The sequence below is a fragment of the Streptomyces sp. NBC_00271 genome, from assembly GCF_036178845.1.
Lineage (GTDB): Bacteria > Actinomycetota > Actinomycetes > Streptomycetales > Streptomycetaceae > Streptomyces.
The window spans coordinates 5,569,103-5,626,773 of record NZ_CP108070.1 but is presented as its reverse complement, the minus strand read 5'-3'; the positions used below and the strand labels follow the sequence as shown (position 1 = coordinate 5,626,773).

General features: G+C 71.5%; 50 protein-coding genes, 1 pseudogene and 1 riboswitch (2 of these 52 running past the window's edge). Of the genes and pseudogenes, 29 read left to right on the top strand and 22 right to left on the bottom strand.

Annotated features, from left to right (window positions below; translation table 11 throughout):
- On the top strand, positions 1–339 hold the end of the coding sequence (gene cdgB, locus OG798_RS25665) for a diguanylate cyclase CdgB (RefSeq protein WP_095853961.1). The gene continues 1,386 nt to the left of window position 1, outside the view; 339 of the gene's 1,725 nt are visible here — the last part of the coding sequence; its start codon lies beyond the left edge, outside the window; the stop codon is at positions 337–339.
- A gap of 117 nt (positions 340–456) precedes the next feature.
- Positions 457–1,440 carry a carbohydrate-binding protein gene (locus OG798_RS25660; protein WP_267062192.1) on the top strand — a complete coding sequence of 328 codons (984 nt, stop codon included), beginning with the start codon at positions 457–459 and terminating at the stop codon, positions 1,438–1,440.
- Positions 1,441–1,463: 23 nt separating this feature from the next.
- Here the strand turns inward: OG798_RS25660 and OG798_RS25655 are convergent, their stop codons facing one another.
- The 3 genes from OG798_RS25655 to OG798_RS25645 all read right to left on the bottom strand — a co-directional run bounded on the left by OG798_RS25655 (position 1,464) and on the right by OG798_RS25645 (position 4,642).
- Positions 1,464–2,393: a 1-phosphofructokinase family hexose kinase gene (locus tag OG798_RS25655; RefSeq protein ID WP_095853963.1), complete on the bottom strand. Its 930-nt coding sequence runs from the start codon at positions 2,391–2,393 to the stop codon at positions 1,464–1,466.
- A 147-nt stretch (positions 2,394–2,540) separates the two neighbouring features.
- Positions 2,541–3,686, bottom strand: a complete 1,146-nt coding sequence (nagA, locus tag OG798_RS25650) for an N-acetylglucosamine-6-phosphate deacetylase (RefSeq protein WP_095853964.1) — start codon at positions 3,684–3,686, stop codon at positions 2,541–2,543.
- A complete protein-coding gene (locus tag OG798_RS25645) occupies positions 3,686–4,642 on the bottom strand; it encodes an ROK family protein (RefSeq protein WP_121415743.1) in 957 nt (318 codons plus the stop codon). The genes nagA and OG798_RS25645 overlap by 1 nt, the downstream gene beginning before the upstream one ends.
- A 149-nt stretch (positions 4,643–4,791) precedes the next feature.
- On the opposite strand from OG798_RS25645, the gene OG798_RS25640 reads away from it, so the two are divergent.
- The 3 genes from OG798_RS25640 to otsB all read left to right on the top strand — a co-directional run bounded on the left by OG798_RS25640 (position 4,792) and on the right by otsB (position 7,270).
- Positions 4,792–6,069 (top strand): ABC transporter substrate-binding protein, encoded by a 1,278-nt coding sequence (locus tag OG798_RS25640; protein WP_443053840.1) that lies wholly within the window; start codon positions 4,792–4,794, stop codon positions 6,067–6,069.
- Positions 6,070–6,103: 34 nt separating this feature from the next.
- The gene (locus tag OG798_RS25635; protein ID WP_067371767.1) at positions 6,104–6,331 is read left to right on the top strand and encodes a DUF3263 domain-containing protein; all 228 of its coding nucleotides are present in this window, start codon (positions 6,104–6,106) and stop codon (positions 6,329–6,331) included.
- Between the two features lie 63 nt (positions 6,332–6,394).
- On the top strand, positions 6,395–7,270 hold the full coding sequence (gene otsB / locus OG798_RS25630; protein ID WP_095853967.1) for a trehalose-phosphatase: 876 nt from the start codon (positions 6,395–6,397) through the stop codon (positions 7,268–7,270).
- 7 nt (positions 7,271–7,277) lie between these two features.
- Here the strand turns inward: otsB and OG798_RS25625 are convergent, their stop codons facing one another.
- Positions 7,278–8,666 (bottom strand): alpha,alpha-trehalose-phosphate synthase (UDP-forming), encoded by a 1,389-nt coding sequence (locus OG798_RS25625; protein WP_095853968.1) that lies wholly within the window; start codon positions 8,664–8,666, stop codon positions 7,278–7,280.
- 113 nt (positions 8,667–8,779) lie between these two features.
- Positions 8,780–9,724 carry a glucosyl-3-phosphoglycerate synthase gene (locus tag OG798_RS25620; RefSeq protein ID WP_095853969.1) on the bottom strand — a complete coding sequence of 315 codons (945 nt, stop codon included), beginning with the start codon at positions 9,722–9,724 and terminating at the stop codon, positions 8,780–8,782.
- Between the two features lie 178 nt (positions 9,725–9,902).
- Positions 9,903–10,049: riboswitch (SAM riboswitch) on the top strand.
- Between the two features lie 17 nt (positions 10,050–10,066).
- On the opposite strand from OG798_RS25620, the gene thrC reads away from it, so the two are divergent.
- From thrC to OG798_RS25595, 5 genes are all read left to right on the top strand, one after another.
- On the top strand, positions 10,067–11,395 hold the full coding sequence (thrC, locus tag OG798_RS25615; protein ID WP_095853970.1) for a threonine synthase: 1,329 nt from the start codon (positions 10,067–10,069) through the stop codon (positions 11,393–11,395).
- Between the two features lie 88 nt (positions 11,396–11,483).
- The gene (locus OG798_RS25610) at positions 11,484–11,759 is read left to right on the top strand and encodes a MoaD/ThiS family protein (RefSeq protein WP_075027028.1); all 276 of its coding nucleotides are present in this window, start codon (positions 11,484–11,486) and stop codon (positions 11,757–11,759) included.
- 460 nt (positions 11,760–12,219) lie between these two features.
- Complete coding sequence (locus OG798_RS25605; RefSeq protein WP_019057200.1) at positions 12,220–12,426, top strand: cold-shock protein; 207 nt, start codon at positions 12,220–12,222, stop codon at positions 12,424–12,426.
- Positions 12,427–12,781: 355 nt separating this feature from the next.
- Entirely contained in the window at positions 12,782–14,404 is a 1,623-nt protein-coding gene (gene groL / locus OG798_RS25600) for a chaperonin GroEL (RefSeq protein ID WP_095853971.1), read from the top strand.
- A gap of 190 nt (positions 14,405–14,594) precedes the next feature.
- Positions 14,595–15,719 carry an NADH:flavin oxidoreductase gene (locus OG798_RS25595; RefSeq protein WP_097225511.1) on the top strand — a complete coding sequence of 375 codons (1,125 nt, stop codon included), beginning with the start codon at positions 14,595–14,597 and terminating at the stop codon, positions 15,717–15,719.
- A gap of 12 nt (positions 15,720–15,731) precedes the next feature.
- Here OG798_RS25595 and OG798_RS25590 read toward each other — a convergent pair whose 3' ends face one another.
- Positions 15,732–16,739: a translation initiation factor 2 gene (locus tag OG798_RS25590; protein WP_121415746.1), complete on the bottom strand. Its 1,008-nt coding sequence runs from the start codon at positions 16,737–16,739 to the stop codon at positions 15,732–15,734.
- Positions 16,740–16,818: 79 nt separating this feature from the next.
- Here OG798_RS25590 and OG798_RS25585 point away from each other — a divergent pair, with 79 nt between their 5' ends.
- The 3 genes from OG798_RS25585 (at position 16,819) to OG798_RS25575 (ending at position 24,578) form a co-directional block, all read left to right on the top strand.
- Positions 16,819–21,318, top strand: coding sequence for an ATP-binding protein (locus tag OG798_RS25585; protein WP_328757729.1), 4,500 nt, complete (start codon positions 16,819–16,821; stop codon positions 21,316–21,318).
- A 107-nt stretch (positions 21,319–21,425) separates the two neighbouring features.
- Positions 21,426–22,883, top strand: a complete 1,458-nt coding sequence (locus OG798_RS25580; protein WP_121415748.1) for a lipase family alpha/beta hydrolase — start codon at positions 21,426–21,428, stop codon at positions 22,881–22,883.
- A 159-nt stretch (positions 22,884–23,042) separates the two neighbouring features.
- Positions 23,043–24,578, top strand: a complete 1,536-nt coding sequence (locus OG798_RS25575) for a carboxylesterase/lipase family protein (RefSeq protein ID WP_438948388.1) — start codon at positions 23,043–23,045, stop codon at positions 24,576–24,578.
- Between the two features lie 13 nt (positions 24,579–24,591).
- Here OG798_RS25575 and OG798_RS25570 read toward each other — a convergent pair whose 3' ends face one another.
- Positions 24,592–25,524: an NAD(P)-dependent oxidoreductase gene (locus OG798_RS25570; RefSeq protein ID WP_267062191.1), complete on the bottom strand. Its 933-nt coding sequence runs from the start codon at positions 25,522–25,524 to the stop codon at positions 24,592–24,594.
- Positions 25,525–25,583: 59 nt separating this feature from the next.
- Between OG798_RS25570 and OG798_RS25565 the strand changes: the two genes are divergently transcribed.
- From OG798_RS25565 to OG798_RS25540, 6 genes and pseudogenes are all read left to right on the top strand, one after another.
- Positions 25,584–25,955 carry a MerR family transcriptional regulator gene (locus OG798_RS25565; protein ID WP_121415751.1) on the top strand — a complete coding sequence of 124 codons (372 nt, stop codon included), beginning with the start codon at positions 25,584–25,586 and terminating at the stop codon, positions 25,953–25,955.
- Positions 25,956–25,995: 40 nt separating this feature from the next.
- Positions 25,996–26,511, top strand: a complete 516-nt coding sequence (locus OG798_RS25560; RefSeq protein WP_267062190.1) for an RNA polymerase sigma factor — start codon at positions 25,996–25,998, stop codon at positions 26,509–26,511.
- Positions 26,508–27,182: a hypothetical protein gene (locus OG798_RS25555; RefSeq protein ID WP_267062189.1), complete on the top strand. Its 675-nt coding sequence runs from the start codon at positions 26,508–26,510 to the stop codon at positions 27,180–27,182. Before OG798_RS25560 ends, OG798_RS25555 begins: the two co-directional genes overlap by 4 nt.
- A gap of 247 nt (positions 27,183–27,429) precedes the next feature.
- On the top strand, positions 27,430–28,962 hold the full coding sequence (locus OG798_RS25550) for a subtype B tannase (RefSeq protein ID WP_328757728.1): 1,533 nt from the start codon (positions 27,430–27,432) through the stop codon (positions 28,960–28,962).
- 9 nt (positions 28,963–28,971) lie between these two features.
- Positions 28,972–30,163, top strand: a pseudogene (locus tag OG798_RS25545) (CapA family protein).
- Entirely contained in the window at positions 30,150–31,478 is a 1,329-nt protein-coding gene (locus OG798_RS25540) for a phosphoribosyltransferase family protein (protein WP_267062188.1), read from the top strand. The pseudogene OG798_RS25545 and the gene OG798_RS25540 overlap by 14 nt, the downstream one beginning before the upstream one ends.
- Before the next feature lie 26 nt (positions 31,479–31,504).
- On the opposite strand, the gene OG798_RS25535 is transcribed toward OG798_RS25540, so the two are convergent.
- From OG798_RS25535 to OG798_RS25520, 4 genes are all read right to left on the bottom strand, one after another.
- Positions 31,505–32,092, bottom strand: coding sequence for a hypothetical protein (locus OG798_RS25535; protein ID WP_067371811.1), 588 nt, complete (start codon positions 32,090–32,092; stop codon positions 31,505–31,507).
- Complete coding sequence (locus OG798_RS25530) at positions 32,089–33,573, bottom strand: PTS transporter subunit EIIC (RefSeq protein WP_328757727.1); 1,485 nt, start codon at positions 33,571–33,573, stop codon at positions 32,089–32,091. Before OG798_RS25530 ends, OG798_RS25535 begins: the two co-directional genes overlap by 4 nt.
- A 16-nt stretch (positions 33,574–33,589) precedes the next feature.
- On the bottom strand, positions 33,590–34,540 hold the full coding sequence (gene murQ / locus OG798_RS25525) for an N-acetylmuramic acid 6-phosphate etherase (RefSeq protein WP_267062187.1): 951 nt from the start codon (positions 34,538–34,540) through the stop codon (positions 33,590–33,592).
- 153 nt (positions 34,541–34,693) lie between these two features.
- Positions 34,694–35,617, bottom strand: a complete 924-nt coding sequence (locus OG798_RS25520; protein ID WP_095853982.1) for a MurR/RpiR family transcriptional regulator — start codon at positions 35,615–35,617, stop codon at positions 34,694–34,696.
- Positions 35,618–35,672: 55 nt separating this feature from the next.
- Here OG798_RS25520 and OG798_RS25515 point away from each other — a divergent pair, with 55 nt between their 5' ends.
- Both OG798_RS25515 and OG798_RS25510 read left to right on the top strand, forming a co-directional pair.
- Positions 35,673–36,068, top strand: a complete 396-nt coding sequence (locus tag OG798_RS25515) for a hypothetical protein (protein WP_095853983.1) — start codon at positions 35,673–35,675, stop codon at positions 36,066–36,068.
- Entirely contained in the window at positions 36,065–36,331 is a 267-nt protein-coding gene (locus OG798_RS25510) for a DUF4031 domain-containing protein (protein WP_054235190.1), read from the top strand. Before OG798_RS25515 ends, OG798_RS25510 begins: the two co-directional genes overlap by 4 nt.
- Positions 36,332–36,364: 33 nt before the next feature.
- On the opposite strand, the gene OG798_RS25505 is transcribed toward OG798_RS25510, so the two are convergent.
- The 3 genes from OG798_RS25505 to OG798_RS25495 are packed head-to-tail and all read right to left on the bottom strand — an operon-like array spanning position 36,365 to position 39,431.
- Positions 36,365–37,468 (bottom strand): GNAT family N-acetyltransferase, encoded by a 1,104-nt coding sequence (locus tag OG798_RS25505; protein ID WP_261685853.1) that lies wholly within the window; start codon positions 37,466–37,468, stop codon positions 36,365–36,367.
- A gap of 20 nt (positions 37,469–37,488) precedes the next feature.
- Positions 37,489–38,718, bottom strand: a complete 1,230-nt coding sequence (locus OG798_RS25500; protein ID WP_328760077.1) for a Cmx/CmrA family chloramphenicol efflux MFS transporter — start codon at positions 38,716–38,718, stop codon at positions 37,489–37,491.
- A gap of 29 nt (positions 38,719–38,747) precedes the next feature.
- Entirely contained in the window at positions 38,748–39,431 is a 684-nt protein-coding gene (locus OG798_RS25495) for an HD domain-containing protein (RefSeq protein WP_267062186.1), read from the bottom strand.
- 748 nt (positions 39,432–40,179) lie between these two features.
- On the opposite strand from OG798_RS25495, the gene OG798_RS25490 reads away from it, so the two are divergent.
- On the top strand, positions 40,180–40,884 hold the full coding sequence (locus tag OG798_RS25490) for a copper homeostasis protein CutC (protein ID WP_121415759.1): 705 nt from the start codon (positions 40,180–40,182) through the stop codon (positions 40,882–40,884).
- A 23-nt stretch (positions 40,885–40,907) separates the two neighbouring features.
- Here OG798_RS25490 and OG798_RS25485 read toward each other — a convergent pair whose 3' ends face one another.
- The gene (locus OG798_RS25485) at positions 40,908–42,950 is read right to left on the bottom strand and encodes a HelD family protein (RefSeq protein WP_095853986.1); all 2,043 of its coding nucleotides are present in this window, start codon (positions 42,948–42,950) and stop codon (positions 40,908–40,910) included.
- Positions 42,951–43,302: 352 nt separating this feature from the next.
- Between OG798_RS25485 and OG798_RS25480 the strand changes: the two genes are divergently transcribed.
- Positions 43,303–43,497: a hypothetical protein gene (locus OG798_RS25480; RefSeq protein ID WP_095853987.1), complete on the top strand. Its 195-nt coding sequence runs from the start codon at positions 43,303–43,305 to the stop codon at positions 43,495–43,497.
- Positions 43,498–43,644: 147 nt separating this feature from the next.
- Complete coding sequence (locus tag OG798_RS25475) at positions 43,645–44,733, top strand: glycosyltransferase 87 family protein (protein ID WP_435863943.1); 1,089 nt, start codon at positions 43,645–43,647, stop codon at positions 44,731–44,733.
- Here OG798_RS25475 and OG798_RS25470 read toward each other — a convergent pair.
- Together OG798_RS25470 and OG798_RS25465 are read right to left on the bottom strand one after the other, a co-directional pair.
- Entirely contained in the window at positions 44,691–46,334 is a 1,644-nt protein-coding gene (locus OG798_RS25470) for a DNA repair helicase XPB (RefSeq protein ID WP_095853988.1), read from the bottom strand. The genes OG798_RS25475 and OG798_RS25470 overlap by 43 nt on opposite strands.
- 75 nt (positions 46,335–46,409) lie before the next feature.
- Complete coding sequence (locus tag OG798_RS25465) at positions 46,410–49,010, bottom strand: helicase C-terminal domain-containing protein (RefSeq protein ID WP_121415760.1); 2,601 nt, start codon at positions 49,008–49,010, stop codon at positions 46,410–46,412.
- A gap of 367 nt (positions 49,011–49,377) precedes the next feature.
- On the opposite strand from OG798_RS25465, the gene OG798_RS25460 reads away from it, so the two are divergent.
- Positions 49,378–50,430, top strand: a complete 1,053-nt coding sequence (locus tag OG798_RS25460) for a hypothetical protein (protein WP_328757726.1) — start codon at positions 49,378–49,380, stop codon at positions 50,428–50,430.
- Between the two features lie 66 nt (positions 50,431–50,496).
- Positions 50,497–51,168, top strand: a complete 672-nt coding sequence (locus tag OG798_RS25455; RefSeq protein ID WP_183127284.1) for an HAD family hydrolase — start codon at positions 50,497–50,499, stop codon at positions 51,166–51,168.
- Here the strand turns inward: OG798_RS25455 and OG798_RS25450 are convergent.
- Entirely contained in the window at positions 51,144–51,410 is a 267-nt protein-coding gene (locus OG798_RS25450; RefSeq protein WP_054235167.1) for a hypothetical protein, read from the bottom strand. The two genes, OG798_RS25455 and OG798_RS25450, sit on opposite strands and share 25 nt — an antisense overlap.
- A 206-nt stretch (positions 51,411–51,616) precedes the next feature.
- Between OG798_RS25450 and OG798_RS25445 the strand changes: the two genes are divergently transcribed.
- Positions 51,617–52,000, top strand: a complete 384-nt coding sequence (locus OG798_RS25445) for a cold-shock protein (RefSeq protein WP_054235168.1) — start codon at positions 51,617–51,619, stop codon at positions 51,998–52,000.
- 91 nt (positions 52,001–52,091) lie between these two features.
- Here the strand turns inward: OG798_RS25445 and OG798_RS25440 are convergent, their stop codons facing one another.
- The 4 genes from OG798_RS25440 to OG798_RS25425 are packed head-to-tail and all read right to left on the bottom strand — an operon-like array spanning position 52,092 to position 55,672.
- The gene (locus OG798_RS25440) at positions 52,092–52,955 is read right to left on the bottom strand and encodes a 1,4-dihydroxy-6-naphthoate synthase (protein ID WP_121415762.1); all 864 of its coding nucleotides are present in this window, start codon (positions 52,953–52,955) and stop codon (positions 52,092–52,094) included.
- On the bottom strand, positions 52,933–53,670 hold the full coding sequence (locus OG798_RS25435) for a futalosine hydrolase (protein ID WP_257016728.1): 738 nt from the start codon (positions 53,668–53,670) through the stop codon (positions 52,933–52,935). Before OG798_RS25435 ends, OG798_RS25440 begins: the two co-directional genes overlap by 23 nt.
- A gap of 26 nt (positions 53,671–53,696) precedes the next feature.
- The gene (locus OG798_RS25430) at positions 53,697–54,182 is read right to left on the bottom strand and encodes a DUF2771 domain-containing protein (RefSeq protein WP_067371854.1); all 486 of its coding nucleotides are present in this window, start codon (positions 54,180–54,182) and stop codon (positions 53,697–53,699) included.
- Positions 54,183–54,241: 59 nt separating this feature from the next.
- A complete protein-coding gene (locus tag OG798_RS25425; protein WP_328757725.1) occupies positions 54,242–55,672 on the bottom strand; it encodes an MFS transporter in 1,431 nt (476 codons plus the stop codon).
- Positions 55,673–56,148: 476 nt separating this feature from the next.
- Between OG798_RS25425 and OG798_RS25420 the strand changes: the two genes are divergently transcribed.
- Complete coding sequence (locus OG798_RS25420; RefSeq protein WP_095853993.1) at positions 56,149–57,075, top strand: DUF3027 domain-containing protein; 927 nt, start codon at positions 56,149–56,151, stop codon at positions 57,073–57,075.
- A gap of 514 nt (positions 57,076–57,589) precedes the next feature.
- On the top strand, positions 57,590–57,671 hold the beginning of the coding sequence (locus OG798_RS25415) for a sacsin N-terminal ATP-binding-like domain-containing protein (RefSeq protein WP_328757724.1). The gene runs 3,134 nt beyond the window's last position; the window shows 82 of its 3,216 coding nt (coding positions 1–82); the start codon lies at positions 57,590–57,592; its stop codon lies off the right edge, out of view.

The window sequence follows — 57,671 nt, the reverse complement described above, 5'->3', positions numbered from 1 at the left end:
TTCGGGCACAACGCGGGCGACGCGGTGCTCATCGAGGTCGCCCGACGCCTGACCAACGGTGTCCGGGACGGCGACACGGTGGCCAGGCTCGGCGGTGACGAGTTCGTGGTGCTCGCCGACGGGCTCGGCCGGGCGGACGCGGCCGACCTCGCCGTACGGCTACGGAACGCGATCATCCCGCCGATCCGTGTGGACGGCCGGGCCGTCCGGGTGGGCGCCAGCTTCGGCATCGGGTGGGCACACTGTGGCATGACGGCGGACGAGGTCTTGAAATCCGCTGATGAACGGATGTACGTCGAGAAACGGTCTCGTCCCAAACAGCATCGGCGTGCCGGATAAGTCACAGGTCAGTGGGTTGATGCGGTGAAGCCCACCCGTTTGGTCCCCTGGGAGCGGGTAGGCTCGCTATTCATCCATGTACCGCATCTGAACCGCACCTGTTGAGGAGACCAAGGGATGACGCCCGGCAACAACGGCGCGAGCACGCCCGAGGACGACGACCCGTTCGGCTATCTGTACGCCGACGGTCAGGCCAACGGCGCCACTCCGCCCAGCGGAGGCGGCGGCTACGGCTACCCCGGCTCGGTCAACCGGGTGCGGGCGGTCGGCGAACGCCAGTACGGACAGCAGCAGCCCGGTTACGGCCAGCAGGCTCCGACCGCGCAGTACGGCCAGCAGGCCGCCCCGACGGCACCGTACGGCCAGGTGCCGCAGCAGGGCGCCTACGGGCAGCCGAACGCGCACTACGCGGCGCCCGAGACGGTCCCCGGCGGGGCTCCGACCGGCCGGCAGTCGTCGGGAGGCGGCCGCGGCCGTGGACCGAACACCAAGGGCCTGCTGATCGGCGCCATCGCCGTGGTCGCCGCCGTCGTCATCGGCATCGGCGTCGCCATGATGAACGGTGACTCGAACGACAGCAGCAAGGTCACGACGGGCGGCGACGCGACGTCCTCGGCCTCCGAGAGCGCCTCCCCGAGCGCGTCGGCCTCGGAGTCGGCGGCCGCCGGGGAGCTCCCGAAGATCGACGCGAAGGCGCTGAACCTGGGGACGGGTGTCACGACGGCGTCGGACGTCGAGGGCGCCAAGTCCGACGGCGGCACTTACGTGACCGGCCTCAACACCCCCGGAGCCTCGGTCACCTGGACCGTCAACGGCATCCCCGACGACGGTACCTACACCCTCTTCGCCCGCTACAGCGCGGCCGGTGCCGACGGTTCGATGACGCTCACCGTCAACGGCAAGGTGTTCGGCTCCAAGCTGGGCATGAAGAACTACGCGCACGCGGCCGACGGTGACTTCGCGAAGGGCTGGACGAAGACCTACTCGTGGCCCACCCTCACCAAGGGCACCAACACGATCACCATCTCCTGCGGGGACGGCGACAGTTGCAACGTCCTCCTCGACCAGCTGTCGCTGAAGCAGGGTCAGGTCACGAAGTAGCGGGGCGCTGCGGGCGGCGGCTATCAGGCCGCCGTGGCGTCCGCCGCGACCGTGATCTGGTCGAGCAGGGTGTCGTACGCCTGGCGGTCGAACTCGCCCGCCACGGGGGCCAGTACGGTCGCCGTGGCGAGGGCGACGGCCCGGGCCAGGCGGTCGGGCCAGGGAAGGTGTTCCACCAGGCCGGACAGCAGGCCCGCGACCGCGGAGTCACCCGCGCCGGTCGGGTTGCCGTGGACGCGGCGTGGTGGGGTGGCGCGCCAGAGGCCGTCCGGAGTGTGGGCGACCAGGCCCTGGGCCCCCAGCGAGGCCACGACGGCGTGCGCGCCGCGCCTGCGGGCGTCCCGGGTCGCCTGCAACGGCTCGTGGGACCCGGTGAGTTCGGCCAGTTCGTCGGCGTTCGGCTTGACGATGTCGGGGCGGGCGGCGATGCCCCGGCGCAGGGGTTCGCCGCTGGTGTCCAGGAGGACCGGGACGGCCGCCGCACGGGCGGTGCGGATCAGCCCCGCGTACGCGCCCACCGGCACCCCCGGCGGCAGGCTGCCGCACAGGGCCACCGCCGACGCGGAGCGCAGCAGCACCTCGTAGGCCTCCTGGAAGGCCGCCCACTCGGCAGGGGTGATCTCCGGTCCTGGTTCATTGAGTTGAGTCGAGTCACCCGTCGTCGTGTCGACCACGGCTATCGTGCGGCGCGTCGCCCCCTCGACCGGGATCAGCGCGTCCACCACCCCGGGTGTGTCCGCGAGTTGGTCCCGCAGGGCGCGGCCCGTCACGCCGCCCGTGAAGCCCGTGACCGTCACCTCGTGGCCGAGGGCGGCGAGCACCCGGGCCACGTTCAGGCCCTTGCCGCCGGGGCGTTCGGTGACCTCGGTCACCCGGTGCGCGGTGTGCGGGCGCAGGGACCGTACGCGATAGGTGATGTCGAGAGCGGTGTTCGGTGTGACCGTGAGGATCACCTGGACCGACCTCCCCCGATGAATGCGCTGGCCGACAGTTTCGAGTTCCGGAGAATCCGGAGGCTCGATCATGCCAAAGACAACGGCGGTCGGCCCAGTCCCGGGACGACCGCCGTACGTCACATCGCGTTCCAACCGAAGGGCGAATCAGCCCAGTTGTGGGTCAACCACCCATTCGCCCCGGCGCATGACGCCCTTGAGGGCGAACTCCGCGTCCAGAACCACCAGGTCGGCGTCCTTGCCGGGTTCCAGCGAGCCCACCCTGTCGTACAGGCCGAGCAGGCGGGCCGGGTTGGCGGACAGGGCCGCGACGATGTCCTCGACCGGCAGCCGGTCGACGGTCACCGCCCGCTGGAAGGCGCGGTCGAGGGTGAGCGTGGAGCCCGCGATCGAGCCGCCCTCCACCAGCCGGGCGACCCCCTCGCTGACCTCGACCTCCAGCGGGCCGAGCCGATAGCGGCCGTCGCCGAAGCCCGCCGCGTCCATGGCGTCCGTGATGAACGCCACCCGGTCCGCGCCCGCGTGATGGAACGCCAGCTGGAGCGCGGCGGGGTGGAGGTGGGTGCCGTCGTTGATCAGCTCGACGGTGATCCGCTCGTCCTCGAGGAGGGCGGCGATCGGGCCGGGCGTGCGGTGTCCGAGCGCGGGCATGGCGTTGAACAGGTGCGTGGCGACGGTCGCGCCCGCGTCGATGGCCTCCACCGTCTGCTCGTACGTCGCGTCCGTGTGCCCGATCGCCGCGATCACCCCGTGCTCGGCCAGCAGGCGTACGGAGTCGATGCCGCCCGGCAGTTCGGTGGCGAGGGTGACCATGCTGGCCCGGCCGCGCGCCGCGTCGATCAGCTTGCGGACCTCGGCCGGGTCCGGGTCGCGCAGCAGCTCCTCGGAGTGCGCGCCCTTGCGGCACGGCGAGATGAACGGGCCCTCGAAGTGGATGCCCGCGATGTCGCCCTGCTCGGCCAGCTCGGAGAGCAGCCCGGCGCGCTGGGCGAGGCCGTCCATGTCGCCGGTCACGGTCGAGGCGACGAGGGTGGTGGTGCCGTGCAGCCGGTGGGTGTGGACGCCCTGGAGGACCTCCTCGACGGTCCCGGAGGTGAAGGAGGCACCGCCGCCGCCGTGGTTGTGGAGGTCCACGAAGCCGGGGACGAGCCAGTGGCCCGACAGGTCCAGTGTCCGCGCCGACGAGGGCGCGCTCCCGGCGATGCGTGTGCCGTCGACGATCACACGACCGTCGTCGACGACTCCGGTGGGCAGTACCACCCTGGCACCGGCGAGAACCGTTCTAGGGGCCATCAGGTGGTTACCTCCGAAGTCGGTCGGGAAGTGGTCGGCTGATTCAGCAGGTCCCAGGCCAGCAGGCCCGCGCCCAGGCAGCCGGCCGTGTCCCCGAGGGCCGCGGGGACGAGGGACGGCAGCTTCTGGAAGGTGACGCGCCGCTCGACGGCGGCCCGTAGCGGTGTGAACAAGGTTTCCCCGGCCTCGGCGAGACCGCCACCGATGATCAGCGTGCGTGGATCCAGCAGGGTGAGCGCGGTGACGAGCCCGTCGGCGAGCGCGTCGATGGCGTCCTGCCAGACCTCCCGCGCCCGCGCGTCCCCGGACTCGACGGCCTTCGCGCAGTCGGCGGCGTCGGCCGCCGGGTCCCCGCAGGCCTTCGCCCAGGCCTGGCTGACGGCGGCGGCGGACGCGTACCGCTCCAGACAGCCGTGCTGTCCGCACGGACACGGGGTCCCGCCGGGGCGTACGACGACATGGCCGATCTCGCCCGCGAAACCGTGCGCGCCCGCCTCGACACCGCCGTCGATGCCGATCGCCCCCGCGATGCCGGTGCCGAGGGGGACGAACAGGAAGCGGTCGGCCCCCTGCCCCGCGCCGATCCGGCCCTCCGCGAGCCCGCCGGTGCGCACGTCGTGTCCGAGCGCCACCGGCACCCCGCCCAGCCGGTCGCCGAGCAGCCGGCGCATCGGGACGTCGCGCCAGCCCAGGTTGGCCGAGTACACCGCCACGCCCCGGCCGGCGTCGACGATGCCGGGGACGGCGACTCCGGCGGCCGCCGCGGCCTCGCCGAGGTGGTGCTCGCCGTACGCGCGCAGCGCGGCCGCGAAGTCGAGGATCGCGTCGACCACGGCGTCCGGACCGCGCTCGCGGCCGGTGGCGCGGCGGGCCTGGTGGAGGAGCTCGCCCTCCGACCCGACCAGGGCGGCCTTCATCCCGGTGCCGCCCACATCGAGGGCGATGACATGTCTCACGGGGACAGTGTCGCCCCTTACCCCAGGAGAGGTCTAGTCCACTCGCGTGGTGTAGACCTTGTATCCGCATTCCGAGACGGATGCAACGAACGCAGAAGCAAAGACGGGCAGCCCCGGGACAGGGGCGGCCGGGGGTTGGGAGAAGTGCGGTGCAGCGGCGTAGGGCAGGACGTAGGACGGTACTGATCGCGGCGGCGTCCGCGCTGGGCATGACGGCGGCCCTCGCGGGCTGCGGCGGCTCGGCCGGTTCCGGGGACGTGACTCTCAGACTCGTGGCCGCCGACTACGGGGACTCCAAGGCCAACAGCTCCCAGAAGTACTGGGACAAGCTCGTCAAGGCGTACCAGGCCGACCACCCCGGGACCAAGGTCGAGGTCACCGTCTACCCGTGGACGGACGTCGACCGCAAGGTCAAGGAGATGGTGGCGCGGGGTGACGCCCCCGACATGGCGCAGATCGGCGCGTACGCCGACTACGCCGACAAGGGCGAGCTGTACAAGGCCGAAGAGGTGCTCTCCATACCCGTCCAGGCCGACTTCGTCGCGCAGCTCACCGATGCGGGGAAGATGAACCGGGTGCAGTACGGGATGCCGTTCGCCGCCTCCACCCGGGTGCTCTTCTACAACACGAAGCTGTTCGCCGCCGCGGGTCTCAGCGCGCCGACGACCTGGAGCGAGCTGGCCGCCGACGCGCGGGCGCTGAAGGCCCGGGGTGTGAAGATCCCGTACGCGCTGCCCCTCGGTCCCGAGGAGGCGCAGGCCGAGACCATGCAGTGGCTGCTGAGTGGCGGCGACGGCTACACCGACGACGTCGGCACCTACAGCCTCGACTCCGCCCAGAACGTCGCCACCCTCACCTGGCTCAAGGACGACCTGGTCGGCAAGGGGCTGACCGGACCGGTCGCGCCCGCGAAGCTCAATCGTGCGGACGCCTTCGCGGCGTTCGCGCGCGGCGAGGTCGGGATGCTCAACGGGCACCCCACGCTGATGAAGATGGCCGCCGCCAAGGGCGTGAAGTTCGGGATGGTGCCGATGCCCGGCGTCAGCGGGAAGACCCGGGCCGCGATGGGTGTCGCCGACTGGATGATGGCCTTCAAGAAGAACGGCCACCGGGAACAGATCGGTACGTTCCTCGACTACGTCTACAGCGAGAAGAACGTGCTCGACTTCTCGCACGAGTACGACCTGCTGCCGGTCACGACGTCCGCGTCCGAGGCGATGGCGGCGGACAGCGACGACGCGGACCTCACCCCGTTCCTGGACGAGCTCGCCTCCTCCCAGCTCTATCCGGTCGGCAAGACGTCCTGGGCCGCCGTCAGCGCCGACATCAAGAAGCAGATCGGCAAGGCGGTCTCCCCGGACGGCAGTCCGGCCGGGATCCTCGGCTCGCTCCAGCAGACGGCGACCACGAGGGACTCCGCGGGGTAGCTCCGCTGTCGGTGGTGGGCGCTACGGTGCGGTCATGGACGAACTGAGCGGGAGGGAGCGGGGGATCCTCGCCATGGAGCGCCGTTCCTTCGCGGGGCCCGGCGCGAAGGAACGAGCGATACGCGAGCAACTCGGCCTCGCCCCCGTCCGCTACTACCAACTCCTCAACGCCCTCCTCGACGACCCCCGCGCCCTCGCCCACGACCCGATCACGGTGAACCGCCTCCGCCGCATCCGGGACACCCGCCGCGCGGAACGCTGACACCGCCTGACGTGACTCGGTGAGCCGTGGGTGCGCCCGGGGGCGCGCGGATAGGGTCGGAGCATGGGCAGCCACTCGGAAAACCCGGAATCCTCGGACGTCATGGAACCCTTGCCGACACCCGTGACCCCCGCCGGACGCGACGGCCTCGACGCCATCCTCACCCGGCCCGACCGGGCCGTCATCGCGCTCGACTTCGACGGAACACTCGCCCCCATCGTCGCCGACCCGGAGCAGGCCCGCGCCCACCCCGACGCGGTCCCCGCCCTCGCGGCCCTCGCCCCGAAGGTCGCCTCCGTCGCCGTCGTCACCGGCCGCCCGGCCGGAGTGGCGGTCCGCCACGGCGGTTTCGCGGGCGTCCCGGGCCTCGACCACCTCGTCGTCCTCGGCCACTACGGCGCCGAACGCTGGGACGCCCGCACCGGCACCGTCAACGCCCCCGCCCCGCACCCCGGCGTCGCCGCCGTCCGCGCCGAGCTGCCCGGGGTCCTCGACGGGATCGGCGCCTGGCACGGCACCTGGATCGAGGAGAAGGGCCGCGCCGTCGCGGTCCACACCCGCCGCGCGGAGGACCCCCAGGCCGCGTTCGAGGCACTGCGCGAACCCCTCACCGACCTCGCCACCCGCCACGGCCTGATCGTCGAACCCGGTCGGATGGTCCTCGAACTCCGTCCCCCGGGCATGGACAAGGGCGTGGCCCTCCTGGAGTACGTCCGCGAGGTCCGCGCCGAAGCCGTCATGTACGCCGGCGACGACCTGGGCGACCTCCCCGCCTTCGCCGCCGTCGACAAACTCCGCTCGGACGGCGTCTTGGGCCTGCTGGTGTGCAGCGGCAGCGCGGAAGTCACCGAACTGGCCGAACGGGCCGATCTCGTCGTCGACGGCCCCGCGGGAGTCGTACGCCTGCTGAAGGCATTGGCGAGTCGCCTGGACCGTTGATCCCTACTCAGCCCTCCAACTCCCGCAACTGCTCAAGAAACCACTGCGCCGGAGGCAACGCCGTCCCGGCGGCGGCCAACCGCTTCGTACGTTCCGCCCGTTCCCCCACCGGCATGGTCAGCGCCGCGTCCAGCGCCCGCGCGGTGCCGACCACGTCGTACGGGTTCACCACCACCGCGTCCTCGCCCAGCTCCTCGTACGCCCCCGCCTCCCGGGAGAGCACCAGCACACACCCCTCGTCGGAGACGACCGGCACCTCCTTGGCGACGAGGTTCATGCCGTCGCGGATGGGGTTGACGAGGGCGACGTCGGCGAGCCGGTACGCGGCCAGGGAGCGGGCGAAGTCGTCCTTGACGTGGAGGACGACCGGGGTCCAGCCCGGCGTCCCGTACCGGTCGTTGATCTCGGTCGCCACGCGCTGCACCTCGGCCGTGTAGTCGCGGTAGACGGCCAGGTCCTGACGGGAGGGGTAGGCGAAGGCCACGTGGACGACGCGCTCGCGCCACTCCGGGTGGTCCGCCAGCAGCTGCCGGTACGCCAGCAGGCCCCGAACGATGTTCTTCGACAGCTCGGTCCGGTCGACCCGCACGATCGTCCTGCGGCCCTCGCCGATCTGCTCGCGCAGCGCGGCCATGCGGTCGGCGACGTCCGCCTCGTGCGAGCGCCTGCGCAGGAAGTCCGCGTCCGCGCCGAGCCCGTGCACGCCGATCCGGGTGTCGCCGAGCCCGCCGACGAGCGCGTCGCAGCAGGCGGTGAACGCGTCCGCCCAGCGCTGGGTGAGGAAGCCGAGCCGGTCCGCGCCGAGCATGCCGCGCAGCACCTGTTCGGCGATGTCGTCGGGCAGCATCCGGAAGTAGTCGACCGGCGCCCAGGGGGTGTGCGAGAAGTGGCCGATCCGCAGGTCGGGGCGGAGTTCGCGGAGCATCCCGGGGACGAGGGTCAGGTGGTAGTCCTGGACGATCACCACCGCGCCCGGCGCCGCCTCCGCGGCCAGCGCTTCGGCGAACGCGCGGTTGTACGCCTCGTACGACGCCCACTGGCGCCGGAACTCCGCGTCGAAGACCGGCTCCAGCGGGGTCTGGTACAGCATGTGGTGGACGAACCACAGCACGGAGTTCGCGATGCCGTTGTACGCGTCCGCGTGCACGTCGGCGTCGATGTCCAGCATCCGTACGCCGTCCTCGGCGATCCCGCGCCGGACCGCCTCGCGGTCGCCGTCGCCGAGCGCCGAGCACACCCACAGGGCCCCCGCGTCCGGCCCGATCGCGGAGAGGCCCGAGACCAGCCCGCCGCCACCGCGCTTGGCGCGCAGCGAGCCGTCCTCTTGGACCTCGTAGGTGACCGGGCCGCGGTTGGAGGCGACGAGGATGTTGTGGGCGCCTTGCGTTGAAGCCATGCCTCGAAACTTAGCCCCACGTGGAAACGCTCAAACGTTCCCTTCAGCCGTATGCCGTCTGCGGGCCGGTGGGGGCTCGTCGCGCAGTTCCCCGCGCCCCTGACGGGGCGCTTCTACGCCGCCCTGCGTTTCTGGTACTCGGCGATTTCGACCATCGGGGGACGTTCCTCCGTGTCGACCGAGTAGGTACGCGGCTCGAAACCGTCCCCGCCCCGTTCGAACTGGGTGAGGGCCGGGCGGATCAGGTGGCCGCGGGCCAGCCGGAGCTGGGCCGTGCGGTAGATCGCGGCGGACATCCGGCCCAGCGCCTGCCCGTCCTGGTGGCGGTGCTTGCGCACGCCCACGTCGACCTGGGCGAGCGCGTCCAGGCCCACCAGGTGCAGGGCGTCGACCAGCATGCCCAGCTCGATCCCGTACCCGACGGGGAAGGGGAGCTGTTCGAGCAGCGAGCGGCGGGCCGCGTACTCCCCGCCGAGCGGCTGCACGAAGCCGGCCAGCTGCGGCCAGTGCATGTTGAGGAGGGGGCGGGCCATGAGTTCGGTGACCCGGCCGCCCTGCCCCGCCGCACCGCCGAGCGGACGGTCGTACATCGCCTTGACGAGGTCCACACCGGGCTCGGTGAGCAGCGGCCCCACGATCCCGGAGACGAAGTCCGAGGAGAACTCCTTCAGGTCGGCGTCGATGAAACAGACGATGTCCCCGCTCGTCACGAGGAGGGAACGCCACAGCACCTCGCCCTTGCCGGGCACGGTCGGGATGCGCGGCAGGATCTCGTCCCGGTGCACCACGCGCGCGCCCGCCGCGGCGGCCACCTGCGAGGTGCGGTCGGTCGAGCCCGAGTCGACGACGACGATCTCGTCGACGAGGGGCACCTGCTGCATCAGATCGTGGCGGATGATGGCGACGATCTCGCCGACCGTCTCCTCCTCGTTCAGCGCAGGCAGGACGACGCTCACCGAGGAGCCCGTGGCCCGTTTGGCGGACATGAGTCTGTGGAGCGGGCGATCGGTCACGGACCAGGAGCGATTGCTCAGCCAGCGCTCAGTTTCCTTCAGCACAGTCTGCGGCTCCTCACTGTCTGATCACCCGGTGTCTCACGGTGTGATCCATCTCGCGGTTCGGACGACTATCTCAACTGTCCTGGCCTTCGGTTACAGTCTTGAACAACGCGGATGACCATCGCATGTCGTAGATCATTTGCGGACCACCGCACCACCGCACGACACAACCGAATACCGCTCATCCAGAGGGGCAGAGGGATACGGCCCGATGAAGCCCCGGCAACCCTCCAGCTGGTCCTGTCACATTGATGTGGCGAGGCTCCCGGCTAGGGAAGGTGCCAAATCCGTCTCACGGCGAAGTGCGTCGTGAGGAAGATGAGGAGAAAGGGCCTCGCCTCCATGGCTGCGCAGACTGTTGCAAGTTCGACTGTTGCAAGCACCACGAACCCTGTCGCGGGCGACACCACCACCGTAGTCGGTGTGGATCTCGGACCCGCCGCCGCGCTTTCCTGCCGCGAGTGCGGGCACCGCGTGCCGCTCGGCCCGGTCTTCGCCTGCGAGGAGTGTTTCGGCCCGCTGGAGATCGCGTACGACTTCTCGGCCTACGAAACCGAAGAGCTCCGGGCGCGCATCGAAGCGGGCCCCGCGAACATCTGGCGTTATGCGCCGCTGCTGCCCGTCCCGGCCGACGTCGCCGACAAGCCGAACATCAACCCCGGCTGGACCAAGCTCGTCAAGGCCGACAACCTCGCCCGCGAGCTGGGCGTCGAGGCCGGCAAGCTCTTCGTCAAGGACGACTCCGGCAACCCGACGCACTCCTTCAAGGACCGCGTCGTCGCCCAGGCCATCGAAGCGGCCCGCGCCTTCGACTTCACCACCCTCTCCTGCTCCTCCACCGGCAACCTCGCCGGCGCCGTCGGTGCCGCCGCCGCCCGGGCCGGTTTCCGCTCCTGCGTGTTCATCCCGCACGACCTGGAGCAGGGCAAGGTCGTCATGGCCGCGATCTACGGCGGCGAGCTCGTCGGCATCGAGGGCAACTACGACGACGTGAACCGCTTCTGCTCCGAGCTGATCGGCGACCCGGCCGGCGAGGGCTGGGGCTTCGTCAACGTCAACCTGCGGCCGTACTACGCGGAGGGCTCCAAGACCCTGGCGTACGAGATCTGCGAGCAGCTGGGGTGGAAGCTCCCCGACCAGCTGGTGATCCCCATCGCCTCCGGCTCCCAGCTCACGAAGATCGACAAGGGTCTTCAGGAGCTGATCAAGCTCGGACTGGTCGAGGACAAGCCGTACAAGATCTTCGGTGCCCAGGCCGAGGGCTGCTCGCCGGTGTCCGTCGCCTACAAGGCCGGCCACGACGTCGTACGGCCCCAGAAGCCGAACACCATCGCCAAGTCGCTCGCCATCGGCAACCCGGCCGACGGGCCGTACGTGCTGGACATCGCGCGGCGCACGGGTGGGGCCGTGGAGGACGTGAACGACGAGCAGGTCGTCGATGCGATCAAGTTGCTCGCGCGTACCGAGGGGATCTTCGCGGAGACCGCCGGTGGCGTGACGGTGGGCGTGACGAAGAAGCTGATCGAGAGCGGGCTGCTCGACCCGACGCTGACCACCGTCGTTCTGAACACCGGTGATGGTCTGAAGACGCTGGACGCGGTGGCCGGTACGGGGCTGACGGCGACCATTCGTCCGAGCCTGGACTCCTTCCGGGAAGCTGGGCTTGCGTAAGCGTCGTTGTTCGTCTGCGGGCCGGTGGGGGCTGGTCGCGCAGTTCCCCGCGCCCCTAAAAGCCCTTACCTGACCGGAGGTCACAAGAATGAGCGTTTCCGTCCGCATCCCCACCATCCTGCGCACCTACACCGGTGGTCAGGCCGAGGTGACGGCCGAGGGTGGGACCCTCGGTGAGGTCATCGCGGATCTGGAGAAGAACCACACGGGTATCGCCGCGCGCGTCCTGGACGACCAGGGCAAGCTGCGCCGGTTCGTCAACGTCTACGTGAACGACGACGACGTCCGCTTCGAGCAGGGTCTGGAGACGGCGACGCCGGACGGCGCGGGCGTCTCGATCATCCCCGCCGTCGCCGGTGGCTGACCTCCTCGAGAGCCGTTACCCAGGGTGAGATAGTTACCCTGGGTAATGCCAATTACCGAGAGTTCATCGAATTGCCCCCTCCGTGAGAGAAGCGGAGGGGGCAATTCTGTATGGTTGAGCGGGGTACAGTTGGGGAACCCGCTCCACTTTGCATGCCGGGCGCATATGAGTTCGCGCCCGAAGTCCGGCAAGAAGTAGCCAAAGTGTCCCGCGCTTTTGAGCCTTATATGGCTTTTATGGGGCCCGACTTGCCCTGAATCTTCGCAAATTCTCCCTATATTCCCGATCGGTCGTGCCCGGAATTCTCGTCCGATTGACCTGTTGCAGACGGCAGTTGGACAGATACATTCAGCCGCGGTCGACGCGTTCCGGCGCACACCCCCAACCGTTGGGGGGTGAGGTCTGACCCGGGTCCGCGAAGTGCGGTCCTGTGCAAGGGCCAGTAATAGGGGAGTTAGGCATGGCTCAGGGCACCGTCAAGTGGTTCAACGCGGAGAAGGGGTACGGCTTCATCGCGGTCGACGGTGGTGCGGATGTATTCGTCCACTACAGCGCGATTCAGATGGACGGCTACCGCACCCTGGAAGAGGGTCAGCGGGTCGATTTCGAGATCTCGCAGGGCCAGAAAGGGCCGCAGGCGGACATGGTCCGACTCGCGACCAGCTGAAGCACGCGCCGACTGACTGTTCGACGTGACGAAGGGCTCGTATCCCATGGGGTACGAGCCCTTCGGTCTGTCCGCGCACTGTCATGACACCGTCGTGGGCCCGCTCGCGCACCGGCGCGACGCGCGGGTTGCGCGCCCCTTCTCACCTGCGGATCAAGGGAAGGCGCTTGCACTCGGCAGGGGCGAGTGCTAATCATTGGCGTTAGCACTCTGAAGGTGAGAGTGATAACGAAGGACCGGGTCGGTGAGGCCCGCAGGCCAGGTGGTGCAAGGAACCACGGGGCAGGCAGGCCGTCCGTCGCGGGCGCCAGCGCGGTCCGGAGCAATCCACCCCAGTCCGGGAGGACCACTTCACATGGCCAAGATCATCGCGTTCGACGAGGAGGCACGGCGCGGTCTCGAGCGCGGGATGAACCAGCTCGCCGACGCCGTCAAGGTCACCCTTGGCCCCAAGGGCCGCAACGTCGTCCTCGAGAAGAAGTGGGGCGCCCCCACGATCACCAACGATGGTGTTTCCATCGCCAAGGAGATCGAGCTCGAGGACCCGTACGAGAAGATCGGCGCCGAGCTGGTCAAGGAAGTCGCCAAGAAGACGGACGACGTCGCCGGTGACGGTACGACCACGGCGACCGTGCTCGCCCAGGCGCTCGTCCGCGAGGGCCTGCGCAACGTAGCCGCCGGCGCCAACCCGATGGCTCTCAAGCGTGGTATCGAGAAGGCCGTCGAGGCCGTCTCCGGTGCCCTCCTTGAGCAGGCCAAGGACGTCGAGACCAAGGAGCAGATCGCTTCCACGGCCTCCATCTCCGCCGCCGACACCCAGATCGGCGAGCTCATCGCCGAGGCGATGGACAAGGTCGGCAAGGAAGGCGTCATCACCGTCGAGGAGTCCCAGACCTTCGGTCTGGAGCTTGAGCTCACCGAGGGTATGCGCTTCGACAAGGGCTACATCTCGGCGTACTTCGCCACCGACATGGAGCGTATGGAGGCCGTCCTCGACGACCCGTACATCCTGATCGCCAACTCCAAGATCTCCTCGGTCAAGGACCTGCTCCCGCTGCTGGAGAAGGTCATGCAGGGCGGCAAGCCCCTGCTGATCATCGCCGAGGACGTCGAGGGCGAGGCCCTGTCGACCCTGGTCGTCAACAAGATCCGTGGCACCTTCAAGTCCGTCGCCGTCAAGGCTCCGGGCTTCGGTGACCGCCGCAAGGCCATGCTCGGCGACATCGCCATCCTCACGGGCGGCGAGGTCATCTCCGAGGAGGTCGGCCTCAAGCTGGAGAACGCGGGTCTGGACCTGCTGGGCCGTGCCCGCAAGGTCGTCATCACCAAGGACGAGACCACGATCGTGGACGGCTCCGGCTCCGCCGACCAGGTCCAGGGCCGGGTCAACCAGATCCGTGCCGAGATCGAGAACTCCGACTCGGACTACGACCGCGAGAAGCTCCAGGAGCGCCTGGCGAAGCTGGCCGGCGGCGTGGCCGTCATCAAGGCCGGTGCCGCCACCGAGGTCGAGCTCAAGGAGCGCAAGCACCGCATCGAGGACGCCGTTCGCAACGCGAAGGCGGCCGTCGAGGAGGGCATCGTCGCCGGTGGTGGCGTGGCCCTCATCCAGGCCTCCTCGGTCTTCGAGAAGCTCGAGCTCTCGGGTGACGAGGCGACCGGCGCCAACGCCGTGCGGCTCGCCCTGGAGGCCCCGCTCAAGCAGATCGCCGTCAACGGTGGTCTCGAGGGTGGCGTCATCGTCGAGAAGGTGCGCAACCTGCCCGTCGGCCACGGCCTGAACGCCGCGACCGGTGAGTACGTCGACATGATCGCCGAGGGCATCATCGACCCGGCGAAGGTGACGCGCTCTGCCCTGCAGAACGCCGCCTCCATCGCCGCGCTGTTCCTGACCACCGAGGCCGTCATCGCCGACAAGCCGGAGAAGGCCGCCGCGGCCGCTCCGGGCGGCATGCCGGGCGGTGACATGGACTTCTGATCCTTCCGAGGATCGGTTTTCCTGCCGAGGGCGGCACTCCCTGGAAACAGGGGGTGCCGCCCTCGGGCGTGTCCGGGGTCACAGGGCGAGGTGCCGGGCGGCCGGAATGACATGAACGGCCGGAGAGTTGTGGTTGACGCACCATCGATGCATACGCACATACCATCCGGTACTCGAGGAGCCCCCACACGTGTCTACGACTGCCCCCGCCTCCCGCGCGGCCGAGATCCTGTCCCGCCCTGTCTCGCTGAACGGCCTGACCGTCCCGAACCGGATCGCGATGGCACCGATGACCCGGCAGTTCTCCCCGGGCGGCGTCCCCGGTGAGGACGTGGCCGAGTACTACGCCCGCCGCGCTGCCGCGGGCGTGGGCCTCATCGTCACCGAGGGCACGTACGTCGGCCACGACTCGGCGGGCGAGAGCGACCGCGTCCCGCGCTTCCACGGCACGGAGCAGCTCGCGGGCTGGACGAAGGTCGCCGACGCGGTGCACGCGGCGGGCGGCACGATCGTTCCGCAGCTGTGGCACATCGGCATGGTGCGCAAGGCGGGGAAGCCGCCGTACGCCGACGCCCCCGCGGTCGGCCCCTCCGGCATCCGTCTCGACGGCACCGAGGGCACCGGCAAGGCCATGACCCAGACCGACCTGGACGAGGTCATCGCCGCGTTCGCCGAGGCCGCCGCCACCGCCGAGCGGATCGGCTTCGACGGCGTCGAACTGCACGGCGCGCACGGCTATCTGCTCGACCAGTTCCTGTGGGCGGGCACCAACCGGCGTACGGACGCGTACGGCGGTGACCCCGTCGCCCGTACGAAGTTCGCGGCGGAGATCGTCGCCGCGGTCCGTGACTCGGTCTCGGCCGACTTCCCCGTCCTCTTCCGCTACTCGCAGTGGAAGTCGGACAACTACGACGCCCGGCTCGCCGAGACCCCGGAGGAGCTGGAGGCCATCCTGACCCCGCTCGCCGCCGCCGGCGTCGACGCCTTCCACGCCTCCACCCGCCGCTACTGGCTCCCCGAGTTCGACGGCTCCGACCTGAACCTCGCGGGCTGGACCAAGAAGCTCACGGGCAAGCCCACCATCACCGTCGGCTCGGTCGGCCTCGACGGCGACTTCATCAAGGCCTTCATGGGCGAGAGCTCCCAGGTGGCCTCCCTCGACAACCTCCTCGACCGCCTGGAGCGCGACGAGTTCGACCTCGTCGCCGTGGGCCGCGCCCTCCTCCAGGACCCGGAGTGGGCGGCGAAGGTCCTGGACGGACGGCTCGAGGAGCTCGGGTCGTACGACCCGAAGGCGCTGAGCACGCTCAGCTGAACGAAGGCAGGGTCATGCGTCCGCCGTGGCCTCCTCGCGGCGACGCATGACCCGGCGCTCGATCGCTTCCACGTCCAGGCGGGCGTCGGGGTCGTCGCCGCGCGCGCGTACGGCGGCGCGGACGAGCGCCAAGTAGAAGAGCGCCGGAGCACAGGGCGTCCACGACTCGGCCGGCTGCTCCTGGATGAAGGAGAGTACGGACTCGGGGTCCGAGGGAACGAAGGCGAACCTGTCGTGCTCCCACTTGTCCTCGATGCCACGGCTCCAGCGGTTGCGCAGCTCGTCCTCTCCCAGCCCGGTGAGCACAGCTCGGAAGAAGGCCGCCCACTGGTTGTTGCGCAGGTCCAGGCCGAAACCGAGGAGCTCCAGGTCGACGTCGTCCGACGCCTGGACGGCCAGTTCCTCGCGCAGGGCGCGGCGGGCCACCGCGTACAGGCTGATCCGGCCGTCGGCGGACACGTCGTGGTTGGCCGCCATGCCCTCGTTGGCGGAGGAGTTCCAACGGGACTTGTTGGGACCCACGACCTGGGCGCTGCGGTGCGAGAAGAGCATCTTCGAGTCGGTGCCGGTCTCCACCGCCACGTTCACACCGAAGCTGCAGAACATGTACGCCGGAGCGTCGACCGGATCCCGGCTCTCCAGATACTGCTGACGCAGGGACAGCCCGTTCTCCTGCTTGCGGTCCAGATTGATGGAGGTGGTGAGGAAGTCGTAGTAGTCCGCGTCGCGAAAGGTGAGCGTGACGACCGGCTCCTCCTTCGTATGGGTGCGGGTGACGACCAGCCGTTCCACGGCGAAACGGGGGTTGTTCCAACGGTGCGGTTCGCCCGCTGCCTCTCTGCGCCTCTCTTCGTCCTCGATCGCCCGGCGCCACCGGCCGATTTCGTCGGGGAACTCCACCCGCTCCGGGATGTATCTGATGCGGACGTTCGCCTCGTGGATGGGGCGGGTGCCGTCACCCTCGTACAGGTGACAGTCGGTCTGCCTGCCGACCACGTTGACCCTTTCCCGCTGAGCCATCAACTGCCCCTTCAGTAAAGTAAATTGCTCAGATCATCTCTCGGTGTGCGGCAGCCATACTAGGGGGCGGGGTGAGGCTATGTCCCGGTCTGCGCCACATGGGGCATTACGGGCGGAGGGGCTCGTCGCGACGGTCGTCGTCGACACCTACGACAACCCGAACCGGCAGGGCGGACGCGAGATTCTCTCCCATGTCGGGGAGGCCCGGCGGAAGTTCACGCGGCTCGTCTGCCCCGGACTCGGGTTCGGTGTCCAACTGCGGCTCGACGAGGCGGGCAGCTCACGCCAGCACCTGTGGACGGGCGTGGAGGAGTTCCGCGCCCACGGGGCCAGACGGAAGATTCTCTACTGGACCGGACACGGCGTGGACCTGGGAGAGAAGGGTTACTACCTCGCCTGCCGAGACAGCTGGGCGGAGGGCAGCTTCGACGGCGGCCGTGCCATCGCCCTGACGGAGCTGGTCGACTGCCTGCTGGCGCCCGGCGGCGAGGCGGAAACCTTGCTCGTCGTCGATGCGTGCTCGTCGCACGGGCACCTTCCGCAGGCCCTGAACCGCGCGCTGAGCAAGGACAGGGAAACCGTCGGCACCGCCTACCGGGAGCGCGAACACGGGTTCGTGGTCATCGGTACCTCCGGCGTCGGCCGCGCCATCCCCGAGGGCCGATGGGTGGACTGGCTCGACGAGGCGCTCGCCGATCCGGGCGTACGGATGGCGGATTACGTACGGCCCTTGGAGCCCTCGGCGCTGTACCTGCCCGTGGAGTACCTGCGGGAGGCGGTGGACCAGCGCGCCGCCGCCTCTGGGCTGGACCAGGCCGAGGAGCGGCCCGGCTATGTCGAGGTGCACTCCCTTCCCAACAGCTTTCTGCACAACCCGTACTACAACGAGGACGACCAGCCGCACCGGACGGCACAGCTGCACGGCGACGATGCCGAACCGTGGCTGCGGACCGAACACTTCGGTCTGGAGGACGGCGGTGACCTGGAGCAGATCTTTGCCGGACGGCACGGCGCGCTGAGCCGACTGGTCAGATGGCTGGACACGCATTCCCAGGGGCTGCTGGCCGTGACCGGACCGGCAGGCTCGGGCAAGACCGCGCTGTTGGGCCGGCTGGCGCTGATGTCCGTACCGAAGAAGTGCGAACGCCTGGACCCACCTCCCCCGCCACAGGTGCGTCCCCGGCCGGGCACCATCCACGCGGTGATCTCCTGCCACGGTCAGTCGCTGGTCACCCTCACCAGAGCGCTGTGGCAGGTGCTCACGGCCTTCGACGAAATGGCGCCCCTGCCCGAAGGCGCGACCACGACGACCACCTGTCTCGTGGCGATCGACGCGCTGGTGCGCAGCAGGGGCTCCCTGAACGTGATCTTCGACGGACTCGACGAAGCCATGCCGGAGCAGGCGCACGAGATCGCCAGGCATCTGTTGAATCCGCTCGCCCGCTCCCGAGGGGTCAAGGTCGTCGTCGGCACCCGCCCGCAGCCACGCCAGCAGGCCGCCTATCGGGAGCCGGAGGAGACCCTCCTGGAGACGCTGGACCAGACCGCTCCCGCACTCGCCCTCGACGAGGACGACGAGACGGAGCGGGACATCGCCCGGATGGTGGAGACCGTCCTCGCCACCGGCTCGTCCTGGGCCGGCGTCGAGGCACGGGAGGAACGGCACCGCGCGGCGGAACGTATCGCGGAGGAGAGCGGACGGCTCTTCCTGGTGGCCCGGCTGATGGCAGCCGAGCTGGTCCGTGAGCACGCCCGCATCTCCGAAGAGCAGCTGGTGGAGCGCATCCGCGCGGGTGGCGCCGGACTGCGCGAGCGCCTGGCCCAGGAAATCCGGTACCTCGGCTCCGCGGGCGCGCTGCGCGCGGAGGAACTGCTGCGGCCGCTGGCGCTCGTCCAGGGACGCGGCCTCCCTGCTGCCCGTAGACCGGACAGACGGCTGTGGCTCGCGCTGGCGAACTGCCTGCGTAACCCGGCATCGGAGGAACTCACCGAGGGGGCTCTGTCAGCCGTGTTGAAACGGGCCGTGGGCAGCGTCGTCACCGCCCAGCGCGAGTCAACCGAGGCCCGCAGCTACCGCCTCGCCCACCCGAGCTACGGTGCGTACCTTCTGGAGAGCGCCCGACTGGACCCGGGCGAAGGACACCGCCGCGTCGTCGAGACACTGAGCGCACACGACGAGGCCGACTGGGACGCGGCACACCCCTACGTTCTGCGCTATCTCGGCGCGCACGCGGCACAGTCCGGCTCCCGGTCGCTGGAGTCGCTGTTCGCCGATCCGCATTTCCTGGTGCGCACCGACCCGGACGTCATGCTGCCCCTCGTCACTCCGCTGCTGCGTGAGTCGGAGGGAGCGGCGCTCTACGCACGGGTGGCGGACCGGTTCCGGTTCCATACGGAGGTCGTTGAGCGGAAGGCGATCCTGCGGGCCGCCGCCTTCGTGAGCCACCGCGACGGCCTTTACCGCATGCTCCTCACCCGCGCCGGTTTTCTCGAACTGCCCTGGCGCGAGCTGTGGACGGACGCGCCGCCCGAGCCCCTGGAGCTGCGCTGGCCGGCCCCGCTGGGAGGTGCGCGTGCCATCGCCTGGACCACCTCCGACGGCGGGCAGCGCATCTCGGTCGGCGGGCAGGGAGAAGTGGTGGTGCAGGACGCGCGCACGGGCAGGCGGCTTCTCACCCGCCGGACGGGAGACGACCGCGGTGTACGCCGCACAGCCCTGACCGAGGTCAGGGAGACCGGGGCCGGCAGCCGTCGGGTGACCGTGGCCAGCGACAGCGGAGTTCTCTCGTTCTGGGTCGGCCCGGAACGGACCCCTGCGCAGGCCTACCAGTGGGGCGGCGCACCGCACAGCCTGACGCTCGAGCGGTGCGACGATGTCGTGCTGGCCATGGCGGCGGACGGACGCATGATCTGGGCATGGCGCTGGCCGTACCGGGAGCGCCCGGCGGACGGAGGGCTCGCGGACGTGCCCGGCGTGGCTGCCGACCGGATCGCCCTGGCGGCACTCGGCGGGCGCCGCTTCCTCCTGGTCGCCCATCGGGGGGTCACCTTGTGGGAAGTCCATCCCCAGGCACCACACGGCTCCGGGCTGCTCGGCGACTCCTGGGTGCTGAGCGGGGAGGGCGCACCCGCGTACGCGACGGCGGCCCTCCCCGACGGTGAATCGCGGACCTGGCTGGCCGTGGCGGACGGCCAGACGGCCACCGTCTGGCGACTCTCGGCACCCGTTGGCACCTTGGCACCCGGCAGCTCATCGGCGCGTCGTCCGCCGGACTGGGAGGAGATGCTGACGGTGGACACCACGGCACGGGGCATCACGCTCGGGCATCTCGCCGACCAGCCGCTGATCGCTCTGCACGAGGGTGCCACGATCAGGGTGCGCGGCATCCTCGACACCGCCCTGGCCTGCTCGTTCGAGCTGAGCAGCCCACGAGAACCCGAGGCGTTGGCTTTCGATCCCGCCGGTTCGGGGCTCTTGGCGGCGGGCGACGGCCCGGACGTACGGCTTCTGGACGTCGCTTCGGCGCTGCGCGCGGTGCGCCGGGCCCGCCGTCGCGGGCACTACCAGCGGGCCCTGGTCGCGCTCGCCGCGTCCGGTGAACCGGACGGACCGACGCTGCTGTGCCAGGTGTGGGGCGGCGACGTCCTCGTCGGGCTGCAACCGGAAAGCCGCCCCGGCGCCGGTGTCCACACTCTCCTCCACCATGAAGAGAGCGTCGCGGCGGTCCGCGCGCTGTGGCATCACGACCACTGGATCGTCGCGGTGGCCGCCGGACGGCAGGTACGGATCTGGCGGCTTTCGGCGCAGCTCGACGAGCGGAAGCAGGACGACCCCCTGGAACTCGAGGACGATCCGGGTGTGCCGGTCCCGGGGTTGGGACTCACGTCGGCGGGTGACGCCGTACGGCTCTTCGTCCCGGAGCGCGGAGAAGTGACGTGCTGGGAGATTCCACGGGAAACGGCGGGAGCGCGTGCCGGCCGGCGCAGAGCGGGCGCGGTCTACGCCGGAGTCACGGTGATGTGGTCGTGCGCGAGCGCGATGAGGGACGGCCGGACCTGGCTCGTGACGCATGCCGGGGACGGTTTCCGGCTGTGGGAGAGCACGCCGGACGGCTTGGCCGCCGCCTCCGGGATTCTGGGCGCGGGGACCGTCACCGTGGATGCCGTGCTCGGGGAGTACCACGTCGATGAGCAGTCCGTCCCGCTCGTCGCGTGGGCGGAGGGCGAGCGGGTGCGGATCGCGGAGTGGACCGGTCGCCGCTGGAAGCCCACCGACCTGACCGTCCCCAGGCCGGGGCCCACCGCGTTGCGGTTCTCCGGAACTCCTGATCGCCCGCTGCTCCTGGTGTGCGGGGGCACACACACGCTCTCCGTGTGGGACATGCGCAACGGCGTGTGGGTGGACGAACTCGCGGTTCCGTACCGCGGCTTCGATGTGGAGACGGCGGACGCGGTCTCCACGGCATCGGCTGGGGGGATCACGCTCGCGCTTCAGGGGAGCCAACGCTGCGACCTGATCGAGGTCCGTCCCGACGCGCTGCCCCGACCGGTGACGAGGAGACGGACCGGCGGCCTGTGACGTGTCTCAGGACAGGCCCCCTACGACAGAACCCGAACGACCGTGGCCTTGCCAGGGCCGCGGCGCTGGATGAACGCGACGGAACGCGACAGATAGGAGACACACCGATGGAGCACGACCTCGTCGTCTTCGTCCCCGGCATCCTCGGCAGCCGACTCACGCGGGGCGGCGAGGACGTCTGGCACCGGTCCTCACAGCGCATCATGTTCCACTCCGTCAAGGAGTTGGCGAAGCGGCCGCTGAAACCGGCGGCGGCGTTCGAGGAACTCATGCTGCCGCCGGGCATCGGGGACAACCGTCCGGAGCCGCGGTGGGCGGTGTCGGCGGACGAGCCGGTTAAAGGTGCCGATGCGCTGCCGGGCTTGCTGGCCACCCTCGGCCAACCGGACATCCGGGGCATGCTGGGAGGCCTCACCGACGGGCAGTACGTGTCGTTCACGTACGACTGGAGGCTGTCGAACCGGGTTACGGCCGCCGAGCTCAAGAAGCGGGTCGGGCGTGAGCTGGCGCGCTGGCGGGAGTATGTGAAGCAACATCTCCCGCACGTCGAGGACGAGCCGAAGGTGATGTTCCTGTGCCACTCGATGGGCGGGCTGATCACGCGCTACTACCTGGAGTGTCTGGGCGGCGCGGAGACCGCCCGGGCCCTGGTGACGATCGGCACCCCGCACCGGGGGGCCGCGAAGGCGGTTCGCTTCCTGACCGGCAACGGGGTCGGACCCGGAGACGACCAGCCGTGGCTCGTGCGGGCGGGCGCCGTGGCCGCCGGCGCCTATCTCAACAGCGCGCTCATGGAAGTCAGCCGTACGTTCCCGTCCGTGGCACAACTACTGCCGGTCTACCAGGCCGTGGTGGAACCGGGCAGGACCCGCAGACGCTACTTGGACGACGAGGGCGTGTCGGTTGCCGACCTGCCGTCGGAGCTGATCAAGGACGCTTTCGCGTTTCACACCGAGTTCGAGGAGGCGTGCGAGCGCAACCGGCTGCGCGGCGGTGGACCGTGGCCCTCGTACCGCGTCCACAGCATCGGTGGGCGAGCCCACCCCACCGTGCACGGAGTCCAGATCGAGCCGGGCGGTCGGCTCAAGTTCCCGAACCAGCTCGACGACACTTGGGACTGGACCGGTGATGGCACCGTGCCCGAGGAGTCGGCATTCCCCGGGTGGGCCCTGCGCGACATGAGCGACGGGGTGTGGAACGGCTACCGGCACGCCGCTCTGCCCGGCGGCGGGTCGGTCGGCCACCAACTGGTGACCATCCTGCGGGGCCGCACCGCGCGGAACACTCTGGCGGGCGATGAGGAGTTCGGCATCACGGCCCCTGAACTGGCCGTGGCCGGGGAACCGTTCGACGTCGTGGTGCAGGGTGCCGACGACAGCCGTACCGTTCGCGCCGGACTCAGGCAGGACGGGAAGGCCGCCATCGAGCCGGTGATCCTGCGGCCGGACGGGGACGGACTGCTGCGGGGCGAGCTCACCGCGGCGGCCGGCACCTGGGTTCTACAGGTAGAGGCGGACGGGCCGCAGGTAGTGCACCGGGATGTGGTGACGGTTGTAGAGCCGTGAGCGCCAGAACCTGTCTCTCGCGAACACGACGAGAGGGTCTGTCCGAAATCGCATCCAGGCGGTCACCTCCCCATCCCCAGGGGGTGATCGCCTGGTTGTTTCGTAGCACGCTGTTCCCTCAAGGACCCGTTCCGGTCCACCCGTACCCAGGGAGCCGTCGTGACGTCAGTAGGAGCGAGCGTGGTGCGCACCCACGCCGGTGCGGTGCGTGGTCGCCGGGAGGACGGGCTGGTGGTCTTCCGGGGCATTCCGTTCGCCGAACCGCCGGTGGGGGACGCGCGGTTCGCCGCCCCGCGTCCGGTGACCGCCTGGGACGGCACCCGCGACGCCTTCGCCTTCGGGCCGCCGCCCCCGCAGGAGTCGGGATTCCAGGGCCGTACCCGGGTGATCGACGCGCCCATGGGCGACGACTGGCTGACCGTGAACGTCTGGACGCCCGACCCGGACCCGGCCGCCGGCCGTCCGGTGATGGTCTGGATCTACGGCGGCGCCTACAAGCTCGGCCACTCCGGCAGCCCCGGATACGACGCCCGCCGCATCGCCCGCGACGGCGACCTGGTCGTCGTCACCCTCAACTACCGCCTCGGCGTGGAGGGTTTCGCCCGGATCGACGGAGCCCCCGCCAACCGGGGGCTGCTCGACCAGGTCGCGGCCCTGGAATGGGTACGGGAGAACATCGCGGCCTTCGGCGGCGACCCCGGCCGGGTCACCGTCTTCGGCGAGTCCGCGGGCGCCGGGTCCGTCGCCTCGCTGCTGGCCATGCCCAGTGCGGCCGGGCTGTTCGGTCGGGCGATCGCGCAGAGCGTGCCCGGCCCCTTCTTCTCCGACGGCCTCGCCCGCGACATCGCCGCCGCCATCGCCGCCGAGGCGGCCCTGCGCCCGACGGCCGCCGACCTGTCCTCGGTGGATCCCCGCCGACTGACCGCCGTGGGCGAGGCGTTGGGGCCCAAGATGCGGGAGTTCGAGGACAGGTGGGGCATGGTCGCCCACACGCTGACCGCCTTCTCGCCCGTCGTCGACGGAGAGGTACTGCCGACCGCCCCCTGGCAGGCGCTGGCGGCCGGCTCGGCACGGGACGTGGAACTGATCGTCGGGCACACACGGAACGAGTACCGGCTGTTCGCCGCGCTGGGCGGCCAACTCGGGACGATCACGGATGAGCAGGCGACGGCGGCACTGCACACCTTCGGACCGGGACCGGGCTTCGGGGCTGACGGCGAGCGGGCCTACCGCGCCGCCTTTCCCGACGCCTCTCCCGAGGAGCTCTACGAGTGGGTGCACTCCGACGCGGTGTTCCGTATGCCCTCGTTGCGCCTGGCCGAGGCGCAGATCGCGGGCGGTGGCCGCGCGCACGTCTACGAGCTGGCCTGGCCCGCGCCCGCCTACGGAGGCGCGCTGGGTGCCTGCCACGGCCTCGACATACCGCTGCTGTTCGGAACCTTCACCGCCGACCTCGGCCTGATGCTGTTCGCCGGGGTCGGCTCGTCCCCGGAGGCCGAGGCCGTGTCGTCCCGCTTCCGCACGGCCTGGACGGCGTTCGCCACGACCGGAGACCCGGGCTGGCCCGCGTACGACACCGAGCGGCGGCCGACCCAGGTCTTCGACACGGAGTCGGTCGTCACCGCGTATCCGCATGAGACCTCGCGCCGGCTATGGGAGCACCATGACTTCGGGGCGCTGCCGTTGATCGGCTGAGGGCTCGGGTACGTCAACCGGCCGGCTTCTCGGTGCGCAGGACCGTGGCCAGGCGTGGGAGTCCGTCCGGTCCGTGGCCGGCGGCGACGGCCCGGTCGGCGGCGCCCTTCGCCGCGGTCAGCGCGCCCACCTCCAGGCCGTGGGCGGTGGCCGCGTCGATCAGGTGGGTGATCGTCGTCGCCGCGGAGGCGATCGTGGAGCGCTCGCCGGGGTAGTCGCCGGTGCGCAGCTGACCGGCGAACCGCGGGATCATCTCGGACAGCAGACCGCTGATCCCGATGGCGAACGGGGCGAGGTCGTCGGGTGCGATGCCCTCGGCCGAGGCGAGGGCGAAGGAGTGCGCGACGCCGTACACCGACGTGGTGAACAGGTCGAGGAGCGCCACCTCGTATGCCGCCGCCCGGCCGGGATCGGCACCGAGATACCTACCGGTGCCGCCCACGGCGGCCATCGTGTCCCGTACCGCCTCGTGCACCTCGTGCGCCCCGCTGTAGAGCACGGCGGCGGCCGCCGTGCCGACGACCTGGGTGGGGGTGAGGATCGCGCCGTCCAGGTAGCGGATGCCGTGCGTGGTTGCCCAGTCCGCCATCGAGCGGGCTCGGGCCGGCGCCCCGCTGGTGAGGTTGGTGAGCAGGCGCCCCTCCCAGCGCGCCGGCGCGACCGGCTCCAGCACCGCCCGTACAGCGTCGTAGTCCCGCAGGCAGGCGACGACCACCCGCCCGGCACCCACCGCGTCCGCCACCGACCCGGCGACGGCGGCACCCCGGTCGGGCAGGTCGCCGGCCCGGCCTGGCGTGCGGTTCCACACCGTCACCGGGTGACCTGCCGCCAGGAAGGCGGAGGCCAGGGCGCGGCCCATCGGGCCGAGGCCGAGGACGGTGACGGGAGCGGGCGGGGCGGACGGGTCGGGGTACGGCCGGGTGGTGTCCTGCGTGGATGAGGTCATGCTTGGACGCTAGACATTCACGTTGACGTGAGAGTCAAGTCCCTGTTGGACTCGGCCTCATGAGGATCGGTGAACTCTCACGGCGTACGGGTGCCAGCCCGCGGGCCCTGCGCTACTACGAGGAGCAGGGGCTGCTGTCGCCGACCAGACTGCCGAGCGGATATCGCGAGTACGGCGAGCGGGACGTGATGACCGTGCGGCGCATCCAAGTCCTGATCTCCGCCGGACTCGGCACGTCCGTCATCGCGGAGATCGTGCCCTGCGTGGAGGACGACACCGTCGTCCTGGCGGGCAAGTGCCCGGAGCTCATCGAAGGACTCGCGCAGGAGCGCGGGCGGATCACGGCGGCGATCGACGACCTGACCGCCGCGCGCGACATCCTCGACTCCCTCGTCGGCCGCCCTCTCTGGAAAGACCTCCGGCGCGTGTAAGGAAATGCCGGGCTCATGACATCTACAGGGTGTGGAGAACATGAAGACCGCGACCGACCGTGAACGCGCCGCACGGTTCACGGCCTTGTATGTCCGCGACCACCCGCGTGTGTCCGCCTTCGTGCACCGGCGGGTGGGTGACCGCGATGCGGCGGAGGAGCTCACGGCCGAGGTCTTCCGGATCGCTTGGGAACGCGCGCTCGGGGGCACGGAGGTGACCACCGGCTGGCTGTTCGTCACCGCGCGCAATCTGCTGAGCAATCACCACCGCGCCACGACCCGGCTGACCGAGCTGCACCGGCGCATCACCGACGAACTGGACCGTGCGCCGGCGTCCGCGGAGGACTCCGTGGTGCTCGAAACCCTCGAACGGCTTCCCGAACGACACCGGGATGTCCTGCTGTTGCGCTACTGGGACGGCCTCAGCACGGCCGAGACCGCCGAGGTCCTCGGATGCAGTGGCCCAGCGGTCTGGGTCCGGCTGCACCGCGCCCGCGAAGCCTTCCGCGACGGTTACGCCTCACCCGCGTCCCTCTCATCCGAGGAGTCGGCATGATCAACGTGAAATCCCTTGTCCAGCACGTCAATCCGGTGCCGGATCCGCCCACGAACGGCATGTCGGCGCGTGCGCGGGACGAACTCGCCGAACTGATCGGGTCCGACCTGGTCGAGGCCGTCGAGACGAAGCGGCGGGGACCGGCCCGGAGGCCGTCACGGCGGGGGGTCCTCGTGGCAGCCGTCGCCTGTACGGCCGCCGCGGTGGTCGCGGGAGTCGCCGTCTTCGCCCTGAACGACCCGAAGGAGCCCGGCGGGGGCGGCGGGGGCCCGATGGCGGACGAGCCGTACTTCAGGACGACCGCCGAGCTGGAGTCCGCTTCGGTCCTGATCGTCCGCGCGCGGCTGGGCGCCGGGCACGAGGAGACGTCCGACGGCCTCACCGAGACCGTCGCCACGGCTGAGGTGCTGGCGACGGCCAAGGGCACGTCCCCGACGGGCGGCAGGATCGAGCTGGCCTATACGACACCCGGATCCGGGCCCGAGACGGCGGACCTCGCCGCCGGGAAGGAGTACGTCCTGCTGCTCGACGAGCTGGACGGCGGGCGCTTCACCCCGGTCAACACCACCCAGGGCGTGTACGGGGTCGATGGCGGGCACGCGGTCGCCGGCGCCGACAACGACGTCACCCTGAGCGCGGGAGTGGTCAAGGCCCTGAAGCTGACGCCTTGACGGTACCGAGGGCGTCAGATCGCGCCAAAATTGCTGACAATTTTGTGGGCGATTGCTTCGGTTTGGAGGTCGGCACGGCAAGGTGACCGTGGTTGTGGCTGGTCAGGGCGGTGGCCGGATCCCGGTGCCGTCACTGGAGACGCAAAGGAAGGCTTAAGAAACGGCTGTTGTCCTGGGGGCTCGTTGTTCGAACGAGCCGCGAAGATAGGAGATGGTCGCGAAGTCAGTGAAGCGCGGGACAGTGGTCATGGGGCTCACCGTGGGTGCCGCGGTGCCGGCGGTCGGGTTCGCCTCTGGTGCGCGGGCGGCGAGCCGAACGTCCGCGGCGTCGTCCGCGGCGTCCACGGACTCCTCCCTGGTCTTCGATCCGAGCAGCTACACGGAGTTGACCACCAGCATCACGGACACCACCGGCACCGCCCACGAGGTCGTCTACCACTTCTACAAAGTGGCCTCGTACGTGGCCACCCCGGTGGACGCCACCTATCAGTCCCTCAACGTCAGCGTTCCGGTGAAGATCGACGGGAGCGTCGTGGACGCGTCCGGCGCTCCCATCCTCTTCGCCAACCAGGTCGGCGGCTACATGCCGTCGTCCGTCGCGAACGCCACCGGCATCGGCGCGGGCGGTGGGATGGGCCCCGGCGGCCCGGGCGGGCCCGCTGAACGACGAAGCGCGCACGCCGACTCCGCCGCGAGCCGCCAGCAGCTGGCACTCGCCGCCGGGTACGTCGTCGTGGAACCGGGCGCACGCGGGCGGTCACTGGTCGACTCCAGCGGGACGTACTACGGCACCGCTCCCGCCGCCATCGTCGACCTCAAGGCCGCGGTGCGGTACGTGAAGTTCAACAAGGGGCGCATCCCGGGCAACGTGGACCGGATCGTCTCCGCGGGAGTCAGCGCGGGCGGCGCGCTGTCCTCGCTGCTCGGCGCGTCCGGCGACAGTCCGGTCTACGACTCCTACCTGCGGGAGCTGGGCGCGGCCGACGCGAGCGACGCCATCTTCGCCACCGGTGCCTGGTGCCCGATCACCGATCTCGAACACGCCGACATGGCGTACGAGTGGAACTGGGGCGCCAACCTGCTCAGCAGCGGCTCGGCCGTCGACCAGACCATCTCCAAGGCGCTGAGCAGCGCGTACGGCGACTATCTCGCCTCCCTGAGGCTGACGGCGAAGGGCTTCGGCACCCTTACGGCGCGCAACCTCGACGAGTACCTGGTCAGGACCCACCTGGAACCGTCGGCCACCCAGTACCTCGCGGCGCTGTCGGCCGCGGACCGCGCGACCTATCTGGCCGCGAACTCGTTCATCACGTGGTCCGGCGGCCGGGCGGCCTTCTCCTGGGCCGACTTCCTCACCCACGTGGGCGCCCGCAAGAAGAACACCCCGGCGTTCGACGCCTTCGACCTGTCCGCCCCCGAGAACAACGAGTTCGGTACGGGGACCACCGCCAACCGGCACTTCACCCTCTACAGCCTGCGCCACGAAGAGGGTGCCAGCGCGCGCCTCGACAGTGACATCCCCGCGAAGCTCCATCTGATGAACCCGATGTACCACCTCGTGGACAGGGTCAACGAGCACCGGTCGAAGCACTGGTGGATCCGCCTCGGCACCAAGGACAGCGACACCGCGCTCACCGTGGCGGGCAACCTCGCCGCCCGCCTGAAGAACCTCGGCGACGACGTCGACACCTCGTACTACTGGGACGCCGGCCACGGCGCGGACAACGACCCGGGCGACTTCGTCAAGTGGATCGCGACGGTGTCGGGCTACAGGTTCTAGCCTGGAGGTATGGGCGGTGGCCTCGTCACGCTGTTCCTGGCCGGTGATGTGATGCTCGGCCGGGGAGTCGACCAGATCCTTCCGCACCCCGGCGATCCGAAGCTGCGGGAGTCGTACGTCAAGGATGCCCGCGCCTATGTGGAGCTGGCCGAGGCGGCGAACGGCGTGATTCCCCGCCCGGCCGGCTTCACCTGGCCCTGGGGCGACGCGCTGGACGTGCTCGCCGCGGTGGCCCCCGACGCCAGGATCCTCAACCTGGAGACCGCCGTCACGCGCAACGACGAGGCCGCGCCCGGCAAAGAGATCCACTACCGGATGCACCCGGCCAACCTGCCCGCCCTCGCCGCCGCCCGTCCGCACGCCTGTGCCCTGGCCAACAACCATGTGCTGGACTACGGCCGCCGAGGGCTGGAGGAGACCCTCGACGCCCTGGCGGACGCGGGTCTTCGCGCGGCGGGAGCGGGGCGGGACGCCGACGAGGCCCGGCGTCCCGCGATCGTCCCCGTCACCGGCGGTCGGCGCGTACTGGTCTTCTCCGTGGGGGTGGCCTCCAGCGGCATACCCCGCGGCTGGGCCGCCACGGCACAGCGCAGCGGGGTCGACTTCGTCGCCGAGCCGTCGGACGCCGCCGCGGCCGGGATCGCGACCCGGCTGCGGCCGGCCAAGCGGCCGGGCGACATCGTGGTCGTCTCGGTCCACTGGGGATCCAACTGGGGCTACCTCGTCCCGCGTGACCAGGTCCGCTTTCGGCCATGCGCTCGTCGACGGCGGCGCGGACGTCGTGCACGGGCACTCCTCGCACCATCCGCGGCCGTTGGAGTCGTACCGGGGAAAGCTCATCACCCACGGCTGCGGCGACCTGATCAACGACTACGAGGGCATCGGCGGCTACGAGGAGTACCGGGACGATCTCCGGTTGCTGTACTTCGTCACCGTGGACCCGGTCGACGGCAGGTTCCACGATGTGCGCGTCGTCCCGATGCGTTCCCGGCGGATGCGGCTGGAGCACGCGACGGTCGAGGACTCGCGATGGGTGCGGGACGTTCTGAGCCGGATCAGCCGGGCCTACGGCTCACGGGTCGAACTCGACCCGGACGGCACCCTCACCGTCCGCCCGGCTCCGGACCGTCCGGACCGGACTACTTCACTCGGGACTCGAGGAGCTCACCTCACCCCGGGAGGCGACCATGTACTTCGCTGATCGAACCGACGCGGGCCGGCAGCTCGCCGCCCGGCTGCACCACCTCAAGGGCCAGGACCTCGTGGTCGTGGGACTTCCCCGCGGCGGCGTCCCGGTCGCCGCGCAGGTCGCCGAGGCCCTCGGCGCCCCGCTCGACGTCTGCCTCGTGCGCAAGCTGGGGGTGCCCTTCCAGCCGGAGCTGGCCATGGGCGCCATCGGGGAGGAAGGCGTCCGCGTCATCAACGAAGAGGTGCTGCGGGGGACGGGTGTGACGGACCGTGCGCTGGCGGCGGTGGAGGAACACGAGCGCGGCGTCCTGCAGCAGCGGGCCCGCCGCTACCGGGGGGAGCGGCAGCCGGCCCGGTACGAGGGACGGACGGTCCTGGTGGTGGACGACGGGCTGGCGACCGGCTCCACGGCGCTCGCTGCCTGCCGGATCGCACGCGCCCGCGGCGCGTCACGGATCGTGCTGGCGGTACCCGTGGCGCCGCACGACTGGTCGTCCCGCCTCGGAGGCGCGGCGGACGAAGGCGTCTGTCTGCACACCCCCCGGCTGTTCTACGCGATCGGCCAGTTCTACACGGACTTCGGGCAGACGAGCGACGAGGAGGTCATCGCCTGCCTGGAGCACAACCGCGCGGCGCACGCCACGTTCGACGCACCGCCGGCCGCGGGCAGCGCCTCCCCGGAGCACGCTCCCCCGCCCTATGACGGGGAGGTCCGGATACCGGCCACGGGCGCCGCGCTCGACGGGCGGCTGACGGTACCCCGCGGCGCCCCCGGGGTCGTCCTCTTCGCCCACGGCAGCGGCAGCAGCAGGAAGAGTCCGCGCAACCGCTTCGTCGCCACCGGGCTGAACCGCGCCGGTCTCGGCACCCTTCTGTTCGATCTGCTCACCGAGGCCGAGGCGGTGAACCGGGACAACGTGTTCGACACGGCGCTGCTCGCCCGCCGCCTGATCCAGGCGACCGCATGGCTGCGTGAGCAGCCCGGCATCCAGGGCATGGAGTTCGGATACTTCGGTGCCAGCACCGGCGCCGCCGCCGCGCTGTGGGCCGCGGCGGAGCCCGCGGCGGACGTCGCGGCAGTCGTCTCCCGCGGGGGCAGGCCGGATCTGGCCGGCGCCAGGCTGCCGGAGGTGAAGGCTCCGACGCTGCTCGTCGTCGGAGGCCGTGACCACGTCGTACTGGATCTCAACCGGCAGGCCGCGGCGCGCCTGAACTGTGAGCATCAGCTGGCCGTCGTCCCCGGTGCCACCCATCTCTTCGAGGAACCCGGCACCCTGGAATCGGTCACCGAGCTGGCCACGGACTGGTTCAGCAGACATCTCGCCTGACGCAATGACCCAGGGGGCCGGATCGGCTACAGGTTGCCCATCGGCTCGATGTCCACCTTCACCGGTGTGCCCCAGATGCGCAGCACCTCGTAGTCCGTGAACTCGTGGACCAGGCGGTAGGCCATGCCGGGGCGCGGGGTGCGGCGCTCCGCGGCGAGATACCGCTCCGCCTCGACGCGGTCGCGGCGCGGGGTGCCGCACAGCTGCCACGCCTGCCCTGTCCACACCTCCGGCAGCCAGCGCTGCTGGGGCTGGGGGCGGTCGGCCCGCACGCCGTACCGGGACATCGTGCGCTCGGGTGCCTCGTCGGCGCCGCCGGGGCGGCCCTGCGGGAAGGCGTCGTTGACCTCGGTGCGGCGGGCGGTGCGCCGCCGTGTCTCGCAGAGCAGACAGAGGTCGACGGCGCCCTCGTCCACCGGGCCATTGGGGTGCTCGGCGCAGCGCGTCGTGGGCACCGCCGTCGTCACCGTCTCCTCCAGCAGGTCCAGCGCCCGCTTCAGGTCGGCCTTCACCTCGTGCAGCTTCGCGTCGGGCGTGTCGGCGTTCAGCGCGTCGCCGTGCTCGCCGAGCACGCGCAGGGCGCGGCCGAGGGCGGTCAGCTGTGCGTGGTTCACGGTGGTGGATTCCCTCCCGGGTCGGTGTCCTGCCCCTCCTTCGAAGAATCGCACACGCCACTGACAGTGCCCCCGACCGTCCTTGCGAGGCCGAAGAAGTACGTCGCCGCGAAGCCCACCGCATACCCCGTCAGCAGCCCGCCCGCGTAGACCGCCGCCGTCAGGGCCAGTCCGCCCGTGCCCTTGAGCAGGGGGAACAGCGCCCAGCCCGAGGGGCCGATCGCCGTGGAGCCGATCTTGTCGCCGAGCATCGAGAAGAAGCCGACGAAGGCGCCGCCCGCCGCCCCGCCCGCGCAGGCGGTGACGAAGGGGCGGCCGAGGGGGAGCGAGACGCCGTAGATCAGGGGTTCGCCGACGCCCAGGAGGCCCGCGGGCAGCGCCGATCTGATCGTCGTACGGAGGGACTCGTCGTGGTGGAGGCGGACGTAGACCGCGAGTGCCGCGCCGACCTGCCCGGCGCCCGCCATCGCCAGGACGGGGAGCAGGACCGTGTAGCCCTGCTGCTGGATGAGGGTGGTGTGCAGCGGGATCAGGGCCTGGTGCAGGCCCAGCATCACCAGGGGGAGGAACAGGCCGCCCAGGACCAGGCCCGCGAAGACGCCCGTGTGGTCGAGGAGCCAGTTCGCGCCCGTCCCGATGGCCGTCGACAGCTCGCCTGCCGTGTACATCAGGACGTAGAGCGTCACCAGGCCGGTGAGCAGCACGGTGAGGGTGGGGGTGACGAGGACGTCGAGGGCTTCGGGGACCCAGCGGCGGCACCACTTCTCCACGTACGTTCCCAGGAGCGCGGCGGCCAGTGCGCCGAGTACCCCGCCCTGGCCCGGCGCCAGGGTCATGCCGAAGGCCGTCACCTTCGCGACCCCCGCGTACACGACGATCGCCGCCACCGCGCCGCCCAGGACCGGGGTGCCGCCGAACTCCTTCGCCGTGTTGTGGCCGACGAACACCGCGATCAGGGCCATGAAGCCGGAGGCGATCGCGGCGAGGGCGGGGGTGAGGGAGGGCAGCCACCCCAGATTGACCAGCAGGCCGCCCAGGCCCGCGATGACTCCGCAGCCGATCAGGGCGGGGATCAGGGGGACGAAGATGTTCGCGATCCGGCGGAGGAGGAGTTTGAGGGCGGTCGCGTTGCGCTGTTGCCGGGCCGCCTTCCACTCGGCTCCGCGTGCGGCCAGCGCGTCGGCCGTGCCGGTGACCGGCGCACCGGCCGTGCCGGCGACGAGTGCCTCGAACTCGGGGGCCACCCGCGCGACCGCGCCCGGCCCCAGGACGATCTGGTAGCTGTCGTCGTCCGCGACCACGCCCAGTACGGCGGGCAGGGACCGGAGAGCGTCCTCGCGTACGAGTGTCCGGTCCCGCAGGCCCAGGCGCAGGCGGGTCATGCAGTGGGCGACGGAGGTGACGTTGGCGGCGCCGCCGACCAGGGGGAGGATCGCGGCGGCCGTGGCGGCATGGGGGGTGAGGTCGTTGGTTGTGCGCACTCCCCGAGGGTGCTGGTCAGCCCGTCGATGCGGCGAGCGCCGCGCGCAGATGGCCGTCGCTCTCCTCCAGAAGGCGGGCCGCCGTGGGCCCGTCCACGCCGCCGAGGATGGTGAGGATGGCGTTCTTCACCTCGCCGTCGGTGGCCGCGAGGGCCTGTTCGATCTCCTCGTCCGAGGCGCCGGTCGCGAGGGCGACGATACGGCGGGAGCGGGCCCGCAGCTTCTCGTTCGAGGCGCGGACGTCGACCATCAGGTTCCCGTACGTCTTGCCGAGACGGATCATCGTGATCGTCGAGAGCATGTTCAGGACGAGTTTCTGCGCCGTGCCCGCCTTGAGGCGGGTCGAGCCGGTCAGCAGCTCGGGCCCGACGACGATCTCGATGCCGTGCTCGGCCGCGGCGGCCAGCGCGCTGTGCGCGTTGCAGGACAGGCCGATCGTCAACGCGCCGCGCGCACGGGCGTGTTCGACCGCGCCGACGGCGTACGGGGTGCGGCCGGAGGCGGAGACGCCGACCACCGTGTCGTCGGGGGTCAGGGAGAGCTCCTTCAGGTCGGCCTCGGCCAGCTCCTTGGAGTCCTCGGCGCCCTCGACCGAGGTGACCATGGCGCTCGGGCCGCCCGCGATCAGGCCCACGACCTCGGACGGGTCGGTGTTGAAGGTGGGCGGACACTCGGAGGCGTCCAGCACGCCGAGGCGGCCCGCGGTGCCCGCGCCCGCGTAGATCAGCCGGCCGCCGCGGGACATGCGCTCGGCCACGGCGTCGATCGCGGCGGCGATGCGGGGCAGCTGGGTCGCGACGGCCGTCGGCACGGTCGCGTCCTCGGCGTTCATGATCTTCGCGATCTCCAGCGTCGACAGCCGGTCGATCTGGGACAGCTCGGGACGGAACGCCTCAGTGGTCAACGTCTCCAACTCGGCCCGCAGGGAGTGGTGGTTGGAGGAGGCGTCGGCGGTGGAGGAGGTCATGACGAACGGCTCTTTTCAACGCGGGGTGGTAAAGCGCCCCTTCAGGGGCGCGGGGCTGCGGACATATGCGGCTCCGCCGCGTGGGCGCGACCAGCCACATTCGGCCCGCAGCGTGACGACGGCATCCAGTTTTCCCAGGCTCCCGGCGGAGCGTTACCGCATACGGCCCCGAGGACTGTGGCGGTGCGCCAGCGCCTCGTACGACGCGGACAGTGCCGGCGCCGCCGTCTCGTACGTCCGCTGGGCGACCCCCACGAACAGACAGTCCACCACCAGCAACTGGCTGGTGCGCGACGACATCGCCGCGGGACGCAACTCGCTCTCGCGGGCCGTGGACGTGGTCAGTATGTGGTCGGCGTACTGCGTGACGGGCCCGTCCGGACGGCCGGTGATCGCGACCGTCGTCGCCCCGCGTTCGAAGGCGACCCGCAGCGGCTCGATGACGTCGCCCGTCGAGCCGGAGTGGGTGATAGCGATCGCCACGTCCTTGGCCCGCAGCTGCACCGCGTTGGTGACGGCGAGGTGCGGATCGCTGTGCGGGTGGGCTATGAGTCCGATGCGCAGCAGCTTCTGGGCCAGGTCCTGGGCGACGAGGCCGGACGCGCCGACGCCGTAGATGTCGATCCGGCGGGCGGCGGCGAGTGCGGTGACGGCCGCGCCCAGCTGGACCGTGTCGAGTCCCGCCGCGGTGTCGGCGAGGGTCTGCTGCTCGTCGTACGCGAGTTTCGCGACGACGTCCGCGATGGGGTCGTCGACCGCGATGTCCGCGGTGACGGCGGGGGCGCGGCCCGACTGCTGCTGGGCGGCGAGGCCCGCGAGCGCGAGGCGCAGGTCGCGGTAGCCGGGGTAGCCCAGCAGGCGGGCGGTGCGCACGACCGTGGCCTCGCTGGTGCCGGTGAGCTCGGCGAGGCCGGTGACCGTGAGAGCCGCGCAGCCGGCCGGGTCGCCGGCGACGGCCTCGGCGACCCGTTGCATGGAGCGGGTCATCGACGGGGCGAGCGTCCGCACCTTGGCCGCGAGGGCGGCGGGAGCGGGCGGAGCCTCACCGGCGAAAATTTCCTTCACGTTTGGGGTCACTTGTGAAAGATATTTTCTGCTGGGGTATGCGGTCAAGGGTGCGCACAATGGGTGCATGGACCCCACCAGCCGTCCCGTCAGCCCCTTGGAGCAGGCGTTGCACGCGGCCCGCGCCCTCGTACTCGCCGATCTCGTCGCGGGTGAGGTCGCCGAAGCGGATGTCGTCTCGCTCGTCGAGGACTCGGTGGTGCAGCGCCGATGGTGGGTCGAACAGTGGCCGGAAGGCGTCGGCTATGTGGCCGGGCTCGTCGCCCAGGACGTACAGGACGCGTTGCTGGAGCGGTACGGGCGGTGGCCGTTGTGTCCGGTCTGCGGCTCGGGCGACCCGCACGCCCTCGACGTCGAGCCGGAACTCGGGCCCGATCCGCACTGGGTCTGCCACAAGGCGGGCGTGAAGGTCGCGTCCGTGGGATGCCTGGGGTCGGCGACCGGCGAGATGCCGTCCTCGTGACCGTCTACATCGACCCACCCGCCTGGCCGGGGCACGGGCGGCTCTGGTCGCACCTGGTCAGCGACGTCTCGTACGACGAACTGCACCTGTTCGCCGCGGACTTGGGCGTACCTCCGCGCGCCTTCGAGCGCGATCACTACGACCTGCCCTCCCACCGGTACGCGGACGCCGTGCGCGCCGGGGCGGTGGAGGTCAGCAGCCGCGAGGTGGTGCGGCTGCTGTACGGGGCGGGGCTGCGCCGGCGCAAGTACGTCGGTCGGTAGGCGGACCGGTCGGCCCGTCCCGGCGGGCGGAGGTCAGTCCGTACGGGCGTACACCCGCAGCGACGGATCCAGGGCGCGCAGTTCGTACGCGTACTCCTCCTCGTCCTCGCTCACCCGGGTGAATCCGGCGCGCGCGATGACCCGCTGGGAGGGCGCGTTGGTCCGCTCTATGGCCGCGAAGAGGACGTCGAGCTCGTCGCGGTCGAGGGCCCAGGCGGCCAGGGCGCGCAGGGCCTCGGTCGCGTAGCCGTGGCCGCGGGCGTTCTCGGCGAGGTCGTAGCCGACTTCCGCGCGGCCGTTCTCGTCGGGGGCGCCGTGGAAGCCCATCGCGCCGACCGCCCGGCCGTCCTCGCTCCGTACGAGCACGAACATGCCCCACTCAGGGCGGTGCACCCCGCTCTCGTACGCCTTCATGACCATTCCGGCGGCGTCCCGCGTGCCGTCGAAGGGGCCGCCCTCGATCCACTCGAAGCCGCCGGTGCCGCCCGCGCGCAGATCGGCGGCGGCCGCCGGGGTGACTCCTTGGAGGGTGAGCCGTCCGGCCTCGATCACCAGGTTGTTGCTCCAGCGCCACTCGGTGAGCGGCGCGCGGCCGGGCAACTCGCCGCGGCCGGTCGCCCACAGGAGCGTGGGCCACGGCTCGGACCCCGGCCTGACGTGCGGAAAGATCCGGGAGAGTACGTCCGCGCAGAGTTCGGCCGGCGGCTCGTAGGCGACCTTGAGACCCTGCGCGATGTCGTGCGTGTGCAGGAGCACCTCGGTGACCCCCATCGCGGCGAAGCCCTCGCGGTTCGCGCTGCGGAACGGGTAGGGGTGGAAGGCACGCACCTCGCGCGGCGTGGTGCGCACGGCGGCGGCGAGCAGGGCGCCGGTCGTCTCGATCACGTCGACGACGCCCGCGTTGTCGGTGCCGTCGTCCAAGGTGATCTCGAAGGGCACGTACGCCGTGGTGGCCCGCCCCGCCAACTGGCCCGCGTACGCGAGGAGATCGTCCGCGATGTGCTCGGCGGTCCTGCGGCAACTCCACTCGAGACGGCCCGCCCCCACGCCGTCCCAGTCCCGCCCGGCCACCGTCCGCAACAGCGCGGCGGCGCCCGCGACGGCTTCCTCCACCTGGTCCCCACCCATGGATCGCATGCGGCTGAGGATAGGCGCGGTCAGACGTCGTTACGTACTGGATTGTTGGTCCTGTCGGCCCTTTCGGCCTTCCTGTTCATGGACACCACCACGCGGGAGGCCCGGGTACGGCGCTGGAGGCGCAGCGAGACCGCGGCCACCCCCAGGCCCGTCACCGTCATGGCCGCGCCCGCCCAGGCCGTCGCCGCGTAGCCGAGACCCGCGTCGATGACCGTGCCGCCGACCCAGGGGCCGCCGGTGTTGCCGAGGTTGAAGGCCGCCGTGGTGGTGGCACCGGCCAGGGTGGGGGCGGCCCCGGCGAGGTTGAAGAGCCGGGCGTTGAGCGCCGGGGCGGTGAAGAAGCAGGTGACGCCGAGGAGGAAGGAAAGAGCCACGGCCGCGAACGCGAACTGCCCCAGGAGCGCGAGCGCCACGAGGACGGTGGTCGAGGCCGCGGTGCCGGAGAGGAGCACCCCGAAGAGGTGCGCGTCGGCGACCCGCCCGCCGATCGTCGTACCGATCAGCGCCCCGACCCCGAAGAGCGCGAGCACGCTCGGCACCCAGCCGTCGTCGAGCCCGGCGACATCCGTGAGCAGCGGCGAGAGATAGCTGAACGTGCAGAAGACCCCGCCCGCGGCGAGCATCACGAGGGCGACGGTGAGCCAGACCTGCGCGTCACGGTAAATGGAGACTTCCCGCCTGAGCTGCGGCTTCTTGCCGGGGAGCGGAATGCGGGGGATGAGGGTGACGACCCCGACCAGAGCGATCGCGGAGGCCGCGCCGACGGCCCAGAACGCGGACCGCCAGCCGAGGTGCTCGCCGAGGAAGGCACCGGCCGGGACCCCGAGCACGTTCGCGATCGACAGGCCGCCGATCATCACCGCGAGCGCGCGGGCCCGGGAGGTCACCGGGACCATCGCGATCGCCACCGCCGCGCCCACCGCCCAGAAGCCCGCACAGGCGAGGGCGCTGACGATCCTGGAGGCGAAGAGCACGGCGTACGTCGGCGCCAGCGCGCCGGCGATCTGGCCGAGCCCGAAGACGGCGATGAGCGAGACGAGGGTGGTACGGCGGGGGAGGCGGAGGGTGGCCACGGCGAGCAGCGGCGCGCCGACGACCATGCCTATGGCGAACGCCGATATGAGCAGACCCGCCTGCGGAATCGTGACACCCATGTCGTCGGCGATGGGCGGCAGGAGCCCCGAGAGCATGAACTCGCTGGTCCCGAGGGCGAAGACGGAGAGGGCGAGGATGTAGACGGCGAGGGGCATACGGGGGCCGGGCGGCGGACTGGAGCCGGTCACTTGGTGTCCTTCCGGGGCGGGTTCGCCGATTCCGGGGTGGTTTCGGTGAGGTGGGTGAGCTCGCGCCGGATGTTCTCCCGGGCCCGCTCCTCCCACTCCCGTGTTCCGTACGGCGTCCTGAACAGCCGTGGCAGATCGATGAGTTGACGCAGTACGGCCGCCCGGCCAGCCCGGAACGCCTCGTCCGGGACGAAGGCGTACTCCTCGCGGACGGCGGCGGTGTAGGCGGCGTAGGTGTCCGGGGTCGAGGCGAGGATCGCGAGGTCGGCGTCGCAGAGGACCTGGCCGTTGCGGTCGTCGTCGGTCGGGGCGTGGGTGACGGTGAGCCGGACAAGACGTCCGACCTCGGCTGTTTCGGCTTTCCTCACCCCGGCCTCGGGGAGGGCGCGTTCGGCGAGGCGGGCGGAGCGTTCCTCGTTCTCGGAGCGGTCGGGGAGGTAGACGGCGTCGTGGAACCAGGCGGCGAGGCGGACGAGGGCGGGGTCGTCCGCGTGCTTCTCCAGTACGTCGATGTGGTCGAGGACCGCGGTGAGGTGCGCGACGGTGTGGTAGCGGCGCTGTGGCTCCTGCCAGCGGGCGAGGAGGTTGTCCGCGTACGGGGCCGGGTCGGGGCCGCCGGGGGAGCGGGCGCCGTCGAGGGCATGGGACCAGCGGGTGCGCAGCGCGTCGAGGTCGGGCATGCGTCGATTCTCCCGCTCGGGCCGCTTGGCACCTAGCGCCTTCCCTCGCCCCCGCCGCCCCTACCCGTCCCATCCCCCGGGGGCTCCGCCCCCGGCCCCCCGCATCGGCCTGAACAGCCTCGTCCTCAAACGCCGGACGGGCTGAATGATGCGGGCCGGGTGGGTGGGTGCGCCCTCGAACGCCAACCAGCCCGAGGCTTCCAGAGGCGCGGGGAACGACGCGACGAGCCCCCACCGGCCGGTGGACGAGCGACTGGGGTCGGCGGGGGACCCGGGGCGCAGCCCCTGGCCCAGGGGCGCGGGGAACTGCGCGACAAGCCCCCACTGTCCCGCAGACGAACGATTTCGGGTGGACGGGGATCCGGGGCGCAGCCCCGCCCTGGGGGCGCGGGGAACTGCGCGACAAGCCCCCACCGTCCCGCGGATGAACGATTTCGGGTGGACGGGGATCCGGGGCGGAGCCCCGTCTTGGGGGCGCGGGGAACTGCGCGACAAGCCCCCACCGTCCCGCGGATGAACGATTTCGGGTGGACGGGGATCCGGGGCGGAGCCCCGTCTTGGGGGCGCGGGGAACTGCGCGACAAGCCCCCACCGTCCCGCGGATGAACGATTTCGGGTGGACGGGGATTCGGGGCGGAGCCCCGATGATGTGTGCCGGTAAAGGGCGAGGCCTTCTCGCGGGGGTCGGTGGCCGCGGCGTACCCTGAGATTGGACTAGACCTGTAGCCGCCCCAGAGGAAGAGGCCCCATGAGCGAGCGCAAGCGTGCAGTCCTGGAGGTGATCGCCCTCGGCGTGGAGGACGCGGTCGCCGCCCAGGCGGGAGGCGCCGACCGGCTGGAGCTGGTCACCGACATGGCCGCCGACGGGCTCACCCCGGCGCTGGAGACCTTCGTCGGGATCCGCGCCGCCGTCGACATCTCGCTGCGCGTCATGCTCAGGCGGACGGACGGCTTCGCGGCGGGCGCCGCCAAGGACGTCGACGCGCTCGTACGGCTCGCGGGGGAGATGCGGGCCGCCGGAGCGGACGAGTTCGTGCTCGGCTTCCTCGACGAGCACGGCGGTCCCGACCTGTCCGTCGTGGAGCGGATCGTCGCGGAACTGGACGGCTGCCCCTGGACGTTCCACCGCGCGATCGACCGCGCCGCCGACCGCGACTCCCTGCGCAAGCAGCTCGCGGACCTGCCGGGCCTGGACGCGTACCTCACGGCGGGTTCCCCGGACGGCGTGGACGACGGTTTCCCGACCCTCCTCGCCGAGGCCGCCCGCCGCACCGAACCCGGCTACGAACCCCGGATCATGGTGGGCGGCGGCCTGCGTCTCGATCACGTTCCTCGGCTGAGGGCCGCGGGGATCGACGCCTTCCACATCGGTGGGGCGGCCCGGCCCGGCGGATGGGACGGGCCGGTGGCGGTGGCGGCCGTACGGGAGTGGCGGCAGGCCCTGGACGCGTAGCGGCCGTCGAAGGGCCCGCCCGGCTAGGCCAGTTGCTGCGGCAGCGGGGCCGCGTGAGTGACGGTCAGGCCCGAGACCGCTCGGGTCAGGGCCACGTACAGGCGGCGCAGTCCGGTCCGCTCGTCCGGTTCTCCGTCGACCACGGCCTGCGGCTCGTCCAGGACCACGTAGTCGTACTCCAGGCCCTTGGCGAGGGAGGCCGGGACGAGGGTGAGGCGGGTCTGAGCCGTCGTCTCCTCGCCGGGGCCCAGGTACGTCAGCCCCGCCGCCGCCAGCGCCTCGGTGAGCGCCGGGATCCGGGCGTCGGCGGCGATGAGACCGATCGAACCCTCGTTGCGCAGCAACTCCTGGCAGGCGTCCACGACCTGCTCGTCGGCGGTCGTCGGTCGCACCTCGAAGAAGCCCGGGTTCTCACGGACCGACGCCACCGGGGTCAGGCCCGGCGCGATGTGCGGCAGCAGTCGGGAGGCGTAGGTGATGACGTCGGTGGGGACGCGGAAACCGGCGGTCAGCTCCTCGATCACCGCGTCCCCCTTGCCGAGGTGGGCGAGCGCCTCGTCCCAGCTCCGCGTCGCCCAGGGGGTCGTGCCCTGTGCGAGGTCACCGAGCACGGTCGCCGAACCCGTCGTGCAGCGCCGCCCGACCGCCCGGTACTGCATCGGCGACAGATCCTGCGCCTCGTCGAGCACGACATGGCCGAGGGAGTGGGTGCGCTGGACGAGATCGGTGGCCTCGTCGATCAGCACGGCGTCGGCGGGCGCCCACCTGGCCGACTTCACCGACCGCACCGGCTTCGACCAGAGGATCTCCTTCTGTTCGTCCTCGTCGAGGATTCCGTCCGCGTGGACGGCCAGGAAGTCCGCGTCGGTGAGCAGGCGAAGGACCAGTTTGGCCGGGTCGACCGGCGGCCAGATCGCCTTGACGGCCGCCTTCACCGCGGTGTTGCGGGCCACGGCGTCCTGCACCCGGTCGTCCGGTGCCTCGCCCGAGCGCTCCATCTGGACCAGCACGGCGTGCGCGATCCGCTGCGGAAGGGCCTCGCGGGCGGCGCCGTACCGGATGTCGCGGTCCAGCAGCTCCCCGACGATCGTCTCGAGTTCGTACGCCGGGACACGCCAGCGCCGCGACCCGCGCACGACCACGACGCCCTCGGTCGGGAGCGTCACATGCGAGCGGACGGCCCGGCGCAGCACCTCGGCCATCCGGGCGTCGCCCTTGACGACGGCGGCGGTCGCGTCGTCCGTCCCGCGTACCTCCACATGCGCGACGAGGTCGTCGACCGTCGCCTGCTTGACCTCGAGCTCGCCCAGCGCGGGCAGCACCTGCTCGATGTAGTGCAGGAAGGACTTGTTCGGCCCGATGACCAGGGTGCCGGTGCGGGCCAGCCGCTCCCGGTGGGCGTAGAGGAGGTAGGCGACGCGGTGCAGGCCGACGGCCGTCTTCCCGGTGCCGGGGCCGCCCTGCACACAGACGGAGCCCGAGAGACCCGACCGTACGATCTCGTCCTGCTCCGGCTGGATGGTCGCCACGATGTCCCGCATCGGGCCCACGCGCGGGCGCTCGATCTCCTGCTGGAGCAGCTTGCTGGTCGCCGCGGCCTCGGAGGGGTCGGACAGGTGCTCGTCCTCGTACGCCGTGAGGTCGCCGCCGGTGTACCCGAAGCGGCGGCGCAGTCCGACGTCCATCGGGTCCTTCTTCGAGGCCCGGTAGAACGGCTGCGACACCGGCGCGCGCCAGTCGATGACCATCGGGTCGCCCTCGGCGTCGTGCACATGCCGGCGCCCGATGTAGAAACGCTCGCCCTCCGCGCCCTCCGCCTTGTCGGCGCCGGGTGCGTGCAGATAGTCGAGGCGGCCGAAGAACAGCGGGGTGTGACTGAGGTCGGCGAGAGCCTTGATCCGCTCGTCGATCTGGTGCTGGAGGACCGCGGCGTTCACCCAGTTCGCGGTGACGTCCTTGATGTCGAGGTTCTCCACGTCCTCGCGCATCGCGCGCAGTGCCGCGCGGGACGAGCCGAGGTGGGCGCGCTCGCGGGAGAGGGGGTCCTGGGCGGGTGGGGTGGACAACGTGGTGCCTCCGGAAGACCTGCTGCGTGTGAGTGGGTACGGCGGTCGAGCCGTTGGATGCTGTCCGGTTTCCGGCCGGGCGGCGGCACTCCGTCGAGGGAGGCGGGCAAGAGCGGAGATTCTAGGTCAGGGGAGGAGGTCCGGGCCAACTCTTTTTCGCGGACCGCTCGCGGCATCGTTCAAGGCATCGCTCCCGGCGTCGTACGCGGCATCAGGGATGCGACCCCCATATCCCTAAGGGTCGCCGTCCGTCGTGAGGCGTACACGCAGAGGCCTGGAGGCGTACGAGGGGCCGCCGAGGTTCGGTCCATAGGCCGACGCCATATGGGGTCGCGGATTCCATCATGGATACATGAGCGCAGCAACCTTCACCTCAGGCCCTTCCCGGCGCGGTCCCGCCGCTCATGGCGCGACCGCCTTCTCCGCCGTCCACCACCACCACCGTGTCGGCGACGCCTTGCGCGCCGTCAAGGTCTTCGTGGGCGCGGCGTTCGGCGTCGTGCTCCTCGGGGAGTACGAGGAGGAGGCGGGCGTCCGACACCGGTGAGCCGTCCGCCGGGGTGAACCGTCCCGGCACTAGGGTCACTCCGTGCTGCAGCGGAACGTGACCGATCGCTCACTCGACGAAGTTCTCCCGTTCTCCGTCCCTCGTTTCTCCGTCTCCCGCTTTCCCGCGTCTCTTCTTCCCTTCCTCCTGCTCGCCACTTCCCTCGCCGCGTTCGCCGCGCTGTGTCTTCTCCGGCGCACTCCGATGGCCGACGCGCTCGTCTACCGGGCCGAGGGTGCGGCCGTCGTCCACGGCACGGATCTCTACGGCTTCACCGTCACCGAGTGGCAGCTGCCCGCCACGTACCCGCCCTTCGCGGCGGTCCTCTTCGTCCCGCTGGCCTGGCTCCCGCTGTCCGTCCTCAAGGCGGCCTTCGTCGCCGGGAACGTGGCCCTGCTGGCCGTGGTGGTCCGGCTCTCCTGCCGTCTCGCGGGCCTGCCGACGCGGCTGCCCGCGCTCTGCGCCGCCACCGCGCTCGCCCTGTGGCTCGAACCCGTCTTCCAGACCGTGCTCTTCGGCCAGATCAACCTCGCCGTCGCCTGCCTGATCCTCTGGGACCTGACACGGCCGCCCGGCGCCCCCGGCAAGGGCATCGCCCTCGGCATCGCGGCCGGGGTGAAACTGACCCCCGCCGTCTTCGTGGCGTATCTGCTGCTCAGGGGCCGGCGGCGGGAAGCGGCCACCGCCCTGGCGGCCTTCGCCGGGACCGTACTCCTGGGAGCGCTCGCCCTTCCCGCCGCGAGTGTCGACTTCTGGACCCGGCGGCTCTACGAGACCGGCCGCGTCGGCAAGGTGTGGATCGTCGACAACCAGTCGCTCCAGGGGCTGATCGCCCGGGCGCTGGGGGACCCGGCACCGGGTCCGCTGTGGGCCGTACCCGCGCTGGCCCTCGCGTCGGCGGGACTGTGGCTGGCCCGCCGCGCGCGCACCGACCGCCAGGGCGTCCTCGTCATCGCCCTCACGGCCCTGCTGATCTCACCCATCAGCTGGTCGCACCACTGGGTGTGGTGCGTCCCGCTGATCGCCGTGCTGTACGCCGAACACGGTCCGCGCCCGGCCGCCGCCACCGCCGTGGTCTTCGCGGCCCGCACCCTCTGGCTGGTCCCCCACCAGGGCGATCTGGACCTTCGTCTCCCCTGGTGGCAGCAGCCGTTCGCCTCGCCGTACCCCCTGCTGGGGCTGGTCCTGCTGGTTCAGTTGTCGGCCAGGAGCTCGTCGGCGTCGACGATCCGGTAGGCGTACCCCTGCTCCGCCAGGAACCGCTGCCGATGGGCGGCGAAGTCCTGGTCGATGGTGTCGCGGGCGACGACGGAGTAGAAGTGCGCCTGGTGGCCGTCGGCCTTCGGGCGCAGCACGCGGCCAAGGCGCTGGGCCTCCTCCTGGCGCGAGCCGAAGGTGCCCGACACCTGGATGGCGACGGTCGCCTCCGGCAGGTCGATGGAGAAGTTGGCGACCTTCGACACGACGAGCACGCTGATCTCGCCCTCCCGGAAGGCGCCGAACAGCTTCTCCCGCTGCGCGTTGCTGGTCTCGCCCTTGATGACGGGCGCGTTCAAGTGCTCGCCCAGCTCGTCGAGTTGGTCGATGTACTGGCCGATCACGAGGATCTGCTGCCCCGCGAACTTCCGTACCAGCGCCTCGGTCACCTTCCGCTTGGTGGCGGTCGTCGCGCAGAAGCGGTACTTCTCCTCGGTCTCGGCGGTCGCGTACGCGAGCCGCTCGGAGTCGGTGAGGTTGACGCGGACCTCGACACAGTCGGCGGGCGCGATGTACCCCTGCGCCTCGATCTCCTTCCAGGGCGCGTCGAACCGCTTGGGCCCGATGAGCGAGAAGACGTCCGACTCGCGCCCGTCCTCGCGGACCAGGGTCGCGGTCAGGCCGAGGCGCCGCCGCGCCTGGAGATCGGCCGTGAACTTGAAGACGGGCGCGGGCAGCAGGTGCACCTCGTCGTAGACGATGAGTCCCCAGTCCCGGGAGTCGAACAGCTCCAGGTGGGGATAGACGCCCTTCCGCTTGGTCGTCAGCACCTGGTAGGTGGCGATGGTGACCGGGCGGATCTCCTTCCTCGTCCCGCTGTACTCGCCGATCTCGTCCTCGGTCAGCGAGGTCCGCTTCACCAGCTCGTGCTTCCACTGCCGGGCGGAGACGGTGTTGGTGACGAGGATGAGCGTGGTGGCCTTGGCCTGCGCCATGGACCCGGCGCCGACGAGCGTCTTCCCGGCTCCACAGGGCAGGACGACAACGCCCGACCCGCCGTGCCAGAAGTTCTCCACGGCCTGCTTCTGGTACGGCCGCAGCGCCCAGCCGTCCTCCGCCAGCTCGATCGGGTGCGCCTCCCCGTCGACGTACCCGGCGAGGTCCTCGGCCGGCCAGCCCAGCTTCAGCAGCGTCTGCTTGATCTGCCCGCGCTCGGAGGGGTGCACGGCCACGGTGTCCGGGTCGAGCCGGTTGCCGACGAGCGGGATGATCCGCTTCGACCGCAGGATCTCCTCCAGGACGGGCCGGTCGGTGGTGGTCAGGACCAGCCCGTGGGCCGGGTGCTTGCTGAGGGTGAGACGCCCGTAGCGGTCCATCGTCTCGGCGATGTCGACGAGCAGGGCGTGCGGTACGGGGTAGCGGCTGAACTCGACGAGCGCGTCGACGACCTGCTCGGCGTCGTGGCCCGCGGCGCGCGCGTTCCACAGGCCGAGCGGTGTCACCCGGTAGGTGTGGATGTGCTCGGGTGCGCGCTCCAGCTCGGCGAACGGCGCGATGGCCCGACGGCAGGCGTCGGCCTGCTCGTGGTCGACTTCCAGGAGCAGGGTCTTGTCGCTCTGGACGATGAGGGGTCCGTTCACACCCGTCCCTTTCTGCGTGCCGTCACCCCGCGCGGATGACCGGCCAAACGTCCAGTGTGCCTCACGGGGCGGTGATCACGGCTGGTCGTCGGCGAGCTCGGCGACCCCCGTCACGCGGTGCAACGGATAGGTGCGGACCTCGTCCGCGGTGTGGTCGTACGCCGTCACGAAGCCTCCCTCCACCCGGATCGGGGCGATCACGCGCTGGCTGGCGGCGCCCTCGGCGTTCACGTACCCGATCCACACCGCCTCGCCGGTCATGACGGCGGCCTGCATGGTGGCGAGGGTCTCGGCGGAGCTGGTGCGCGGCAGCTCGCCGTTGCCCGGCGCCGGCGCCTGCGTGTCCTTGCGCGGGGTCGTGGAGGCCAGGTCACCGGCGCGGATGGCGCGGACCGCGGCACCGAGGAGCGTGGTGTCGGGCACCGGCGGGCCGTCCGGGACCGGCACGGGGGCGGAGCGCGGCGGGGTGCGGTGGGCGTGCGCGCGGGTGATCAGCACATCACCCTCGGCGGACTCCGCGGCGGGCGCGAAGCCCATCGAGCGCAGGCCCTCCAGCAGGGCCGCCGGGTCGGCCTGGGCGGCGAGCACGGTGGGTGCGAGGCGGCGCAGCCGCAGTCCCTGCGAGCGCTTGTCGGCGAGGATCTCGCTCAGCAGCGCGTCGTCGTCGCAGCGCACGTACGCCGAGGCCGCCCCGATCCGCAGATGGCCGTGCCGGCGCGCCACGTCGTCGATCAGATAGGCGAGCGGCTGCGGGACGGGCGTGCGGGAGTGGGCCGCGAGGAACGCGTGCAGGTCCGAGGCCGACCGGCCCGCGTCCAGGGCGCGCCGTACCGACCCGGGGGTGAAGCGGTAGACCGTCGCCCCGCCCTTCGACTCGATGTCCGCGAGCACGCCGAGCGTGTCGGCGAGGGGCCGCTCCAGCGGGCCGGGGGCGACGGCGGTCAGGTCCGCCTGGAGGAGGACGTGGTCCAGGGGCTCGGGCAGCAGCGGGGCGAGGAGCCGGGCGGCGTGGGCGACGGCAGCGGCCTGCTCGGCGGGGGAGCGCGGGGTTTCGGAGAGGGGGGCCTCGACGGCGGGGCGGTGGTGCTTGTGGGCGGGGAGCTTGTCGCCGGGACCGGACGGGGCGCGCGTCCCGGTCTCCCGGGCGCTCGCCGACGGCAGCCCCAGCAGCGCCCGCCCCTGTGCCGAGAGGGCGCCCCGGCCGGTGACTCCCAGCAGCTCCGACTCGGACAGCGTCCACCGGGCGAGCCGGGTCCGCAGATCCTCGGCCGTGCTCCGGTCCCCGCGCGGCGGACGCTCCCATTGGAGGTGGGCGAGGACCGAGTCCGGGGTGGCGGCGGCGCCCTCGGGCAGGGTGGCGAGGAGGGTGAGGACGCGGTGGCGGACCTCGGGGGCCGCCGAGCGGTCGAGGCCGGGGCCCAGTGCCGACAACGTACGGTCCTTGGTGTCCCGCCCGCCGATCAGGCCCGCCGTACGGGTCGCGGCCAGCCACGCGGAGGCGAGCGTGGCCCACCGTTCGGCGGCGGGCCGCTCCAGCCACTCGTCATAGGCGGGGGTGGCCGCGTACCGCTCGTCGGCCTCCCCGTCCGAGGCCAGCAGGCCCGCCGCGTAGGCGAGCTCGACCCAGAACGCGGCGATCGGCTCCGCGACGTCCAGCGCCACCGCCGTCCGCTTCAGGTCCCGCACGCTGAGCCCACCGGCGCGCAGTACGACGGGCCCGCCCTCGTGCCAGTCCTTCAGCAGCTCCTCGATGGTGGCGAGCGCCGTGTACGCCTGGCCCGCCGCCGCACTGTCCACAACCTGTGGACGGTGCGTGCGTGCGACCTCGACCGCCGGGGCCACCGGTTCCGTCGCCCGGTGCGCGCGGCCCGCCCGCAGATGCAGGGCGACCTCCCGGGGCAGTACGACCGTGCCGGGCGCCGTCGGCAGCAGCAGCCCGCGGTCGATCAGCCAGCGCAGATGGCGTGCCGGGTCGGCGGTCACCTGGCCGTACGGCGGCCCCCACACCAGCCGGGACAGCACGTCCACCGCCTCGGCCGGGGCGGTGTCGAGGAGCGCCGACATCCGGGACCGGTCGGTGAACAGCGCGGTGAGCGAGGCGACGGCGGAGACGGAGTCGTGGGTGGTCGGCAGCCCGGCCTCGGCCACGATCTCCTGGATGCGGCCCGGGGACATCCCGGCCGTGGCTTCGGCGACGGTCGGGCCCAGGCCGGTGGGGGACGGGTGCTGGGGGGACGGCGCGAGCAGCTCGCGCGCCGTGCGTACGAGGCGCAGGCGGTCGTCGGGGCCCCACACCAGGGCCTGCTCGCGGAGCGTCCCCAGAGCGCGCGGGAACGCCGCCGTGACCGCCGGGTCGTTGTCGTCGCCCGCCAGCAGTGCGAGCAGTTCGTCGCGCGCCGCCGGGTCCGACGCGACGGCGAGGGCCTCCGCGGTCTGGAGCGCGAACCGGTCCAGGCGCTCCAGGGCGCGGACCACCGAGGCGCGGGTGCCGGCGCGGGTGGCGAGCTGGGTGAGGTCCGTGGGGACGGGGGTGATGAGGTCGGGGCGGGTGCGGAGGAGGGCCGACAGGGAGGCGTCGTCCCGGGCGCGGAGGGCTTCCGCGAGGGAGCGCGGAGCGGTGCCCTGCGGGGCGGGGTCCGGGGTTCGGTCCGGCGTGGGGTGCTCCTCTGTGCTCATCCGCTCAACGGTAGTGGTTTCTCGCCCCCGCCGCCCCTACCCACCCCATCCCCGGGGCTACGCCCCGGACCCCGGGAGTGTTGCCCACCTGCGGCCGACCGGAGACCCGGCACGCAGTTCCCCAGGGCCGGGGCTGAGCAGTTGTCCGGCTGTCGGCCGGTGGGGGTTGATCGCGCAGTTCCCCGCGCCCCTGGAGGGGCGCCGGGGCGGAGCCCCGTGCCTTAGGGGCGCGGGGAACTGCGCGACCAGCCCCCTCCCGCCCGCAGTCGAAGAACCCACGCGGGGGTCTGGGGGCGAAGAACTCGGGGCGTACGCGGTACCGTCGTGGCCACCGGGTTTACAACGTGCGCGCCCCGGAGGGGACTTCGTGGGGATTGAGAGCGACCAGCTCGTATTCGACTATCTGAGCCGCGTCGGAGACCTGGCCCAGCAGCGCCAGCTGCCCTCGGCCACCCGCATGCGACTCGTGTCGGAGCTGCGCAACGAGATCGACCGACGCCGGGCGAAGGCCCCCGTCGACAGCCCGGCCGCCGTCCGCCGCATCCTCTCCCGCCTCGGCACCCCGGACGACATCGTCGCCGCCGCCCGCGAGGGCGCCCCCGAGACCGGTACGGACACCCGGGCCGTCGTCCCCACCCAGCGCGCCGGCGAGGCCGAAGACCGCCCCAAGGGCCTGCGTCGAGTCGTCCCGAGGCCGCGCCCGGCGGAGCCGAAACACGCGCCCCGCCCCACCGAGTCCGACGACGCCCCCTCCCCGCCCCACCTCGCGAGCACGCACGAACTGGGCGACAGCTCCGCGGATCCGGACTGGTGGCGCAAGGACACCAGCCCGTTCGGGCTGGGGGACAACGTGCCGGGATTTGTCGGCGGCGTGGAGATCCCCGAACTGCTCAAGCCGCCACCGAAGCACGAGGACGACGACGAGGACGCGACCGGGGACGAGGACGATCCGACCAAGTCCTCCAAGTCCTCCAAGCCCTCCAAGCCGGCCAAGGCACCCAAGTCGCCCAAGGTCGAGAAGCCCGCCCCCGTCGAGGACCCCGACGTCACCGTCGCGCCCCGTCGCCGACTCCCCCGCCCCGGCAACTGGAGCAACCCCCTCCTTCTGCTGGCCGCCGTCCTCCTCGTCGTCGGCGCCGTCCTCGGCAACTGGTTCGCCCTCGGCCTCGGCTGGCTCATCGCCTGGGCCTCCCGCCGGCTGAGCCCCGTCGAGTCGAAGTGGGCCGTGCTCGGCATGCCGGGGCTGGCCGTGACGGCGGGCGTCGTCTGGCTGTGGGGCCGTACGGACGGCCGCTGGGGCGATCCGATCGTCAAGGGGCACATGAACGAGGCGGTCGCGCAGACCTGGCCGTGGGTGGTCAGGGGCGCGGCCGTGGCCTCGGCGCTGTACCTGGTGTGGCGCTCACAGCGACGCCGCTGACCCGCGAGGACGCCGCTGACCCGCGCGACCGACCGCCACCGGCCACCACATGGGCACGTGGGCACAATGGTCCATATGCCTATCGCATCGACGACCTCCCGGACTCCCCACCTGCTGACCGTCGGCTTCGACCTCGACATGACCCTGATCGACTCCCGCCCCGGCATCCACGCCTGCTACCAGGCACTTTCGGAGCGCACGGGGACGTACATCGACTGCGACCTGGCCGTCACGCGGCTCGGACCGCCGCTGGCGGAGGAGCTGATCAACTGGTTCCCGGCGGAGCAGGTGCCCGCGATCGCCGACCTCTACCGCGAGATGTACCCCGTGCACGCCATCACCGGCACACTCGCGATGCCCGGCGCCCGCGAGGCCGTCGCGGCGGTCCGCGCGGCGGGCGGGCGCGCGGTCGTCGTCACCGCGAAGTGGGAGCCCAACGCCAAGCTGCATCTGGACCACCTGGGCATCGACGCCGACGCGGTCGTCGGCAACCTGTGGGCCGAGCAGAAGGCGCAGGCGCTGCGGGAGCACGGCGCGAGCGTGTACGTCGGCGACCACACCGGCGACGTCCGCGGCGCGCGCACCGCGGCCGCGTACTCCGTCGCGGTCGCCACCGGCCCGTGCGACGCGGCGGAGTTGCGCGCGGCGGGCGCGGACGTCGTGCTGGCCGACCTGACGGAGTTCCCGGCGTGGCTGAGCGACTACCGCGGGGATTACCGGGAGGCCGTACGGGCCTGAATCGCGCGGGCCTGACGGCGTCCCGCGGCGACGGACCGCAGCACCCCCGCCGCGGCGATCAGGAAGCCGACACCCATGAGCATGCTCAAGCCGAACATGTACGTAGGGAAAGGCGTCGTATGGAGGAGTAGCGGGGCCACAGTGACGAGTGTGGCCACGGCTCCGACGAAGAACACGATGGCACCGGCACGGATCAGCCGGTCACCGGGCTCGGCGGAATTCGGTTGGGTTTTGTCACGCACCGGACCAGGGTAGTTCCCAGCGCGAAGGAACAATCCGGCGACGTCTTGTCACCGGCCCCGGGACCATTAGCCTTGGTACCGGCGGGTCCGACGACCCGCTGTAGTGCTATCCGGGGCAGTTTCCGACCGTTGCCCGTGCAACGGCCCGAGTATGCGCCCGTGCAGTTTCAGAGCAGTTTCCGACGAGTACGAGGACGAGGACAGACGTGCCTACCGGCAAGGTCAAGTGGTTCAACAGCGAGAAGGGCTTCGGCTTTCTCTCCCGCGACGACGGCGGCGACGTCTTCGTTCATTCCTCGGTCCTGCCCGCCGGAGTAGATGTGCTCAAGCCCGGCCAGCGCGTGGAGTTCGGCGTGGTCGCCGGCCAGCGCGGTGACCAGGCGCTTTCGGTGACCATCCTGGACCCGACCCCCTCCGTCGCGGCCGCCCAGCGCCGTAAGCCGGACGAACTGGCCTCCATCGTGCAGGATCTGACGACCCTTCTCGAAAACATCACGCCGATGCTGGAGAAGGGCCGCTACCCCGAAAAGGCCTCAGGCAAGAAGATCGCGGGCCTCCTGCGCGCGGTCGCCGACCAACTCGACGTATAGCCCGCGGGCGGGCGGAAGGAAGCGCCGGAGGCGTATCCGGGCCGAGGGGCGTGATCAGCCCCTCGGCCCCGTCCGTACCGTCGGCCGGGGATCAGGGGAATGACAGGGCGTGGGGTCCGAGTGCCGGGACCAGTCCTTCGGCGGCGGCGCGGGTGAGCAGGCCTCGGATCGCGGCGTAGCCGTCCTCCCCGAGGTCGGCGGTGAACTCGTTGACGTACAGGCCGATGTGCTGGTCGGCGACGGCCGGGTCCATCTCCTGGGCGTGTTCGAGGACGTAGGGGCGGGAGGCCTCCGGGTCGTCCCAGGCGGCGCGGACCGAGGAGCGGGTGGCGTCGGCGAGGCCCTTCAGACGCTCCTCGCCCAGCGCGCGCTTGGCGATGATCGCGCCGAGGGGGATGGGCAGTCCGGTCGTGCGCTCCCAGTGCTCGCCCATGTCGGCGAGCTTGTGCAGCCCGTAGTTCTGGTACGTGAAACGGGCCTCGTGGATGACGAGTCCGGCGTCGACCTTCCCGTCCCGTACCGCCGGCATGATCTCGTGGAAGGGCATGACGACGATCTCGCCGACCCCGCCGGGAACGGTGTCCGCGGCCCACAGACGGAAGAGCAGGTAGGCGGTCGACCGCTCGCTCGGCACGGCGACCGTGCGCCCGGTCAGGTCCGCGTCCGGCTCCCGGGTGAGGACCAGGGGCCCGCAACCCCGGCCCAGCGCGCCCCCGCACGGCAGCAGCGCGTACTCGTCGAGGACGTACGGCAGGACGGCGTACGACACCTTCAGCACGTCGAACTCGCCGCGCTCGGCCATGCCGTTGGTGATGTCGATGTCCGCGAAGGTCACGTCGAGCGCGGGCGCGCCCGGGACGCGGCCGTGGGCCCAGGCGTCGAAGACGAAGGTGTCGTTCGGGCAGGGCGAGTACGCGATCTGCAGCGTCTTCTCAGGGCTGGTGGTCTGGGTCATGTGGGTTCCAACTCTCCAGGACGGGCGCGAGCTTCCCGAACGCCTCGGTGAGGGCCGCGAGAGCCTCTCCGATCCGCCAGGCGGCGCGGTCGCGCGGGCCGACGGGGTTGGAGACCGCGCGCATCTCCAGTACGGGCACACCGTGCGCGGCGGCCGCCTCGGCCACCCCGAAGCCCTCCATGGCCTCGGCGAGGGCATGCGGGTGCCGGGCCCGCAGCTCGGCGGCGCGCTCGGCGCTGCCGGTCATGGTGGACACGGTCAGTACGGTTCCGGCGTGTCCGCCCGTGGCCGACACGACCTCTCGTACGAGTGATTGCGGCGGACGGTGGCTGACGGTCCCGAACCCGAGCTCGGTGACCGGCAGGAACCCGTCCGCGGTCTCGGCGCCCAGGTCCGCCACGGTGATCTCGTCGGCGACGACGAGGGATCCCACCGGGGCCTCAGGCTGAAAACCGCCCCCGATCCCGGTGGAGACGACGAGGTCGTAGGGGGCGCCGTCCAGGGCGGCCGCGGTGAGCGCGCCCGCGGTGGACGCGGCGGCCGGAGCGGGCCCCACCCCGGCGGCCAGCAGATCGAGGGTCACGCGGGCGGCAGTGCTGTCACGGGAGGCCGGGGACAGCCGCTCCAGGGTCGTCCCGGGCAGCCGCAGCGAACGGCCGGTGGCAGTGAACGCCCCGGCCACCGCGTCCCTCTCCACGGGAACGGCGGTGGCCACCAGCACCTTCAGCCCAGCGGCAGCGATCAGGCGTCCTTCTTGAGCTTGAAGGACCACAGCCCGGTCACCGTCTTGTCGCCCTCCTTGATGGAGACCAGCGTGGAGTTGCCGCTCGCGCCGTACTGCGCGTTGAAGAACACGCTGCCCGGGATCGTGCGGTACGTCTTCTTGCTGGAGTCGGTCAGCGGCTGACCGTTCATCAGGATCGTCCAGCCGTTGTCGGCGATCTTCGGGTCCACACCGAACCGGACGGTCTCGTCGGGGTCGACCTTGATGGACTTGATGTCCGTGCCCTTGAGGCACTTGGCCAGGTCCGCGGTCTTCACCTCCTTGCCGTCGTTGTAGCAGTCGGTCTCGGAGCTCACGGAGTTCTTGCCGACCGTGATGGTGGCCAGCGGCGTCGGCTTGTCACAGGCGGACAGGACGAGAAGTCCGGCGGAAACGGCGCCGAGAGCGGCAACGGCGCGGCGGCGATGTCCATTGGCGGCTCTGCCGCGGGGCAGGGAGGTCATGGCCGAAGGCTATCGGGCACGTCCACCGCTCTCCCCACGTGGGGTACGGCGTGCCGCCGTCAGGCCACGCGTGAGCGCACCGGGCCCCCGCGCCGCGCCGCGCCGAGCAACCCCCGCGTGGTGGCCAGCCATCCGACGGCGACGATCGCGGCGGCCACGGACAGGCCCAGTGTGCCGTTGAGGGGCAGCACGATGCCGATCGCGCCGCCGAACACCCAGGCCACCTGCAACAGCGTCTCCGAGCGCGCGAACGCCGACGTACGGACGAGTTCCGGCACGTCCCGCTGGATCAGCGCGTCCAGGGAGAGCTTGGCCAGCGCCTGCGAGAACCCCGCGACCGCCGTCAGACAGGCCACCAGGAAGGCCCCGAAGAATAGGGCGGCGGTGATCGCGGCCCCCAGCACACACGCGACGACCGTCACGATGATGATCTCCGGGGCGCGCGATTTCAGCCAGGCCCCGACCGCCGTGCCGAGCGCGTTGCCCGCGCCCGCCGAGACACCCACTATCCCGAGCGAGACGGCCGCGCTCTCGCCGGTGAGCGGGTGCTCGCGGAGCAGGAAGGCGAGGAAGAAGATCAGGAAGCCGGAGAGACAGCGCAGGGCGGCGTTGGCGCCGAGGGCGTGGGTGACGGCCGTACCGACGGTGCGCAGTCCCGGCCGCCGCAACTTGTCCTTGATGAGCTGCGGTCGGTGCAGATGCTCCTCGTCCGCGACGAGCAGCGCCCGGTCCTCGCCCTTGGCCGAGTCGACCTTGGGCGGCAGCGTGAACGACAGGAACGTGCCCGCGATGAAGATGACGAAGGCGCCGTAGAGCGGATAGCGCGGGCCGAGGGCCTGCAGCCCCGCCCCGATCGGCGCGGCGACACCGGTGGCCAGGAGTCCGCCCAGGGTGACCCGGGAGTTCGCCTTCACCAGGGAGAACCGGGGTGGCAACAGCCGCGGCACCACGGCGCTTCGTACGACCCCGTACGACCTGGACGCGACCAGCACGCCCAGCGCGGCGGGATACAGCTCCAGGCCGCCGGTCACGACCGCGCCCGACAGCAGCAGCGCGAGCAGGGCCCGGGCGAACATCGCGCCCGCCATCGCGGCCCGGCGGCCGTGCGGCAGACGGTCCAGAAGCGGGCCGATCACCGGGGCGAGGACGGTGAAGGGCGCCATGGTGATGGCGAGGTAGAGCGCGACGCGCCCGCGTGCCTCGTCGGTGGGCACCGAGAAGAAGACGGTGGAGGCGAGCGCGACGGTGATCATGACATCGCCGGCGCCGTTCACCGCGTGCAGCTCGATCAGTTTCCCGAGGCCGGATTCGCCCGCCCCGTGCGCGTGCGTCGCCTTGCGGATCCCGCGCGCCGTTCCGGTCACCGGGAAGTGCAGGGCACGGCCCACCGCGCGGACGGAACCGGTCATCCGGCCCGATCCGCCATTTCTGGTGCCGCCCTTGGCAGCGCCGACACCGGCGGCTCCTTGGGGCGACCTCGCGGCTGCCACTCCGCAATAGTGCCCCGAGAAGTGCGTACGTAGTGCGGTTACCGCGCGTATGGCGGCCGAGTGGGCGGGTGACGGGCCGCATGCGGGGCGCGTGTCGGGGTGCCGAACCGGACCGGGTCGGGGGCGAGGAGCGTTTTCCGGCCGACCGCGACGGTTGTGCGAGGTTCTTTTCGATCCGTACGAGAGGCGGTGTGGGGTGCGAAAACACTGCCTCGGAGCGGTCCGGAAACCTGGCGCGGAGTGCGGAAGCGCCCCGCCGGTGTGGGCCCAGGGCTCAGGAGAAGGTAGCGTGCGTAGCGCGCCTGCGGCGGTTGTTCTCGGCCGCGCGCCTCTCGGTCATCCCGCAGAATGGATGACGTAGGTGCGCCCGAGTGCGATCGGGCGTGGACGTCGACGCGGCCCACCGGTCCGCTCCGTCCGCACCCCCGCCGAGGGATGGCGCACCCGTGAGACGGCGTAGGAGAGAAGCGATACCTGTGAGCGCAGCGACAACGCGAAGCCGCACCCCCGACCGCCTGTGCGCCGAGGCCGTCGACCTCGCGCGCACCGCCGCCGAGGAGGCCGCCGCCCCCGGCGTCGTCGGCGAACACGTGGGACTGGTCTCCGAGGGGGACCGCGTTGTCACGCACTACTTCGAGTGCAAGGAGTTCGGGTACCGCGGCTGGCGCTGGGCCGTCACCGTCGCCCGTGCCTCCCGCGCGAAGGTCGTCACCCTCGACGAGACGGTGCTGCTGCCCGGCCCCGACTCCCTGCTCGCCCCCGAGTGGGTGCCGTGGAGTGAGCGGCTGCGCCCCGGGGACATGGGCCCGGGCGACCTGCTGCCCACGGACGCCGAGGATCTGCGTCTGGAGCCCGGTTACTCCGGGGAGGACGAGCCCGCGCCGAACTCCGCGGTCTCCCAGGACATGGCGGAACTGGTCGAGGCGGAGGACGCCGAGGTCACCGCCGGCACCCCCGCGCATTTGCCGTTCGCCCCGCGCCGCGGCTCGATCGCGGCCGTCGCGGAGGAACTCGGCCTGCGCCGGGCCCGTGTGCTCTCCCGCTACGGCCTGCATGTCGCGGCCGACCGCTGGGAGGAGTCGTACGGCCCCAAGACGGCGATGGCCCAGGCCGCCCCCGCGTCCTGCGTCAGCTGTGGCTTCCTGAACCCCATCGGGGGCTCGCTCGGACAGGCGTTCGGCGTCTGCGCGAACGAGTTCTCTCCGGCGGACGGGCGTGTCGTCTCGCTCTCCTACGGCTGTGGCGGCCACTCCGAGGCCGCGGTCATGCCCACGCCTCCCCGCCCGGCCCCTCCGGTCATCGACGAGACCAAGGTCGACCCCTTCCCCCTGCGCCCGTCCCCGGACTCCGGTTCGGTCTCCGTCACCCCCGACGAAACCGCAGCCGAACTGGGCCACTCGTAACTCCCCTCGCCCCCGCCGCCCCTACCCATCCCATCCCAGGGGCTCCGCCCCTGCACCCCGCCGGGGGCTGTCGCATTGCCCGAAGGGCTCGTCCTCGAACGCCGGACGGGCTGAAGATGCGCGCAGCGCCCCTTAGGAGCGCGGGGAACTGCGCGACCAGCCCCCACTCGGCTGCAGCCGAGCGATTCGGGCGGGCGGAGGCACGGGCCCTGGAACGCCGGGTGCCCCGAGGTTTTCAGGGGCGCGGGGAACTGCGTGACCAGCCCCCACCGGCCCGCAGACAGGGGATCTGTGGGCGGGGATCCGGGGCGTAGCCCCGGGTCAGGGGGTCCCGGAAGCCCGCGGCCGGGCGGACCCGGGCAGGCCGGAATCCGGGGTCCCGGCCCCGGCGTGAGAGGCCCGCAGGCCAAGACGCACCGTGGGCCGGGCCAGAACCCCTTCCGCCGCGCGGTACCTTCGTGCCGCGACCGAGCCCAGCGCTCGCGATCGCGCGAAGCGAGAGGGAGAGTGAACCGTGAGCAAGTTCGTGCGGCCGGCAGCCGAGGGCGCGGACCCGTTCGGCACGGCCCGCCTGCGCCGCGGCGTGCAGGACGCCT

Bases quoted from the DNA above. Each gene is read 5' to 3' on its own strand.
- OG798_RS25660 (WP_267062192.1), top strand. From the start codon at position 457: ATGACGCCCGGCAACAACGGCGCGAGCACGCCCGAGGACGACGACCCG.
- nagA (WP_095853964.1), bottom strand. From the start codon at position 3,686: ATGGCCCCTAGAACGGTTCTCGCCGGTGCCAGGGTGGTACTGCCCACC.
- OG798_RS25635 (WP_067371767.1), top strand. From the start codon at position 6,104: ATGGACGAACTGAGCGGGAGGGAGCGGGGGATCCTCGCCATGGAGCGC.
- otsB (WP_095853967.1), top strand. From the start codon at position 6,395: ATGGGCAGCCACTCGGAAAACCCGGAATCCTCGGACGTCATGGAACCC.
- OG798_RS25625 (WP_095853968.1), bottom strand. From the start codon at position 8,666: ATGGCTTCAACGCAAGGCGCCCACAACATCCTCGTCGCCTCCAACCGC.
- thrC (WP_095853970.1), top strand. From the start codon at position 10,067: ATGGCTGCGCAGACTGTTGCAAGTTCGACTGTTGCAAGCACCACGAAC.
- OG798_RS25610 (WP_075027028.1), top strand. From the start codon at position 11,484: ATGAGCGTTTCCGTCCGCATCCCCACCATCCTGCGCACCTACACCGGT.
- OG798_RS25605 (WP_019057200.1), top strand. From the start codon at position 12,220: ATGGCTCAGGGCACCGTCAAGTGGTTCAACGCGGAGAAGGGGTACGGC.
- groL (WP_095853971.1), top strand. From the start codon at position 12,782: ATGGCCAAGATCATCGCGTTCGACGAGGAGGCACGGCGCGGTCTCGAG.
- OG798_RS25590 (WP_121415746.1), bottom strand. From the start codon at position 16,739: ATGGCTCAGCGGGAAAGGGTCAACGTGGTCGGCAGGCAGACCGACTGT.
- OG798_RS25585 (WP_328757729.1), top strand. From the start codon at position 16,819: ATGTCCCGGTCTGCGCCACATGGGGCATTACGGGCGGAGGGGCTCGTC.
- OG798_RS25580 (WP_121415748.1), top strand. From the start codon at position 21,426: ATGGAGCACGACCTCGTCGTCTTCGTCCCCGGCATCCTCGGCAGCCGA.
- OG798_RS25570 (WP_267062191.1), bottom strand. From the start codon at position 25,524: ATGACCTCATCCACGCAGGACACCACCCGGCCGTACCCCGACCCGTCC.
- OG798_RS25565 (WP_121415751.1), top strand. From the start codon at position 25,584: ATGAGGATCGGTGAACTCTCACGGCGTACGGGTGCCAGCCCGCGGGCC.
- OG798_RS25560 (WP_267062190.1), top strand. From the start codon at position 25,996: ATGAAGACCGCGACCGACCGTGAACGCGCCGCACGGTTCACGGCCTTG.
- OG798_RS25555 (WP_267062189.1), top strand. From the start codon at position 26,508: ATGATCAACGTGAAATCCCTTGTCCAGCACGTCAATCCGGTGCCGGAT.
- OG798_RS25550 (WP_328757728.1), top strand. From the start codon at position 27,430: ATGGGGCTCACCGTGGGTGCCGCGGTGCCGGCGGTCGGGTTCGCCTCT.
- OG798_RS25540 (WP_267062188.1), top strand. From the start codon at position 30,150: ATGTACTTCGCTGATCGAACCGACGCGGGCCGGCAGCTCGCCGCCCGG.
- murQ (WP_267062187.1), bottom strand. From the start codon at position 34,540: ATGACCTCCTCCACCGCCGACGCCTCCTCCAACCACCACTCCCTGCGG.
- OG798_RS25515 (WP_095853983.1), top strand. From the start codon at position 35,673: ATGGACCCCACCAGCCGTCCCGTCAGCCCCTTGGAGCAGGCGTTGCAC.
- OG798_RS25505 (WP_261685853.1), bottom strand. From the start codon at position 37,468: ATGCGATCCATGGGTGGGGACCAGGTGGAGGAAGCCGTCGCGGGCGCC.
- OG798_RS25500 (WP_328760077.1), bottom strand. From the start codon at position 38,718: ATGCCCCTCGCCGTCTACATCCTCGCCCTCTCCGTCTTCGCCCTCGGG.
- OG798_RS25495 (WP_267062186.1), bottom strand. From the start codon at position 39,431: ATGCCCGACCTCGACGCGCTGCGCACCCGCTGGTCCCATGCCCTCGAC.
- OG798_RS25490 (WP_121415759.1), top strand. From the start codon at position 40,180: ATGAGCGAGCGCAAGCGTGCAGTCCTGGAGGTGATCGCCCTCGGCGTG.
- OG798_RS25480 (WP_095853987.1), top strand. From the start codon at position 43,303: ATGAGCGCAGCAACCTTCACCTCAGGCCCTTCCCGGCGCGGTCCCGCC.
- OG798_RS25465 (WP_121415760.1), bottom strand. From the start codon at position 49,010: ATGAGCACAGAGGAGCACCCCACGCCGGACCGAACCCCGGACCCCGCC.
- OG798_RS25455 (WP_183127284.1), top strand. From the start codon at position 50,497: ATGGTCCATATGCCTATCGCATCGACGACCTCCCGGACTCCCCACCTG.
- OG798_RS25440 (WP_121415762.1), bottom strand. From the start codon at position 52,955: ATGACCCAGACCACCAGCCCTGAGAAGACGCTGCAGATCGCGTACTCG.
- OG798_RS25430 (WP_067371854.1), bottom strand. From the start codon at position 54,182: ATGACCTCCCTGCCCCGCGGCAGAGCCGCCAATGGACATCGCCGCCGC.